The following is a 52,837-nucleotide window of genomic DNA, read 5'->3' on the forward strand; positions in this document are numbered from 1 at the left end:
TGCCGTACTCGGCGAGGTGCTGGACCTGCGGGGAGCGGGGGCCGTAGCGGCGGGCGCAGTCGCCGGAGAACACCCATGGGTGGACGGTGGTCAGGTCGCCCTTGCGGGCGGAGGCCTCGGGCGTGAAGGGGTGGTCGTCGCCGTACCAGGCGGCGTCGTACGCGGAGTGCGTGACCAGGCCGCCGTCGCCGAGTCCGTCCCGGGCGGCGGCCAGCAGGGTGTCGAGATAGTGGTCGACCTCGTCCGCCGTCACCGGGTTGTGCTCGACCAGGTTGTTGAGCTCGTTGCCGAGCTGGAGGCCGATGAGGTGGGGGCGGCCGGCGAGGGCGCGGCCGAGGGTGCGCAGAAGGGTGGCCTGGGCCTCGATGGCCTCCGGGTCGGTGAACACGTTGCGGTGGTGCCAGCTGCGCGTCCACTCCGGGTAGAAGTCGAAGCTCGACAGATGGCCCTGTACGCCGTCCACCATGACGTCGAGACCGGCCTCGCCCGCCAGGTCGACCAGATGAGTCAGGTCGTCCACGGCCGTGCGGCGGATCAGGGTGCGGTTGGGCTGGAGCAGCGGCCAGAGGTGGAAGACGCGGATGTGGTCGAGGCCGAGCGCGGCTATCGCGTCGAGGTCCGCACGCGCCCGTGCGGGGTCGAAGTCGTGCCAGGAGTGGAACCACCCGTGGCGGGGCGTGTAGTTGACGCCGAAGCGGAGCGTGTGGATGGGATCCTCCCCGGGTCCTGGGCGTCCTGCCCTTGTACGTCGCGAATGTATCAACCACCATGGTCGATGATGAATAGTGAATTGAACCAAACCTCGCCCGACGAGGCCCCGGCATACGTCGTCGGCCTCGACGCCGGCGGCACCCGCACGCGCGCCGTCCTGGCGCCCGTGGAAGAGGACGAGCCCGAGGGTGAGGGCGTCTCCGGACCCGGCAACGCGCTGACCGTTCCCGGACCGCAGCTCACCGAGCACCTCGCCGAGGCCCTCGCCCGCGCCGTGCCGGAAGCGCTGCGCGGCCGGGTCGTGGCCGTGGCGGGCGGGTTCGCCGGTGCCTCGCGGACCGCTCCGGACGAGCCGGGCCGCGTCAGGGCGCACGCCGCGCTCACCGTCGCACTGCGGCGGCTCGGCATCGACGCCGCCGAGGTCGAGGTGCACAGCGACATCGAGGCCGCGTTCGCCTCGGCGCCGGGGCATCCCGCCGACGGGCTCGCCCTGGTGGCCGGCACCGGCGCGGTCGCGGCACGCGTCACCGCACGCGCGTGCACCACGACAGCAGGCGGCGACGGCTGGCTGCTCGGTGACGACGGCAGCGGCTTCTGGATCGGGCGCGAGGCGGTGCGGGTGGCGCTGCGCATGGCGGACGGGCGGGGCGGGCCTACGGCGCTGGGCGCCTCGGTGGGACGGGCGCTGGGGGTGCCGGAGGACGTGCTGCCGCCGGGTGCCCCGGGCCCGTACGGCGACGCGTCCTGGACCCGGGCCCGGCACGAGGCCTACCGCATGCACCTGCTCCCCGCCGTCATGGACCGGCCGCCGGTCCACCTGGCCGAACTGGCACCGCTCGTCGCGGAGGCCGCCGGCCACAGGGACGCCGTGGCCCAGGGAATCCTCGAAGGGGCGGCCGACCACCTGTCCGGCCTCGTCCGCGCCCTCGAACCCCGGCCCGGGGAGCGGATCGTCGCGACCGGCGGCCTGCTCGGCCCGGACGGGCCGCTGACCGCCCTCCTCTCCGCCCGGACGCAGCCGCTCGGCCTCACCCTCGACTGGGTTCCCGACGGCTCCAGGGGTGCCGTCGCCCTCGCCCGCCTGGGCCACGACATGGGGTACGGCATGGGACACGACGCGGGACACGACGGATGACCGGCTCCGCCGAGCAGCGGCACCGCACCGGCCTCCCGCACACCCCGCTCACCCCCCACGCCCCGCTCACCCCCCACACCCCTCACACCCCGCTCCACCGCGACCCCACCGCCCCCGTCGACGCCCGCGTCCGCGACCTCCTCTCCCGTATGACCCTGCGTGAGAAGGTCGGCCAGCTCAACCAGCGGATGTACGGCTGGAACGCCTACCACCGCACCCCCGACGGCGGCTTCCAACTCACCGACGCCCTGTACGCCGAGACCGACCGCTTCGAGGGACTCGGCGCCCTCTACGGCCTCCAACGCGCCGACGCCTGGTCCGGTGTCGAGCACGGCGAGGGACCCGGCGCCGAGGACGGCGCGGCCCTCGCCGAGCTGGTGCAGCGGCATGTCGTCGAGCGCAGCCGGTTCGGGATCCCCGCGCTGTTCGTCGAGGAGGTGCCGCACGGACTGATGGCCCTCGACGGCACGGTCCTCCCGGTCAATCTGGCCGTCGGCGCCACCTGGGATCCGGCGCTGTACGAGCGCGCCGCCGCCCACGCCGCCGCCGAACTGCGCGCCCGGGGTGGCCATGTCGCCCTGGTCTCGGCGCTGGACATCGCCCGTGACCCGCGCTGGGGCCGCACCGAGGAGTGCTTCGGCGAGGACCCGTACCTGGCGGCCCGCCTCACGGAGGCCGTCGTACGCGGGATGCAGGGGGAGCCCGGCGAGCACTTCGCCGCCGGCAAGGCCGCCGTGGTCCTCAAGCACTTCGCCGGTCAGGGCGCCACCGTCGGCGGCCGGAACTCCGCCGAGTCCGAACTGGGGCTGCGGGAACTGCACGAGATCCACCTCCCCGCCGCCCGGGCCGGCATCCGCGCCGGGGCCGCCGCCGTCATGGCCGCGTACAACCAGGTCGACGGGCTGCCCTGCGCCGGCAACCGCGCCCTGCTCACCGAACTCCTCAGGGTCCAGTGGGGGTTCGAGGGTCTGGTCATGGCGGACGGACTCGCCGTGGACCGGCTGGCCCGGATCACCGGCGACAAGGTGTCGGCGGGCGCGCTCGCGCTCGACGCCGGTGTCGATCTGAGCCTCTGGGACGAGGGCTTCACCCACCTGGAAGAGGCGGTCGAGCGAGGGCTGGTGGCCGAGGAGGCCGTCGACGCCGCCGTCGCCCGCGTCCTGCGGCTCAAGTTCCGGCTGGGGCTGTTCGACCGGCGGCACGGCGACACGACCGCGCCCCCGACCGGCGGCAGGGACCTGAGCACGGCCCTTGCCCGCGCCGCCGTCACGCTGCTCCGCAACGACGGCGTACTGCCGGTCCCGGACTCCGTCTCCCGTATCGCCGTCCTGGGACCCCAATCGGCCACGACCGCCCACCAGTTGGGCGACTACACCGCCCCGCAACCCCCCGGCACGGGCACCAGCGTCCTCGATGCCCTGCGCACCCTCGCCCGGCCCGGCGTCGACATCCGCCACGCCCCTGGCTGCGCCCTCACCGGCGACGACCTCTCCGGCATCCCCGCCGCGGTCGCCGTGGCCGCCGCCTCCGACCTGGCCGTGCTCGTGCTGGGCGGCAGCAGCGCCCGTACGCCCGACACGGAGTTCGACGCCAACGGTGCCGCGCGGACCGCCGTCTCCCACATGACCTGCGGCGAAGGCGCCGACCTGGCCGGGCTGGGGCTGGGCCGCGGCCAGTACGCACTGCTGGACGCCGTGGTCGCCACGGGCACGCCGACGGCGGTCGTCCTGATCCAGGGCCGCCCACACGTCGTGCCCGACACCGCGGGCGCCCTGCTCACCGCCTGGTACCCCGGCCCGTGGGGCGGCGAGGCGATCGCCGAGGTACTGCTCGGGCTGACGGAGCCGCTCGGCCGCCTCCCGCTCTCCGTCCCGCGCTCCGCCGCCCAACTCCCCGTCCACTACAACCACAAGGACATCGAGTACGGCGGCTACGTGGACGAGAGCGCCGAGCCGCCGCACTCCTTCGGGCACGGGCTGTCGTACACGAGCTTCGCGTACGGTCCACCGCGGCTGTCCGGGCTCGCGGTCGAGGCGGACGTCACCAACACCGGTCGGCGGCAGGGCCGTTCGGTTGCCCAGCTCTATCTGCGCCGGCTGCGGACGCCCGTCTGGCCGCGCACCCTCGAACTGTGCGGCTTCCAGGCCGTCGAGCTGGCGCCTGGCGAGACCCGCACGGTCGCCTTCCCGCTCGGCGCCGACGAGGAGGCCGCCGTCCCGCCCGGCACGGTGGTCGAGTTCCGGGTCGCCGAGTCGGCGCGGGCGGCGCTGACCGCCGTACCGACTCAGAGCTTCACGGCCCCCGACGAGACCCCCTTGTAGAACCACCGCTGCGTGATCACGAACAGCACCAGCACCGGGATCACCGAGATCACCGAGCCCGCCATCACCAGCCGCTGGTCGTAGCCGAACGACGAGGTCTGCAGCCGGGCCAGCCCCAGTGTCAGCGTGAAGTGCTCCTCGGAGCGCAGCACGATCAGCGGCCAGAGGAAGTCGTCCCAGGCGCTGATGAAGGTGTTGATGGTGACGACCAGGATCGCGCCGTAGGCCGACGGCAGGTACAGGTGACGGAACCGCTTCCACTCGCCCGCGCCGTCCAGCATCGCCGCGTCCTCGATCTCGCGCGGGACGGCGAGGAACGCGGCCCGCATGATGAGGACGTTGATCGCGGCGACGAAGCCGGGCAGCCAGACGCCCACGAGGTTGTCGACCAGGCCCATGTCCCGGACGCTCAGGAACAGCGACACCATGATCGACTCGAACGGGAACATCATGGACGCCATCAGCAGCACCCAGACCAGCTTGCGGCCCTTCCAGCCCGGCTTGGAGAGCATGTAGCCGGCCAGGGTGGAGAAGACGAGCTGGCTGGCGATCGAGATGACCGCGACGAACAGACTGTTCCTGATGTACGTCCACACCGGGACCTGGGCGAAGACCTCGCGGTAGGCCCGCAGGGTGGGGTGGTGCGGGATCAGGGAGGCGCCCGCGCCGAAGACGTCCTCGCCGGCGCCCTTCAGGGAGGACAGCACCTGCCAGAGCAGCGGGCCGACCGTGATGAACAGGACGAAGACCAACAGCAGGTAGCGGACGACGAGTTCGCGCGGACGGCCGTAGTCGCGCCAGCGGGGCATCAGGCGCCTGCGCCTCTCCACAGCCGTGGTCATGCCTCGTCCTCCTTCGTCAGGCGCTGGGCGAGCAGCGTCAGGCCCAGGGTGAGAGCGAACAGGGCGACGCTGACCGCAGCGCCGTAGCCGGCGTTGCCGGTGAGGGGGTCGAGGCCGACGTCGCGGATGTAGAAGGGGAGCGTGCGGTCGGCGCCGCCGGGGCCGCCGGTGGCGCCGCCGAGCATGTAGATCTCGGTGAAGACGCGCAGCGAGCCGATGCCGGTGAGGGTGCCGACCAGCATCATCGACGTGCGGACGCCGGGGACCGTGACATGCCAGAAGCGGCGGATCGCGCCCGCGCCGTCCACGGCCGCCGCCTCGTGGAGTTCCCTGGGCACGTTTCCGAGCGCGGCCAGGTAGAAGATCATGTACCAGCCGAGGCCCTTCCACAGCGTCAGGCCCATCGCCGACAGCAGGATCAGCCAGGAGTCGGACAGGAAGGGAACGGCCTCGCGGATGAGGTGCGCCTTCTGCAGCCAGGTGTTGACCAGGCCCTGGTCGCTCAGCAGCCACTGCCAGCTCAGGCCGACGACCACGGACGAGGCGAGGACCGGCGTGTAGAAGGCGGAGCGGAAGAAGCCGATGCCCGGGAGGTTCTTCTCCACCAGGACCGCGAGCAGCAGCGGCAGCAGCACCATCAGCGGGACCACGATCAGTGCGTACAGCAGGCTGTTGCGGGTGGCCAGCCAGAAGTCCGGGTCCCCCAGCATCCGGGTGTAGTTGTCCAGGCCCACCACGTCGTACGCGCCGCCGAGCGGCTTGGCGTCGGTGAAGGACACCACGATCGTGTTGAGGAACGGGAACACCCCGAAGACGGTCGTGCCCACGATCGCCGGGAGCATCCACAGCCACGGCAGCCACCAGCGGCGATACAGCGCCGCGCCCCCCGCGTCCGCGGTCGGGCCGGGGACCACGGAACGCAGGACGCGGCGCAGGCGCCCCGGTGGTTCGGGTACGGAGCCGGGGCGGGGGGCGCCCGATCCCAGGGGAGTCGGAGCGGGCGCCCGGCCCACGGTGTGCTGAGCCATCGTCAGCCTGCCTGCTCGATCAGCTCGTTGGCCTTGGACTGGGCGTCCTTCAGAGCGTCCGCCGCGCTCTTCTTGCCCTGCATGGCCAGCTGGATCTGGGCCGAGATCGCGTTCAACTCGCCCGGCGTGAGGGCGACTTCGTCCGCCGTCGCGGTCTTGCGGTCACTGGCGACGATCTTCCGGGCCTCGGCGAAGGGGTCCGTGCCCTTGACCGACTGGAAGAACGGGTCGTCCAGGGATGCCGTGGTCGACGGGAAGATCACCACGTTCGGGTCCTTCGCCCACTCCAGCTGGTTCTGCGCGTTGGTCAGGAACCGCGCGAAGGAGAGGGCGGTCGTCGCGTTCTTGCTGGTGGAGGCCACGCCCATGTACTGCGGGGCGCCGACGGTGTGGCCGAGGTCGTCCAGCATGAAGCGGGCGACGCCGGTCTTCTTGTAGACGGTCGGGTTGTTCTGCTGGATGAACCGCAGGAAGTTGGGGTTGGTGGGGCCGTAGACCAGCTTTGCCTGGCCGTAGACGTTGGCCGGGTCCTGGGTCGAGGAGAGGGAGTCCCGGGGCATCCCGCCGGCCTTGTACAGCTTGGTCATGGCCTCGACCCACCGCACGGTCTTCTGGTCGTCGGCGAAGGTGAACGACTTGCCGTCGGCGGCGAAGATCTTGATGCCCATCTGCTGCCAGTCGGCCGGGATGCGCAGTTGCGGGTTGGCGAGGAAGGCGTAGTACTTGCCGCCCGATGCCTTGGCCACCTTCTGGGCGTCCTCGAAGAGGCCGAGGACGGTCGTCGGAGGTTTGGCCGGGTCCAGGCCCGCCCTCTTCATCAGCTCGGTGTTGAACGTCTGCACGATGCCGCCGGAGTACCAGGGCAGTACGGAGTGCACCTTGGTGCCGGAGGCGTCCGCGTAGAGGCTCGACTTCCACAGCGCGGGGACGAACGGCTCGCCCGCGTCCGGCGCCTTCTTGTCCAGGTCGAGCAGATAGCCGTTCTTGGTGAGCGCGATCGCCGTGTTGACGTTGATGTTCACCACGTCCGGCAGCGTGCAGCCCTGCGCGTCGGCGACCAGGCGCTGGGTGAAGGTGGCGTCGCCCGGGTCGTCGATCCACTTGACCTTCGTGTCCGGGTGCTCCTTCTCGAAGGAGGCGATGACGCCGTTGAAGTAGTCGCCGAAGTCCTTCTTCAGGTTGGTCGTCTGGAAGGTGATGCTGCCCTTGACGTCCCCGGAGAGCGGGCCGGACCCGACGTTCGCCTTGTCGACCTTGCAGCCGCCGGCCGTGGCGTCGCCGTCGTCGGATCCGCCGGACAGGCCGCATCCGGCGGCCGTGAGCGTCAGAAGGACGAGGCAGGTCAGAGTTCCGGTCAGTCGTCTCGCACGCATGTGTACCCTCCTGCAACCAGCCAGCTGACGGTTCAATTAACCAACTTCTGCTCCGATTGATGAAAAGGTGGACCAGAATTCATCGGAGGTCAAGAGTTGTCGTGTTGCTTTTGGGTTCAGTTCAGTGGCGGTGCTCGTGGTCCGAGTGGGACGGGTCGCCGGGGTGCTCGTGCCCCGGGGCGTACTCCACGCCCTGGCGCACCTGGTCCAGCCAGTCGAAGAACGCCACCCGGCCGGCCGCCCGGCGCAGCTCGCGTCCGATGCCGCCGCGGACCTGGCCGTACGTCAGGAAGTCCGCCGGTTCGGCCGAGGCGCCGTAGGGATCGGCGCCGCGCCGGAGCGCGTCCGGGGTCAGATAGCGGTCCCGGTTGCGGGTGTAGTACTCCCGTACCGCTTCCTCCGGGATGTGCTGCTCGGCCTCCAGCGCGGTGAGCAGTGCGCGGGCGGCGGGGGAGTGGGCGAGGGCCGCCGCGATGATGCTGCCGAGGTCGGCGACGTCGGCCTCGGGCACGGTGAGCATGGCGGCGGGGGACACGTCCGGTGGGGCCGGGAGGCCGCGCTCCGCGCAGGTTCGGCGGGCCAGTTCGTCGATCAGGACGACCTGGGTGGCCCAGCGGCGGCGTTGCCTCTCTGCTCGGGCCGTGCGGTCCTTGGGGAGTGCCGCGGTATGCCGTCGTTCGGCTGCGGGTTCGTTGTGGCTGGTCGCGCCCACGCGGCGGAGCCGCATATCGACACGGCCCGCGCCCCTGCTCGGCGTTGCCGGTCCGTCGGCCAGGAAGCCGTCCACTCTGCTTCTCGGGACCTCCTCTCCCTGCACGCGAGCCGCGTACTCCCTCTCGCCATGCCGGCCCGTCATGGCGTCACCTCCAGCTCCACGGCCTCCGTGTACGCCACGCAGCCGTGCCAGCCCACCTTCGCCATCAGCCAGTACGACCCCGGCGCCACCGCCCCGCCGTCCACCTCGATCACGCACTCCAGCCGCTCCCCGCCGGCCACGGTGAAGCCCTGGCAGCCCGGTGTCACGGCCGCCCAGGTCCCCCACGACGAGACCGCCCACAGCGTGCCGCTGATCGGGCCCCGGGTCCTGTTGTGCAGGGTTACGGGGACCCGGATCCGTTCGTCCCGGCGCACGCTGGCCCGCTCAACTCCCAGACCGGCCACGAGCGTTGGACCCTGATGCCCGTCCGGCACGTCCAGTGCCACGACGTCCTCGTAGGTCTGTCCGCCGTATGGCAACCGGGCCGCCAGCCAGTGCCGCCCGGGCTCGGCGTCGGGCGGTGGAGTCACCGTGACCTCGGCGACCGTGAAGCCGCCGGGGCCCAGGGTGTAGGGCAGTTCGGCCGGTTCGACGGACCAGCCGGGCGGGGCGTGCAGGCTCACCGTGCCCGAGACCGGTGCGTCGGTCAGCTCCGAGGCGATCCGGACCGTCGCGGTGACGGGGCCGTCGGAGCAGGTCAGCGTGGTCGGCGAGAGGTACACCGTGACCGGCAGGTTGCCGCGTGGGGCGGGGCCGGAGTTGTGGAGCCAGTAGCGGGTCGCGACGGGCTGGGCGGGTTCATGGGCGGCGACGCCCGGGCCGGGTGAGGTGCGCGCCGCTTCGGTGGCGGCCAGGACGGTGGCCACCTCGAAGCCGGTCAGGGTGAGGTCCAGTGCCCCCTCGTCGCCGGGCGTCAGCGGCTCGCCCCGCCTCTCCAGCACGTCCGCCCGCGCGCCCTCCGTCCACTCCCGCGGCCCGCTCACCCGCGCCGTCACCGACCGCCCGTTCACCTCATGCACCCGTACGACGACCCCACGCCCCGGATCGGCCGCCGCCGCACTCCCCCGCGCGAGCGGCGACCCGGCCGCCTTGAACGCGTCGAGCAGCACCTCCCCGGCAGGCTCAAGCCCCAGCAGCACGGCCTTCCTGGGCAGTACGGCATCCTCGGCCGCCGTCCGCCTCAGCCGTGCCGTCAGCGGATGGTTGAAGGCGTGCCCGGCCTGCGGCAGCCGCAGCTCCCGCCAGTCGCCGGCGCCCGCGACCACCGCATACTCGAACGTGTGCGACCAGCGCTGGAGTTGGAAGGCGGACCCGTCGGGCGCCGTACGCCGCGGCGGGTCGACCCAGATGCCGGACGGCCAGCCGGTGCAGGAGCGCATCAGGGACATGTAGAGGTCGCCGGACGAGGTGACCACGCAGCCCGGGGTGCCCCGGTTCAGGACCGCGAAGCTGCGCCCGTCCCACGCGTCCCCGGGCGGCAGTGCCTCCCCGCCACCCGCCGCCGTGGCCGACACGACCGCGTCGTCCAGGTCGGCGATCAGCGAGTCCACCGCCTTGGCGTCGTCCTCGGGCCGGGCACCCGCCACCACCAGCAGGGGCAGCCGCTCCAGGTCGCGCAGGTCGGCGCCGGGCACCCACTCCTCCCGCAGCGCGGCGCGCGGCGCCACCCAGACGGCGGCCACCCCCCGCTCGGCGAGCTGCCGCCGCAGCTCCCGCCCGGCCGCCGGGTCCCAGCCGAGAGCCTCGGCGACCACGGAGTTGCGCTCGGGCGTGCCCACCGCGATCCGGATGTCGGGCAGATTGGAGTCGACCTCCAGGTCGCCGTAGCGCGGGCCCCCGGCGATCGTCGACGTCGCCGTCACGCCCACCCGCACCAGGGCCGCCGCGAGCGCGGTGCCCAGTTCACCGGCGTCCTCCCAGGAGGCGTACACCAACTCGGCGACCCCGACGGACCGTTCGCCGAGCGGGCGCCCGGAGCCGTCGGCGACCGCGACCCGTGCGGTGGAGCCCAGCCCGAACCAGGTGTTGGCCGGGTTGTCCAGCGTCCACGGGAACCGCTCGCTGTCCACCTCCACGAACCCGAAGCCACGCCCGATCACCGCGTCCGCCACCTCGTGCACCGGCAGCCCGCCCCGCACGTCGGAGGGCCAGCGGACCCGGATCAGCCGGTCGGCGCCGTCGTAGCCGTCGAGTGTGGTCGTGAGGTCCAGACGGTCGACGCCCTTCCACAGCGTCAGGCGTTGCGTGCAGCGGAAGAGGCCGAGGTCGGCGCGGACGGTGATGCGGGCGCCGGCCGGGGAGTGCTCGACATCGATGTCGGCCGTGACGTCCCTGCTGCGGGCGGCGGTCGTGCCGGTCGGTGTGAGGTGCCAGGGGCCCTCGCCGAAGCGCGGATGCCTCGGGTACTCCTCCTGGACGACCAGCTCGTTGCCGATGTCGCCGGGGCGCAGCAGCTCCCGGCCGCCCTCCGCGAGCGCGCGCAGACTGCTGACGGCGCCGCCGCGTGCGGGGTCGACCGTCACCTCGTAGAACTCGTTGCGGATGGTGGTGCCTTCGCCGCGCGTCCACTCCGGGACGGTGCCCTCGGCGAGCGGGAGTGCCTTGAGGCCCATGCCGGGCACCTCCGGTACGACGACACGGAGTTCGCCGTCCTCCCGTACGGCGGGCAGGGGCAGACCGGTGTCGTCGAGGGGGACCAGCCCGGGATCCGCTACCGTCAGCACATCCCGCCGTTCCCAGGTGGCCGCGTTGAAGACCACCAAGTCCGGTGCGGCACCGGGCAGTTGTGCGACCCGGCTCGCGATGGCGTCGGTCGCGTCGGCGTGCACCGTCTCGGCGAGGTCGTACAACTCCCGCCAGCCGGTGAGCAGGTCGATGTAGACCTGGTCCGACTCCGAGCCGGTGATGGCGTCGTGATGGGCGCCGTAGATCAGCTGCCGCCAGGCCTTGTCGAGTGCCGCGTCCGGATACGGGTGCCCGGCCACCAGCGAGGCGAGCGTCGCCCAGGCCTCCGCGTCGGCGAGCAGCGTCTCGCCGTACCGCTGGGCCTGCTTGGTGTCGATGTAGGAGACGTCCTTGCCGGTGTAGACCGGGTTCATGTCGCGTGTCTGCGGGGACGCCTTGCGGCCCTCCGCGTCCAGCTCCGCGCGCACGGCCGCGAAGAAGTCCCGGGGGATGCCGCTGATGAAACGCGGCCAGACGTACCGTGCGTTCCAGTCCCGGTGGATGCCCATCACCCAGCGGCACGGCGGGGCGTAGTCGCCGCCGACCGGGAGCAGGATGTTGCGGGTGAGCGCGACCTGCTTCAGGCCCTTGAACAGCTTGAGCGCGGCGGCCTCGGCCGCGGGCAGCGTGGGCGCGTTGTCGATCGCCCAGCCGGCGCCGTAGTGGTTGACCATGTACGCCGTCAGCAGGCCGCGTCCGGACGGCGCGATCCAGCTGAACTCCGCCGGGAACTGCATCCGCTTCGGGTCGCGGGGCTCCTCGCCGAAGACGGAGAGCGTCGGGCCCCACTGGTGGAAGGGGCCGCGCGCCCACGAACTGGAGCTGACCCCCGCGTCCGCCATCAGCCCGGGGAACTGCGGATCGTGCCCGAACGCGTCCAGCTGCCAGGCCGTCTCCGGGGACGCCCCGATGACACCGCGCTGGAATCCGTCGCCGTACAGGGCGTTGCGTACGGTCGCCTCGGCGCCGGTGAGGTTGGTGTTCGGCTCGTTGTAGGTACCGCCCATGATCTCGACGCGGCCGGTGCGGATCAGCTGGCGCAGGAAGGCCCGCTCCTCCGGGAAGGCGTCCCAGTAGGGCTTGAGGTAGTCGACCTCGGCGAGCACGAAGGTGTACGCCGGGTCGCGCCGGGCCAGATCGCAGTGGGCCCGGACCAGGCTGATGCCGGACTGGCCGCGCGAGTCGAAGGTACGGGCGGGCAGGCCGGTGGAGTCGGGGTCGTCGGCGACGTCCCAGGTCTCGGTGTAGGCGCCCTGGGTGTTCCACCAGACGGGGTCGTAGTGGAAGTGGCTGACCATGAACATGGTCCAGCCCGGTTCGGCGGCCGTGAAGGCGTCGGAGTGCCGCGCGGCGTGGGCCGGGTCGGCGGCGTCCTCCGCCGTGACCCTGATGTGGGTGCGGTCGCCGGGGGCGAGGTCGGTCGTCACCGGTATCTCGGCGCGTACCGAGCCGTCGTCCCCCGTGGTCGCCTCGGCGGTGCCGTGCACACCCGGCCCCTCCACGGTGAGGCGGACCGCACGGCCGGGAGTGTGCCCGATCTCGACGGCCAGCACCTGCCGCGGCTGGTCCTCGCTACCGACGAACAGCTCGGTCGACTCGACAGAGATGACGCGCATGGGGCTCCTACGAGTACTCGTGGGGGAGCCCCATCCTGGCACCGCCGGGATGGTTCAAACAACCACTCCGACGCATTCTTGGTGGTTCATCCATGCAGTCCCGGACAGGCTGGACGGGCTGACGGGTCGGGCGGGCTCAGCGCGTCCGGCGGGACTTCACCGCGTGCTGGGGGGTGATGTGGTCGGTCAGCGCCAGCGAGGCGCTCGCGCGCTGGTAGGTGAGCTGGGCGACCCGGACGTACAGGCAGTCGACGAGCATCAGGACGGAGTGCCGGCTGCTGATGCTCTCGGCGCGGAAGCTGGTCTCCGAGGAAGACGAGATGAGCCGGATGTCGGCCGCCCGGGCGAGCGGGGAGCGTGGGTCGGTGGTGAGGGCGACGGTGGTGGCGCCGCGCTCCTTGGCCATCTCGAACGGTTCGAGCGTCTCGCGGGTCGCCCCGGAGTGGGAGATGCCGATCGCCACGTCGGCCGGGGTGAGCAGGGCCGCTGAGGTGGCCGCCGCGTGCACCTCGGTCCAGCCGCGGACCGAGCAGCCGATCCGGAACAGCCGGGTCTCCGTCTCCTGCGTCACGGCACCGCTGCCGCCGACCCCGTAGACGTCGATGCGCCGGGCGCGGGCCAGTGCCTGGGCCGCCCGCTCGATTGCGTCGAGGTCGATCCGGTCCATGGTCTGCTGGATGGCCCGCAGATCCGCGGTGCCCACCACCTGCACGACCCGCTCCAGGCTGTCGTCGGGCGAGATGTCCGGGCCGATCTCGGCGGTGCCCCAGTCGGAGACCTCGCCGCGACCGCGCTCCTGGGCCAGCTCGATCAGCAGATGCTGGTAGGAGTCGAGCCCGATGGCCCGGCAGAAGCGGGTCACCGTGGCCTGCGAGGTGCCGGTGCGGCGGCCCAGCTCGGCGGCCGAGCAGTGGGTGACGGCGGCCGGATCCTCCAGGATCAGCTCGCCGACCTTCCGCAGGGAGCCGGCCAGCCGGGGCAGCTCGGTGCGGATCAGTGTGGTGACGTCCGTCGAGGGCATGGGAAGAAGGTAGCAGCCACCGTTTGGCCCGCAGGTTGAATACCAGGACCGGATGCGGGGGTCCATCGCGCGGCGGCGGCTCAGGTGGGTCATGGGTGGGTCATTGCCGGTGCCATCCTGGGTGTGATTTATTGATTCATCGATGGAGTAGTACGAGGTGGTTCAATCCACCAGTGGGGAGTGAGTGACGCGTGTCCGACGACTCCGTGAGCGCCCGGCGCTTCGCCCGCGAGAGCATGGCCGTCCTCGACCGCATGACCGAGTCCGCCCGCGACGAGGTGGCCCGGGCCGCCGAGCTCATCGCCGACTGCGTGCGCGCGGACGGCGTGATCCAGGCCTTCGGCACCGGCCACTCCCAGGCCATCGTCCTCGAACTCGCCGGACGGGCCGGCGGACTGGTCCCCACGAACCGCCTCAGCATCGCCGACCTCGTCCTGTACGGCGGCGAGCCCCCGAGCGTCCTCGACGACCCGCTCCTGGAGCGCCGCGCCGGAGTCGCCGGCCGCCTCTACGAACTGGCCGCACCGCGCCCCCAGGACCTCTTCGTCGTGATCTCCAACTCCGGCGTCAACAACGTCATCGTGGAGATGGCCCTGCACGCCAAGGAGCACGGCCACCGCCTCCTCGCCATCACCTCCCTCGCCCACACCCGCGCCGTCCCCGCCGGGCACCCCAGCGGCAGGAAGCTCGCGGACCTCGCCGACGTCGTCCTCGACAACCGGGCACCGCGCGGCGACGCCCTGCTGGAGCTCCCCGAGGGCGGCGCGGTCTGCGCCCTGTCCACACTGACCGGCGTGATGCTCGTCCAGACGGCCGTCGCCGAGGCCTCCGCCCTGCTCCTCGCCGCCGGGGAACGCCCGCCGGTGTACGTCTCGGCCAATGTGCCGGGCGGCTTCGAGGGCAATCTGGAGCTGGAGAAGCGGTACGCCGGACGGATCCGGCGTACCGCGAGCTAGTTGCTCCGCCGGGAGGGCCGTGGAGAGCCCGCGGGCCGGTGGGGCTGGTCGCGCGCCCACGCGGCGGAGCCGCATATCGATTCAGCCCCGCGCTCCTTTGTTGTGGAGCCGTCACTCCACAGGCACTGGGGTCAGGGCCACGGCGAGTGGATAGGCGCCGGTGGTGAGCGCCGTGCCGGTGCTTCCCGTGGTGGTGTCGACCGGTATCAGAGCGTTGCCGTCGGCCGTCGTGACGTACGCCGCGCCGCCGTTCCAGTCCAGGGCCACGTCGAACGCCGACCTTCCGACAGGCACCTGCTTGCCGGGGGCGCCGGTCACCGTGTCGACGGGCGTGACGTAGTCCCCGTTGCTGGGGCTGACCCACAGGGTCCGGCCGTCCGGCGACAGTCCGAGGCCGTAGGCCTGGCCGGTGACCAGGAGCGTCGGTTCGGTGTCGTTGGTCGCCGTGTCGATCGGAGTCACCGTCGAGCCGCCGGAGTTGGACACGTACACCGTCCGCCCGTCCGGCGCGGCGACGATGTTGAAGGGGCGGGGCCCGACCGGAACGGCCCTGCCGGCGCTTCGGGTGGCGAGGTCGACGGGGCTGACCGTGTTGTCGTGGATGTTCGCCACGTACAGGGTCCTGCCGTCCGGCGTGACCGCCATGTTCTCCGGCCCGGATCCGACCCGGACCGGTTGGCCCGCCGTCAGCGTGCCGGTGTCGATCGGCTGCACCGTGCCGTCCGTGTAGTTGGCGACCCAGAGCGTACGGCCGTCCGGGGTGAGGGCCAGCCCGGCGGGGACCCTGCCCACGGGGACCGTGGCGGTGACGGTGCCCTTCGCCACGTCGATCACGCTGACCGTGTTCGAGCCCTGGTTGGCGGCGTACGCGGTCCGGCCGTCCGCGTCGACGACGACCTCGCCGGGGTTGTCACCGACCGCGATGTTCCTGCTCGTACCAGTGGACAGGTCGAGTGAACTCACCGACGCGCCACTGAAGTTGGCGGTCAGCGTGCGGGGCGTGCCGGTGCCGTCGGTGACCCGGACGGGGAGCGCGCGGTCGAGGAGCCCCTCACCCGACACGACGACGGAGTGGACGCCCTCGGTGACGCCGGTGAGGGTGACCGTGACCGAGGCCGGGGTGGTCGCCGTGCCCTCCGCGGGCGTGGCCTTGACGCCGTCGGGCACATGGAGCCGCCAGCTGACGGTCCTGGCCTGCGCGTCGGACAGGTCGAGGGTGACCTTGGCGGAGGCCCCCGGCTTCAGTGACAGCGAGCCGGGCGAGAAGGCGGCGTCGACGCCCGGGTCGGGCGCGGTGTCCAGCATCGTCGTGTACAGGAACTGGTCCATCACACCCGGGGAGACCTGCTGGGGGATGGCGTCCAACTCCCCGCGTTGTTTCCGGAGTTGGGCCCACAGGCGCGCCACCGCATCCGTGTCGCCGCGCTTGTGGGCCAACAGCAGTTCCACGGCCGTCCCGCCCGCGGTGCCGTAGCGGCCGAGCTTGTCCAGCCAGACGGAGGTCTCGTCGAGGAACCCGGGGTTGTCCAGACGGGCACGCAACCGGTCCGGGGTGGCGGCCATGTCGACGAAGTAGGAGGTGAGCCGGGCCGCCGCACGGTCGAGTCCGCTGTCCTCCTCGTACGCCTTGCGGAACGCCGCGATGAGCTCGGTGAGCGTGGGGGACTCGGTCGGATCCAGTTGGGAGGAGTAGTTGTTCTCCGCGAGGATCCGCAGCCATTTCGCGGCGCCGGGCCCGGCGAGATCTCTTACGGAGGCGAGGAAGGCGGCCCGGGGATCGTAGGCGTCCGGGTTCCAGAGATATGCGCCCGATGTGAACAGCGCGAGCCTGCTCGCCTCGCCCTGGACCATCGGGTTGGCGGTCACCCCGGTGACCTCCTCGGCCACGCCGGGCTCCCGGCCGGTGTAGGGCCCGAGCAGGAGGCGGCTGGTGACGTAGTCGTTGACCGGATAGTTGTCCCAGACCAGGATCGGGTGGCCGTACACCTCGCGGGCCTGCTTCACCTGCTCGGCGGTGATCGTCGGCGCGATCACGCCGACGCCGGTCCACTCGACGACCACGGTCGGGTCGAGCTTCTCCCGAAGCGCCTTCTTGTACGGGGAGTCGGCGAGGTCGGAGTACTCCGTCGGGACCATCTCCAGGGGCTGGAGGTCGGCGTGCTCGGCGCTGAACTCCCGCCACACCGTGTTCAGCAGATGAGCCTGCGCGGTGCCCGCCGCACCCCCGCCCGTCCCGAACCCCGCCGCGTCGGCGGGGCAGTTCCACTTGGTGTAGCTGATGTCGTCGAGCGGGATCGCGAAGGACCGCACGCCGATCGTGTACAGCGAGTCGAACTTGGCGGTGAGCGCCTTGACGTCGGCGTCGGAGGAGTAGCAGACGGAGAGCCCGGGGGAGAGGGCGTAGGTGAAGCGGACGTGGTTGGCACGGGCCCGGTCGACGAGCTCCCTCAGCTTCGCCAGCTCGGCGGGCGGGTACGCGTCGCGCCAGCGGGCCCGGAGGTAGTCGTCGTCCTTGGGCGAGTAGACGTAGACGTTCTGTTTCGTACGGCCGTAGAAATCCAGCTGGGCGAGGCGTTCGGCGTGTGACCAGGGCGTGCCGTAGAAGCCCTCGATGACTCCGCGCAGGCCGGCCGTGGGCCAGTCGCGGACGTTCACCGTGGGCAGGCGGTCTCGCGCGACGAGTTGGCGCAGGGTCTGGGCCGCGTAGAAGGTGCCGGTGGCGTCGGTGCCGGAGAGGGCGACCAGGGCGCGGCCGTGGGAGCGGCCGGAGGCGAGGGCGTAGCCGCCGGAGGGCAGTCCCGTCGGGGACTTGGCGCCCAGTCGTCTCAACACCGCTTCGGTGGCGGGGTTTTCGGTGGGGCCGCCGACGTAGACCGTGAGCGCGGAGGCCGGGGGTCTCTCGCCCGCGGGCACGGTGACGATGTGCCGGGCGCCGGCGTCGCGCAGGACGGATTCCACGAGGCGTCGGGCGGAGGGGTCGGTGTCCGGGCCGACGACCTCGACGACCCTGTCCGGGACGGCGAGGCGGGCCGGGCCCGTGTGCATGCTCTTGGGCGTTGGCCACACCTGCGGGGCCCGGGCCTGGGTCCGGGCTTGCGCGGGGGGTGTGGGCGCGGCGGCCGCGGACGGTGCGGTGAGGCCGACGGCCAGGAGCAGAGCCGCTGGAATTACACGAAGGGATGGAAGCACGAATCCTCCCGGGGTGAATGTATCCACCGGGAGATGCTAGAGATGCTGAATGTTTCATTCAATGGGGCGATTCGGGAGGCAGGTTGGCGCAGGGGGCGCACACTGGATATGTGTGCCGTCGATGCTCAAGGGGGTGTCGGCATGGCTGCGTCAGGGTGCCCGAGGGTGCGGCTGTGGCGGTGGCGGCGCAGCCCGTTGAGGCGGCGCAGCGACCTCGTCGAAGCGTGGGTCGTGCTGGCCGGATGGGTGTTCGCGCTGGTCGGTGCCCTGTTCGCGGGGCTGGCGGCGGCGGACGCGGTCACCCACTCCGCCAAGGAGCAGCGGGCCGAGAGCCACAAGGTGACGGCCGTACTGGTGAAGGACGCGGATGATCCGGGGCCCTCGCGGGTCACCACCGACCATCTCGTGTGGAGCACCGTCCGCTGGACCGACCCGGACGGTACGGCCCACACCGACGACGCCCGGGTGCCGCCCAGGACGCACGCGGGCAGCAAGGTCGTGGTGTGGACCGACCGGCACGGCGTCGTCGTCAACGAGCCGCTGTCCGAGACCGAGATCCTGCTGCACGCGGTCGCCGGAGGCATCCTGGCCGCCGGGGCCGCCGGCAGCGTCGTGCTCGGGTGCACCTGGGTGGTACGGCTGGGTCTGGAGCGGCGGCGGATGGACGAGTGGGCCGCGGAGTGGGAGCGGATGGACACGCCGTGGGGGTGGAAGACGGGCTGACATGCCGTCTCACCACGCGGCACGACCAGCACCACGATTCGTGCGGCCCACCGCCGCCGTCATTTGACGTCCGCGCTCGGCAGCGCCGACGGGGACGCGGTGTTCAGGTCCTCCAGGCCCTTGGGGATGGCGAGCGTGAGAACCGGCGCGCCCGGCTGGGGCGCGGGCGGGGTCATCTGGTCCTTGGGGAGCTTCGGCGGGGTGGTCTGCTGGAAGTTGTTCGCGTCGAAGTTCACCAGGCCCGTCTTCTCAAGGATCGTCATGTGGTCGAGCACCGTGTCGTTCGCCAGGTCCGCCAGCTGACGGACCAGGGTGTTCTGCGTGGTGCCCCGGATCTTCGCGATCGCCGGGAAGATCTGCCCGTGCGTAACCCGCATGATCGCGACACCCGTGGCGTCGAACTCCTTGCCCGTCTTGGAGTCCACCGTCGCCACGAACTGCTGCTGCTGCGGGCTGGCCTGGTTCGGCAGCGTGATGTTCAGCTGGGACGCGAGCTTGCGGCAGGCGAGGTCGAGCCGGGCATGTCCGACGACCAGGTGCTGGCCGGCCTCCTTCATCGCCGGGGTCGTCCCGCGCTGCATCGCCATCATGCCCAGCGGGTGCTCCCACAGGCCCGCCGCACGGACCTTGACGACGAAGTCCCGGTCCGCCTCGGTCAGCGGCCCGAACTGCGTATTGGCGATGACACGGTCCTGGCTGTTGGAGGTGTTGTCCAGGCCCAGCATGGCCGGGTAGGCGAGCGCGGAGAGGGTGAGGACGAGCGCGCCTCCCACGAAGACGGTTCCTACCATGCGGCGCGAGATGGGCATCGTGCCTCCTGACGTGAGCGGCTTGGTCCCCAGGAGGTACGGATGGAACACGCGAAACAATCACCGCCGAGGGAAAAAAACTTACGGCCCGCCGTGCGTCGTCCGTCACACACCACCGTGAACCGCCTGTTCGGTCCCGACAGCCCGGTGACCGGAACCGCTGTGCCCCGGTTCTTGATCCTTCTCGGCGGCGATCGCGGAGGCCGAGACCAGCGTCGCGGCGGCGAGGCTGCCCCAGAGGGCGGTCGGGCCGTGCGGCGCGAGGGCGGTGATGACGGCCGGGGAGACGGCGAGGCCGAGGCCCGTGGAGAGTTCGAAGCGGGCGAGGGTACGGCCCAGGGCGTGGGTCGGGGCGAGGTCGGTGACGAGGGCGGTGGCGCTGCCGGCGTAGACGATCTCGCCGATGGTGCAGAGCACGGACACCGCGGCGACGGCCGGGGCACCCCAGCCGCCGCCCAGTGAGGTGGCCGCGAGGAAGCCCAGGTAGGACACGGTGAGGAGCACACCGGCGAGAGCCAGCACCGTGCGCCGGGAGAAACGGGACAGCAGCACGGTGACCGGCACTTGCAGGGTGACCACCAGCACCGTGTTGGCCACGAAGATGGCCGCCGACCACACCGGGGACGCGTCCAGCTGGGTCACCAGGATCAACGGGAGCGCGATCTCCGGGACGTTGAGGCAGAAGACGTAGACCACGTTGGCGGCGAGCAGCGCACGCATCCGGGGCACCGGCCCGGCGTTCCCAGCCCCAGCCCCAGCTCCAACCCCAGCTCCAGCCCCAGCCCCAGCTCCAACCCCAGCTCCAGCCCCAGCCCCAGCTCCAACCCCAGCTCCAGCGCCAGCCCCAGCTCCGGCCTCGGCCCCGTCCATTTCCTTGGCCAGGGCCGCGGCCGGACGCGCGTGCAGATGGACCGACCATGCCAGGGCCGCCGCGGCCAGATAGGCGAGCCCGGTCACGGCGGCCAGTGTCCGCAACGCCGTCGTGCCGCCCGCCAGGGACACGGTCGCGATGAGCGCGCCCACGCCCAGACCGGCGTTGCGCAGGGCGCGGCCCGCCGCGAGGGCGGTGTCGCGGTCCCGGCCGTGGGCGACCGTGGCCACGACGGCCGCGTGCGCGGCCGGCCATGCCTGGTTGCCGACGCTGAAGAACAGTGCCGCCGTCCCGAACAGCCAGACGTGCCCCGCCGGGGTGGCCAGCAGCAGGATCACGCCGAGCACCCGGACCAGCATCGACGCCGCCACGACCGTGCTGCGCGCACCCCGGTCCAGCCACCGGCCCACTGCGGGCATGCACACCAGGCCCGCGACCACACCGACCGTCATGGCGACGCCGGTGACCGGCGCGGACAGCTTCAGCACCGCCACTCCGTAGAGCAGCAGAAAGGGCCGCAACAGGCCGGTGCCGAGGGCGTCCACGGCCAGGGCGACGGCATAGCGGGGGCCTCCGGAGGCGCGGACGAGGGCGCGGGGCCGGATCTTGGTGGTGGTTGCCATGGCGTCAACGGTGGGTTCGGCCGCAGTACGGGCCGCGTCGGTTGACGGAAACCGTCAACCGACGCTGTCGTCGGCTCTCCGGTGGATGATGATGCGGGCGTGACGTTGAGGATCGACATCAGCGGACTGCCGTCCGAGCGGCTGCGGTTCGCCGCCTCCCCGCTGGCCGAGCTGACCGCGATGCTGCATGTGCTCGCCGAACCCGGCCACCATCCCCAGCACGCCGAGTGGGCCGCGAAGGTCTGGGCGGTGCTGCGGCCCGAGCTGGCCGAGCGGCTGCGGGAGGCGGAGTTCCTCTGGCGTTCCTCGCAGGCCGACTTCCTGATCCCCGCCCGGCCTCGGCCGACCCTCGCGGAAGAGCTGGACGATGTGGACCGGATCGACGACGAGAGGTATGTGACCGCCGCGCTCGTCACCACGTGCGGCAGCAACCGGGTGCATTTCGGCGCGTCGTCGCCGCTCACCGACGCGACCGCGCGCGAGTGGGCCCTGGCCCTGGCCCAGGCCCGCGGCGCGCGGCAAGAGGCCTTCGCGGAACGGCTGCTCGCGGACCCGGCCACGGTACGGGCGCGGCTGCGCGCCACTCTCGAAGAGTGCGCGGAGGCCTTCTTCGACGACGCCTGGGCGGGCGTCGCCGTGCAGCTCGCCACCGACCTGCGCCTGAAGAACCACCTGTTGAGGCGCCAGGGCATCGGAGCGGCGCTCGCCTCCGTCTCCGGCGCGGTCACCCTGGCGCCGGACGGCGACTGCATCGTCGTGGACAAGCTGCAGGACAAGGCGACCGCCGCCCAGAGTGCCGGGGTCACCTTCATCCCCACGGTCTTCGGCCGCCCGCACCTGGTGGCGGTCCACGCGCCCGGCTGGCAGCCGGTGGTGCAGTACCCCGTGGCCGAGCCGAGTCCGTCGGAGCCGGTGTCGCTGGAAACGGTCACCCTGCGGCTGGAGGCACTCGCCCATCCGGTACGGCTACGGCTGCTGCGCACCCTGGCCCGCGGCCCGCACACCACGGGTGAGATGGCCCATGTCTGGGACCTGACCCGCCCGGAGGTCTCCCGCCACCTCGCGCTGCTGCGCCGCGCGGACCTCGTCACGGCCCGGCGGCACGGCCGCTACGTCCGCTACACCCTCGACCTCCCCGCCCTGACAGCACTGGGCACCGACCTGCTGGCGGCGGTGCTGCGCTGAGCGGCACCCGCAGTGTCACGCCGGTTGGGTAGCGCCCCCTAGGGGCGCGGGGCTGTATCGATATGCGGCTCCGCCGCGGGGCGCGACCAGCCACGACGGCGCAGCAGACAGCAGACAGCAGACGGCAGGAGCACCCTGCGACGCCGCGGCGAGCCGTTGTGAGGTGCATCACATTCGAGCTAGGGTGATTACCGCTTGGAGAAGCCCACCGGGCCGTGGGCCGAGCGGCGGCGCGCGCGACCCGGCCGGCTTCGGGTGAGGGAAGTGATCCCGTTGTCCGTCGCCTGGGACGACATCGGCGGGCTCGTCGATGCGCACGAACGGTTCCTCGCCGGCTCGCCGGTCGAGTCGGACGTGCGCGACTGCGTGCTCGACTCCTGGGCGCGCTGCCGCTTCGCCGGCCTGGAGCCGCACCGACTGCTGGTCCGCTACACCGCGGACGTGGCCCTGGACGACCGGCTCCAGCGTGCCGTCGACCCGGTCCTGACGGAACTGTCCGCCTCCCTCGCCGATGTCGGCATGACGATCGCGCTCTGCGACGGACAGGGCCGTATGGTCCAACGGCTCGGCGGTGACCGGCAGTTGTGCGAGCGCCTCGACGCGGTGCAGTTCGCGCCCGGGTTCGACGCCTCGGAGCAGGTCGTGGGCACCAACGGCATCGGCACCGCCCTCGCCGAGCGCGGCCCCGTCTACGTCGTCGGCCGGGAGCACTTCGCCGACTGTCTGCAGCCCTTCGCCTGTGCGGGCGCGCCCGTGCGGGACCCGCTCAGCGGGCGGATCGAGGCCGTCCTCGATCTCACCTGCCTGCGCGACCAGGGCGACCCGGCCATGGTGGGGATGGTCCGCGAGGCCGCCCGGGACATCGAGGCCCGGCTGCTGGAGCAGGCCACCGAACGGGAGCGCGCGCTGCTCGCCGCGTACCGGCGGGCCGACGGCCATGCGCGGGGCTGGCCGAAGCAGCCCGAGCACCTGCCGCCCGGCCCCGACGGCGGAGCCCTCGGCCGGCTCGACCTGGCGGTGTTGCGGGAGAAGGCCGAGGAGCTCCTCGCCTCACCGCACCGCACCCTCGACGAGATCACCCTGCCCAGCGGCCGCACCGCCACCCTGCTGCGCCGACAGGTCAGGGGAGCGGCGGGGGAGAGCGGCGTCGCCGTCGAGGCCCGCGTCCTCGGCAGCCCCCGCCTGAGCCACCTCCGCCCGGCACCGTCGGGCGTGCAGCCGTCCTCCACACACGCGGCGGCCTGGGCCTCGGCGCCCCCCGAGCCCGCCGAACCCTCCGTACCGTCCGGCCCCACGACGGCACCCGCATCCGTACCACCACAGCCCCTGCCCCGGCCCGCACCGCAATCCACGCAAGCGCCGCCCGCACCGCAACCCACCGAAGCGCCGCCCGCGCCGGAACCGCAGCCACTGCCGGCGCCCAACGCCGTGACGCACACCGCCGTAGCCCCACCCGGCCCCGCCACCCGCCCCGAACCGGACGGCGACCACGACATCGAAGGCGACGGCGCCGAAGGCTGGCTGCTGCTAGTCGGCGAGCCCGGCGTCGGACGGCTGGCCATGCTCGCGCGGCGGCGGCTGGGGCTGCTGCACGACGCGAGCGTGCGGATCGGCACCACCCTCGACGTCACCCGCACCGCGGAGGAGCTCGCCGAGGTGACGGTGCCCCGGTTCGCCGACTTCGTCGCCGTCGACCTGCCCGACTCGGTGCTGCGCGGCGAGGAACCGGAGGCGCTCGGCGGCCGGACCGCGCTGCGCAGGGTGGCCATCCGTGCGGTGCGGAAGGACCCGTACAACCTGTACGACGTGGGTGATCTCGTCGAGTACCTCCCGTCCACGCCGCAGGCCCGTTCGCTGGAGACCCGGCAGTCCGTGCTGGAACCCGTCCTGGCCGAGGCGGGCGGCTGGATCGCACAGGACCCGCAGCGGCTGGAGCGGGTGCTCGCGGCGGGCATCCATTCCCTGATCACCGTGCCGCTGCGGGCGCGCGGCACGACCCTCGGCGTGGTCAGCTTCTACCGCTCCCTGCAGCCCGCCTCGTTCGAGGACGACGACCTGTCCCTCGCCCAGGAGCTGGCCGGCCGCGCGGCGATCTGCATCGACAACGCCCGCCGCTACACCCGCGAGCACAACACCGCCCTCACCCTGCAGCGCAGCCTGCTGCCCAGGGGCCGCCCCGAGCAGAGTGCCGTCGAGGTCGCCTACCGCTATCTGCCCGCGCAGGCCGGGGTCGGCGGCGACTGGTTCGACGTCATCCCGCTGTCCGGCGCCCGGGTCGCGCTCGTGGTGGGCGACGTCGTCGGACACGGGCTGCATGCCGCCGCCACGATGGGCCGGCTGCGCACCGCCGTCCACAACTTCGCCTCCCTGGACCTGCCGCCCGACGACGTCCTCACCCACCTCGACGACCTGGTCGGCCGGCTCGACCGGGGCGAGGGCTGGGCCGCGGAGAGCTCTCCCGACTCCGGCATCGTCGGCGCCACCTGTCTGTACGCCGTCTACGACCCGGTGTCCCGGCGCTGCACCCTCACCCGCGCCGGGCACCCGCAGCCCGCGGTCGTCGCCCCCGACGGCACGGTCGCGTTCCTCGACCTGCCCTCCGGGCCACCCCTCGGCCTGGGCGGCATGCCCTTCGAGACGGTCGAGCTGGAGCTGGCCGAGGGCAGCCAGCTCGTGCTCTACACCGACGGTCTGGTCGAGGACCGGCACCGCGACATCGACACCGGCCTGGACAAGCTGCGTACCGTCCTGGCCTGCGTCGACCGTCCGCCGGAGGAGACCTGCGAGGCCGTCCTCGATGCCCTGCTCCCGGCCCGCCCCGGCGACGACGTCGCCCTGCTCGTGGCCCGCACCCACACCCTGGGCGCGGACCGCGTCGCCCGGTGGGACCTGCCCAGCGACCCTGCGGTCGTCTCCCGCGCCCGGGTGGCGGTCACCGAGCGGCTCGCCGCCTGGCATCTGGACGAACTGGCCTTCACCACCGAACTGATCGCCAGTGAACTGGTCACCAACGCCATCCGGCACGCCATCGGCCCGCTCCAGCTCCGCCTCCTGCGCGACCGCGCCCTGATCTGCGAGGTCTCCGACGGCAGCAGCACCTCACCCCGGCTGCGCCGCGCCCGCACCGAGGACGAGGGCGGCCGCGGCCTGTTCCTCGTCGCCCAGCTCACCGAGCGGTGGGGGACGCGGTACACACCCGAGGGAAAGATCATCTGGGCCGAGCAGCCATTGCCGTGACGCCGAGGGCTGCCGCCCTCGGACCGTCCGTCGTCATCGTGTCTCCGGCAGTCCCGGACCGGCGCAGCGCACATCGGCCGCGGGCACCGTCCCGTCGATCAGATAGGCGGCCACCGTCCCGTCCACGCAGGCGTTGCCGCGACTGGCGAACACGCCGTGCGAGTAGTCGTCGTCGAGGGTGACCAGCCGGGAGCCCGGCAGCAGCTCCCGCAGTTCACGCGCGCCCTCGACCGGCGTCACCGGGTCGTGCGCGGAGGCGACCAAAAGCGCCGGTGGGGCGGCCGGACTGCCCAGCGGTGTACGACGGTCGGGGCGGTGGTGCCAGTACGCGCAGGCCGATGCCTCCATGCCGGTCAGGACCGGCTGCGCGTCGAGGCGCCGGGTGCGGCGGATGTCCGCCACGATCTGGCGCGGCGTCGGACCGGGGCCGTCCGCGCATTTCACGATCCGGTTGGCCGCCTCGTAGTTGCGGGCTTCGGGACTGTCGGAGGCGGACGCGGGGCGCAGACCGTCGGGGCTGCCGTCGGCCAGGTAGGCACGCAGTCCGTCGGCCAGGCCCGTCCAGCGCTCGGTGCGGCCCAGGGCACGGTAGACGGCACGGTCGAACTCCGCCGGACCGAAGCCGTTCACCGGGCGGGCGGCGAGTCCCCGGCGGGTACGCAGATACGCCTGCCGTACGGCATCCGTGTCGCCGCCCAGCCCGAAGCGCTCCGGGTGTGCGGCGGTCCAGGCGAAGAAGGTGTCGCGGGCGCGCAGCATCGCCCGGCTCTGGACGACGTCGAAGTCGTACCAGTCCCAGGGGCCGACCACACTGTCCAGCACCATGCGGCCGACCCGGTGCGGGAAACGGGCCGCGTAGGCCGCGCCCAGGTAACTGCCGTACGACACACCGAGGAAGCCCGTCCGGGGCTCGCCCAGCGCGGCGCGGATGGCGTCCATGTCGTACGCCGTCTGCTCGGTCGACAGATACGGCAGCACCTCCGCGCCCGCCCCGGCCGCACAGTCGTCGGCCATGCGGCGCAGTGCGGCGAGGTACGTCCGCTCGGCCCGCGGGGTCGTCGGCACCGGGTCCGCGCCCGGCGCGGTGAACAGGCCGCCCATCGGGCCGCAGTCCACGGGTGTGCTGCTCCCGACGCCGCGCGGGTCGAAGCCGATGACGTCGTACGCGCGCCGCACGCTCGCGGGGAGTTTGGCGCGCTTGGTCACCGCGTAGGGGAGTCCGGAGCCGCCCGGGCCGCCGGGGTTCACCAGCAGGATGCCGCGCCGCTCGGCCGGGGTGCCGGAGGCGGGGACCCGGGAGACGGCGATCTCGATGTGCGGGCCGGAGGGGTGCCGCCGGTCGAGCGGGACGGAGAGGCGCCCGCACTCCACCCGGTCCGGCGCCGGCGGCTTCGGTACGGAGTCGGGGCAGGCGCCGAATGCGAGGGCGGCGGCGGCCCGGGCGGGACCGGCGGTGGGGAGCAGGGCCGCGGCGGCCACGAGGGCGCACAGCAGGGCGGTGGGGCGGGGTGGCAGGGACACGAGGTCACTCCGAGGCGGTTGGGTAAGAACGGGCTAGCAAATGAAAATGATTATCGATAGTGTGTGCCAGTCAAGTCCGGCACCCCTCCCGCCGAGGGGCGCCCCGGGCTGCCCGAAAGTCTGAACTCACGGCACGAAAAGGGGAGTTGTGGCTCATCTGCTGGTGGTAGAGAGCTGGGTCGGGTCGATGAGCAGGCTGCTGCCACGTGCGATCCGGGAGGGCGGACACGAGTTCACCTTCCTCACCCGGGACCTGCATCACTATCTGCGCTCGGCGCCCGAGGGGGCGGCCCATCCGCTGCTCGGTGCCCGCAATGTGATCACCGCCGAGACCAACGACCTCGACGCCCTGCTGCCCGAGGCGGCGCGGCTGCACTCGGTCCTCGGCTTCGACGGCGTGATCACCTCCTGCGACTACTACCTGCCGACGGTGGCCCGCATCGCCGGCCACCTCGGCCTGCCCGGTCCCGGCCCCGAGGCGGTGGAGGACGCCTGCCGCAAGGACGCCACCCGCCGCGTCCTCGCCGACGCGGGCCTGCCAGGGCCGCGCTTCGCCGTGCACGAGGAGTGGGCCGACCTCGCGCGGGCCGCGCGGGAGATCGGGTATCCACTCGTCGTCAAGCCGGTCGACCTGTGCGCGGGCATGTACGTGCGACGCGTCGACGACGAGACCCAACTCGCGGATGCGGTAAGGGTGTTGGGCGAGTTCCCGGTCAATGCGCGGGGGCAGCGGCGCACCTCCGCCGTACTCCTCGAAGAGCTCCTCGACGGCCCCGAGGTGAGCGTCGAGACCGTGTCGTACCGGGGTGCGGTGCACATGGTCGGCGTCACCGACAAGAGCATCGGCGGAGCGCCCGCCTTCATCGAGACCGGCCATATGTTCCCCGCCGCCCTGCCGCTCGCCGACATCGACGCCGCCGAGCAGACCGCGCTCAGCGCGCTCAAGGCGCTCGGGCTGACCGACGGGGTCGTGGCGCACACCGAGATCAAGCTGACGTCCGACGGGCCGCGCGTGGTCGAGGTCAACCCCCGGCCCGCCGGCAACCGCATCACCGAGCTCGTCCGCCATGTCACCGGCATCGACCTCGCCGCCGCCTGCGTGGACGTCGCCCTCGGCCGCGCGCCCGACCTCAGGCGCACCGACACCGGGCTGCGCAGCGCCGCCATCGGCTTCCTCGTCCCGGACCGCACCGGCACCCTCGAAGCGCTCGACGGCCGTCGACCGGCCGACCGGCCCGAGGTGTTGGAGGTGCAGCTCGCCGAGCCCGGCAGGGCCGTGAAGGCGGCCGGCAGCAACAACGAGTACCTCGGCCACGTCATGGCCGGCGACCCCGACGGGCCCGGCGCCCGCGACCGGGTCGAGGAGCTGCTGGCCGGGCTGCGCGCGGGGCTGGTGATCCGATGAGCGTCGTCAGCACCTCGAAGCCGGTACGGAACCCCCCGCCCGCGCCCTGTCGGACGTACGACGAGCTCGTCGCCCGCGTCCGCGCCGGTGCCCTCGGCCCCGACCCCCGCAGCCGGCGGATCGCCGTCGCCTTCACCACCCGGCAGGCCGTACGGCACGACGGACGCGGCACCGGCTACCACAACGAGGTCCTCAGCCTGCGCCTCGCCGGAGCCGTCGGCTCCTGCGCGGTCGAACCCGGCGAACTGCCCGACAGCGCGCTCGACGAGTGTGTGGGCGCCGATGTCGCAGGGCTCCTCGACCATCCGGTGCCCGCGGTGCGGGTGGCCGCCCTCGACGCGTATCTGATGCACGTCACCCCGCACACCCCGGACCACGGGGCGCTGCCCGTCGCGCTGCCCGCCGGATCGTCGCTGGAGAAGTCCACGGCCAGGGCGGAAGCCGTGGTGGAACTGCTGGACCTGGCCGGCGGTTCGTGCGTCCTGGTCGTGGGGGTCGTCAACTCCCTGCTGGAGGCGTTGCGTTCGCGCGGGCTCCGCTATGTGCCGTGCGACCTCAAGGGCGGGACGACGGAGTGGGGCGAGCCGGTCGTCGGCGACGCGCTCGCCGCCGCCGGGAGCTGTGACGCGCTGCTGGTGTCCGGGATGACCCTGGGCAACGGCACCTTCGAGCCGCTGCGCGAGCACGCGCTGCGGCACGGCAAGCAGCTGGTGATGTTCGCGCAGACCGGCAGCGCGGTCCTGCCCCGCTTCCTCGGGCACGGCGTCAGCGCGGTGTGCGCGGAGCCGTACCCCTTCTTCTGGCTCGACGGCGGCCCCGGGGTCGTCCACCGGTACACGTCCTCCGGGGGTGCGCGATGACCGCCACCGCCCTACGTCCCACCGCGCGCCCGGAGCTGCTCACCCTGCTCGGCCGCACCCCCGTCGTCCGGGTCACCACCGACCTGCCGCACGCCCACCCCGGCTTCTGGGCCAAGCTCGAAGGGCTCGCGGCGGGCGGCATGAAGGCGCGGGCCGCCCTGTCGATGCTGCTCGGCGCGCGCGAGCGGGGCGAACTGCGGCCCGGCGCCCCGGTGGTGGAGTCCACCTCCGGCACCCTGGGCATCGGGCTCGCCTTCGCCGGGCAGGTGCTCGGCCATCCCGTCGTCCTGGTCGGCGACTGCGAACTGGAGCCGTCCATGCGGCAGTTGCTGCGCGCCCACGGCGTCCGCCTGGAGATCGTGGACCGCCCCGCAGCACAGGGCGGCTGGCAGGCGGCCCGCCTCGGCCGGCTGCACGAACTGCTCGCCGAACTCCCCGGCGCCTACTGGCCCGACCAGTACAACAACCCCGACAACACCACCGGATACGCGTCGCTCGCCGCCGAACTCGGCGCCCAGCTCGACCACCTGGACATCCTGGTGTGCAGCGTCGGCACCGGCGGCCACAGCGCCGGCCTCATCGCCCCGCTGCGCCGGCACTGGCCCGCGCTGCGCCTGGTCGGCGTCGACGCCACCGGCTCCACCATCTTCGGCCAGCCCGCCCGACCCCGACTGATGCGCGGCCTCGGCAGCAGCATCCACCCCCGCAACGTCGCCTACGACGCCTTCGACGAGGTCCACTGGATCGGCCCCGCCGAGGCCGTGGACAGCTGCCGACGGCTCGCCCGGGGCTGCTTCGTCAGCGGCGGCTGGAGCACGGGGGCCGTCGCGCGGGTCGCCGCCTGGGCGGCCTGCGTACACCCGGGCGCGGTCGTCGCCACCGTGTTCCCCGACGGGCCGCACCGCTACCTCGGCACCGTCTACGACGACGACTTCATCGCCGCCCACGGCCTCGACCTGGCCGGCGCCGCCACCCGGCCCGTGGAGCTACCGCACCCCTGCGCCGCCGAGGCGAGCGGGTGGGCGCGGTGCACACGGGTCGCCGATCCACTCTCCTTCGGAAGGACCGAATGAAGGCCCGCCTGCGCACCGTACGACTCGAACTCGCCGAGCCGCTGCGCATCTCCCGCTCCACCATGACCGCCCGCGACGCCGTGTGGCTGTGCGTCGAGCACGACGGGACGACCGGCTACGGCGAGGCCGTCAGCAGCGTGTACTACGGACTGGACGCCGACACGCTCGTACGCCTGATCTCGGCCGTCGACCTGGAACGGTTCGCCGACCCCGAGAGCGCCCTGGAGGCCCTGCCGTCGGACGCCGCACCGCCTGCCGTGACCGCCGCCGTCGAGTCCGCGCTGCTGGACCTCGTCGGCAAACGGGACGGAGTGCCCGTCCACCGCCTGCTGGGGACTCCGACGCCGTTCGGTGTCGCCACCGCACGCACCATCGGCATCACCTCGCTCGCGCACGCGGCCGCCGAGGCCCGGCGCCTCGCCGCGAGCGGATTCGAGATCGTCAAGGTGAAGGCGGGCTCGTCCGATCCCGAGGACGACGTGGAGCGCGTACGGGTCATCCGGGACGCGGCTCCTCAAGTACGGCTGCTGCTGGACCCGAACGGCGCCTGGAGCGTCGCTCGGGCCGAGCGGCTGCTGCCCCGGTTCGCGGCGCTCGGCGTCGAGGCCGTCGAACAGCCGCTGCCGCCCGGCGACCCGGACGCGCTGGGCGCCCTCGCCGAGAGATCGCCGCTGCCCGTCATCGCCGACGAGGACGCGGTGAGCGTGGCGGACGTACGGCGGCTGGCCGGGCGCGTCCACGGCGTCAACGTCAAGCTCGCCAAGTGCGGGGGAGTCCGAGCGGCCCTGCGCATCGCGGAGCTGATCGAGGGCAGCGGGACCGAGCTGATGCTCGGCTGCCTCACCGCCAGCAGCCTCGGCCTCGCACCCGCCGTCCACCTGGCCGACCGCGCCCGCTGGGCCGACCTGGACGGGCATCTGCTGCTCGCCCACGACCCGTGGCGGGGGATCGGCGGTGCCGACGGGTTCGTACGCCCGAGTGGCCGTCCCGGTCTGGGAGTCGAGGAGGTGACGGCACATGCGGACGTGGCGTGAGATGCGCGGCTTCCCGCTCGCCGTCCAGCTCCTCCTCGTCAACCAGCTCGGCGTCAACACCGGCTTCTACCTCCTCATCCCGTACCTCGCCACCCACCTCGGCGAGAACCTGGGCATGTCCGCCGCGGTCGTCGGGATCGTCCTGGGCGTGCGCAACCTCAGTCAGCAGGGCCTGTTCATCATCGGCGGCTCGGCAGCGGACCGACTCGGGGCGCGGGGCGTCATCATCGCCGGGTGTGCCCTGCGGACCGTCGGGTTCGCGCTGTTCGCGCTGGGCGACGGACTGCCGGTGCTGCTCGCCGCGTCCGTGCTCAGCGGGCTCGCGGGGGCGCTGTTCAACCCGGCCGTGCGGGCCTATCTCGCGCAGGAGTCGGGGGAGCGCAAGGCGGAGGCGTTCGCGCTGTTCAACGTGTTCGCCACGACCGGCGCGCTGATCGGCCCGCTGCTGGGCAGCGCCCTGCTCCTGGTCGACTTCCGTACCTCCGCGCTGACCGCCGCCGGCATCTTCGCGGTGCTCACCGTCGCGCAGGCCCTCGTCCTGCCCGCGCGCAAGGTCGAGCCGACCGGCAGCGGCGTCCTCGGAGACTGGCGCGAGGTGCTCGGCAACCGGGCCTTCCTCGCCTTCGCGCTCGCCATGGTCGGCATGTTCACCCTGGAGAACCAGCTGTATCTGCTGCTGCCCGACGGGGCCCGGGAAGCCACCGGGTGGGACGGGGCGGCCGGACTGGTCTTCCTGATCGGTACGGTGGCCAACCTCGCGCTCCAGCTGCGAATAACCCGCTCGCTCAAGTCCCGTGGTTCCAGGCCGCGTTGGATAGCCGCCGGGCTCGCCGTGATGGGGCTGGCCTTCCTGCCGCCCCTCCTCGCCGCTCCGCTCGTGCTGCTCAGCGCCCTCCTGCTCTACCTCGGCATCATGATCGCCTCCCCGTTCGTGATGGAGCTCATCCCCGGCTTCGGCCGCCCCGAGCTGACCGGCACGTACTTCGGGATCTTCTACGTCGTCTCCGGCATCGCCGCCGCCGTCGGCAACGCGGTCGTCGGCTGGGCCATGGACGCCGGGGAGCATGGCGGGCATGAGTGGCTTCCCTGGATGTGCTGTGCCGTCGTAGGACTGGCATCGGCTGGCGCCGTCGCGTGGCTGCATCGCCGCGGGGCGCTGCCGGCTCAGGCGGACCCGGTGCGCGAGAGGGCCGACGCATGACCGACGGCAGCCTCCTCACCGACGCCAACCTCCTCACCGACAACCCCGCCCTCTACGAGGCCCGCTTCCCCGACGCCGAACGGCTCGCCGGACGCTGGACGGAGGACTGTCTGTGCCGGTACGACGCCGGGCCGCGCCTCCTCGACATGGGCTGTGGCACCGGCCGCGACGCCGCGCACCTGCATGCCGCCGGCCGCGTGGTCACCGGCGCCGACCTCTCCGAGGCGATGCTGTCGTACGCCCGCGCCCGGCATCCCGGCCCCGAGTACGTCCACGCCGACCTGCACGGGTTCGACCTGGGCGTGTTCGACGCCGTCGTCTGCCTGGACAGCTCCCTGCTGTACTGCCACACCAACGACCAGCTCGACGGCTTCCTCGCCTCCTGCCGCCGGGCCCTCGCACCGGGTGGGCTGCTGATCGCGGAGATGCGCAACGGCGCGTACTTCCTGGGCCGTACGGACCTCCTGGACCGCCCGACGGTCAACGCCTTCACCTGGCAGGGCACCGCCTACCGGTCGACGACCACCCTGACCGTCGACCGCACGGCCCAACTCCTGCGCCGTACCCGGGTGTGGACCGCCGACGGCGCCGACGACAGCGGCGGCGGCGATGGATCGCCGCCCGTCGAGCAGCGCTCCGCCTGGCGGCTGCTGTTCCCGCACGAGCTGCGTCACTTCCTCGCCGCGCACGGCTTCGAGGTGCTCGAACTGCACGACGGGCCCGGACCGCGCACCGAACCCCCTTGGCATCAAGGCGAGTTGCCCGGCACTCGCACCGATGCGGACCGGCTGCACCTCGTCGCGCGCTTGCACACCACCTGACTCGAAGCATCAGTCTCGAAACACCAGTAAGGACCAGTCATGTACGACGAACGTTTCCCCGGCCTGCGCCGCCGCGGCTTCCTCGCCGCCACCACGGGCGCCGCCGCCCTCGCCCTCGTCGGCTGCTCGGGCGGCACGGACGACAAGGCGGCCGGCGGCTCCGGCACCCCGAAGCGCGGCGGCCGGCTGCGCGCCGCGTTCGCAGGGGGCGGCGCCGGCGAGACCCTCGACCCGCACCTGGCCAACCTCTTCGCCGACGTGGCCCGCGCCAAGGCCCTCTTCGACAAACTCGCCGACTACGGCGCCGACCTCTCCGCCGAACCTCGTCTCGCCGAGAAGTGGGAGTCCAACAAGACCCTGGACCGCTGGAAGGTGACACTGCGCCAGGCCACCTTCCACGACGGGAAACCGGTCACCGCCAAGGACGTCCTCTACAGCTACCGCCGGATCTCCGACCCCGAGCAGGCCTTCCGCGCCAAGGCCTCCCTCGAACCCATCGACCTCGACGCCAGCCGAGCCACCGGCGAGCGGAGCATCGAGTTCGTGCTCAAGCGGCCCACCGCCGAATTCCCCAACGTGCTGGCCGCGTTCGGCGCCTACATCGTCCCGGAGCACGCCACCGGCACCGACTTCGACCGGAAGCCGATCGGCTCCGGCCCCTTCCGGTTCGTCTCCTTCGCCCCCGGCCGCTCGGCCGTCTTCCGCCGCCACGACACCTACTGGGACGGCGCCCCGCACCTCGACGAGATCGAGTTCGTCGTCGCCAACGAGGAGTCCGCCCGCGTGGGCGCCCTCCTCGGCGGCCAGGTCGAGTACGCCCACGAGCTCAACCCGACCACCGCGCGCGCCCACGAGGGCAGCGGCCGGATCGAGATCGTGCGGCTGCGCAACAGCGCCATGCAGGCGTTCTGCATGAAGACCGATCGGGCACCCTTCGACGACAAGCGGGTCCGCGAGGCGTTCTTCCTCATCGCCGACCGGCAGGAACTCGTCGACGGCGCGCTGTCCGGGGCGGGCGAGATCGGCAACGACCTGTTCGGCAAGGGGTACGAGTACTACGCCGCCGACCTGCCGCAGCGCACGCAGGACCTCGACCGGGCCCGCGCCCTGCTCAAGCAGGCCGGCGCCGAGAACCTCAAGGTCACCCTGGACACCTCGGCCGTCGCCGCCGGGTTCACCGAGGCGGCCGGCATCTTCCGTGACCAGGCCGCCAAGGCGGGCGTCACCATCGACGTGAAGATGGGCAGCAAGGACTCCTACTGGAGCGACATCCTCGACGGCGGCACCCTGTCCTGCTACCGCTCCGGCGCCATGCCCATCGAGGCCCACCTCTCCCAGCGCCTGCTCACCGACTCCACCACCAACGCCACCAAGTGGCGGCACAAGGACTTCGACGCCCTCTACCAGCAGGCCCAGTCGACCCGAGACAAGGCCGAACGGGCCGCCGTCTACGAGCGCATGCAGCGCCGCCTGCACGCCGAGGGCGGCTTCTTGGTCTGGGGCTTCGCAGACTGGATCATCGGAACGGCCAAGAATGTGAGGGGAGTTGAAGCCAAGGCCCCCGCCAACACGCTGAACTGGGCGCGCTTCGACAAGGTATGGCTGGCGTGAGGCCCAAGCACGGCGGGCGCAGTCAACTGCGGTTCGACAGCACCGAGAAGGGGCGCGGGGAACTGCGCGACCAGCCACGATGGCGCAGCACCCGTCCGACGACCCCTCTCCCCTTCGTCGCCCGGCGCCTGCTGCTCGGCGCAGCCCAAACCGTGGCCGTCGTACTGCTGGTCTTCGCGCTGACGGAAGCGCTGCCGGGCGACGCCGCAGTCGCCCTGGCCGGCGACCAGCCGGACCCCGCCCGCATCGCCGCCATCCGCGAGGCGATGCACCTCGACCGCCCCGCCCACGAGCGGCTGGCCGACTGGGCGAACGGCGTGCTGCACGGCGATTTCGGCACCTCCCTGACCTCAGGCCGCCCCGTCACCCAGTACATCGCCGACGGCTTCGGACCGACCCTGATCCTGGCCGCGCTCACCCTGGCGCTCCTCGTCCCGCTCGGCTTCGGACTGGGCGTGCTCGCCGCCCGCCACGAGGGAGGGCTCGTCGACCGGCTGGTCAGCTCGGTGACGCTGGCCGTGTACGCGGTACCGGAGTTCGCCCTCGGAGTCCTGCTGATGACGCTGTTCGCCCTGAAGCTCGCCTGGCTGCCGCCGACCGCCCTCGGCTACGGCACCGACCTGCTCGCCCATCCGGCGGCCCTGGTCCTGCCGGTGCTGGTCCTGCTGTCCCGCCCGGTGTGCTCCCTGTCCCGCCTGGTGCGGGCCGGCATGGTCGACGCCCTCGCCTCCCCCTACGCCGCCCACGCCCGCCGCTACGGCATCCCCGGCGCCCGCGTCCGCTACGCCCACGCCCTGCCGAACGCCCTCGCCCCGGCCGTGCAGCAACTCGCCCGTACCGTCGACTGGTTGCTCTGCGGGGTGATCGTGGTGGAGGCCCTCTTCGTGATCCCGGGACTGGGCACGGTGCTGCTCAACGCCGTGGCCGAACGGGACGTACCGGTGGTGCAGGGGCTGGCCGTGGTGTTCGGTGTGCTCACGGTCGTGCTCAACCTCGGCGCCGACCTGGTGGCCCACCGGCTCACGCCGCGCGCGGGGGTGGCCGCGTGACGACGTACCGCCGTTTCGCGCTCGGCCTCGCCGTCATCGCCGTCCCTCTCGTACTCGCCCTCCTCGGACCGCTGTTCACCGGTGACCCCGGCCCCCGCGCCACCTCCTTCACCCTCGGCGGCGACCACTGGCTCGGCACCGACTTCGTGGGCCGTGACGTGTGGCACCAGGTCCTGCTGGGCGGCCGTACGGTCGTACTCACCGCCCTGGCCGCCACCGCGCTCGCCTATCTCGTCGCCGTCCCGGTCGCGCTCGTCAGCGCCCTCACCCGCCTCCGCACGCTGGAGGAGCTGCTGATGCGGCCGCTGGACGTGCTGCTCGCCGTGCCGTCGCTGCTGCTCATCCTGCTCGTGGCGGCCGTGCTCTCACCGGGCGCCGCCGGGCTCGCGCTGCTGGTGGCGCTGGTGAACGTGCCCGACGCGGCCCGGATCGTGCGGGCGGCGGCGGGGGAGGTGGCCGCGCGTCCCGCCGTCGAGGCGCTGCGCATGCAGGGGGAGAGCTGGTGGCGGATCGCCGTCGGCTACGTCGGCCGGTCGACGCTGCGCACCCTCGCGGCCGACGCCGGCATCCGGCTGACCGGCGTGCTCTACCTGGTGTCGACGGCCGCGTTCCTCGGCGTCGGCGTCGCGCCGGACGCCGCCGACTGGGCGGTCATGGTCGACCGCAACCGCACCGGACTGTTCGTGCAGCCCTGGGCCGTGGTCGTGCCCGCGCTGCTGATCGTGGCGCTGACGATGGGCACCAACCTGCTCTTCGACGCGGCGCTGGAGAAGAAGGGACGGCGCCGATGAGGGCCGAGACACCCCCTCTCGTGGAGATCCGCGCCCTGCGCGTGGAGATCGACGGCCGGGCGATCGTCGACGGGGTCGATGTGCAGGTACTGCCCGGGAAGGTGACCGCCCTGGTCGGCGCCTCCGGCAGCGGAAAGACCACCACCGGCCTTGCGATGCTGGACGAGTACCCGCCCGGCGCCCAGGTGACGGGCGAGGTACGGCGGACCGGCGACGGCCCGGTGGGCTACGTCCCGCAGCACCCCGCCGCCGTCCTCAACCCGGCCCGCCGCGTCGGCGCGCTCCTGCACGACATCGCCCGCCGACAGGTCCGCCACCTGCCCCGCGCCGAACGCCGCACCGCGGGCCGTGCCCTGGTTCTGCGAGCCCTGTCCGACGCCCAACTCCCGGATGCCGAAGCCCTGTTGCGCCGCCACCCGCACCAGCTCTCCGGAGGCCAGCAGCAGCGCGTCGTCCTCGCCCAGGCCCTGCTGCTCGGCGCCCGGGTCATCGTCGCCGACGAACCCACCACCGGCCAGGACGCGCTGACCAAGAGCCGGGTCGTCGAACAGCTGGCGGCGGTGGCGGCCCGCGGCATCGCGATCGTGCTGCTCAGTCATGACCTGGACGTCGTACGCGCCCTCGCCGACGAGGTGCTCGTCCTGCGCGCCGGCCGGGTCGTGGAGTCGGGCCCGGTCGAGCGGCTGTGGAGGGCGCCCCGCCATGAGTGGACCCGACGCCTGCTCGACGAACAGCGCGCGGTCCGGCGGGGCGGAGTGGCAGTGACGGCCGGATCGGGGCAACCCATCCTGGAAATACGGGACTTGACCGCCGTACACGACCGTCGGATCCTCGTCCTGCGCGCCCCGCACCTCGCACTCCACCCCGGTGAATGCCTGGCCGTCGTCGGCCGCTCCGGCAGCGGCAAGACGACCCTCGCCCGCTGCCTCGCGGGCCTCCACCGCGACCACGACGGCGAGATCCTGCTCGACGGCGCCCCGCTGCCGCGCAGCCTGCGCCACCGCAGCCGTGCCCAACTCGCCGCCGTGCAGTACGTCTTCCAGGACGCCCGCGCAGCCTTCGACGAGCACCGGCCCGTCCTGGACCAGGTGGCCCGTACGGCGGTGCGGCTGCGCGGTGCCGACGAACGGGCCGCGACGGACGAGGCGTCGGCCACCCTGGACCGGCTCGGTCTGCCGGCGGACCTGGCCCGGCGCCGCCCCGGCGGACTCTCCGGCGGCGAACTCCAGCGCGCCGCCCTCGCCCGCGCCCTGCTCGCCCGCCCCCGGGTGCTGATCTGCGACGAGGTCACCTCCGGCCTGGACACGGTCACCCGGCGCGGCATCCTCGACGTTCTCAAAGGCCTCACGGGCGAGTGCGAGGACCTCTCGCTGGTCCTCATCACCCACGACCTGGACACCGCACGCCTGGCCCACCGCATCGCCGTACTGGACGCGGGTGAACTGGTCGAACAGGGGCCGGCGCGACGGATCCTGACGGAGCCCCGGCACCCGTTCACGATCTCTCTCATGGAGACGACGGAGCTGCTGGAGGCGGGGAGCGGGCGATGAGCCGACCCCCGGGCGCGATCGCTGAGGAGACGGGAAGGCCTCGGCGAGCGGCCCGGAGGCCGGCGTCTTCGGGACGCGCGCTCTGCGCCTGCGTCCGGAGCTGGGTCCAGAGCTGCGCTGGGAGCCGCGTCCACAGCTGCGTGTGCGTTCGCCGCTACGACCTGGTCGGCAGACGTCGGCGGCGCGGCCGGGCGTTGGCCTCCGCGAGCAGGAGGTGGATCTGGCGCACCGCGTCTCCCGGATGGGTGGCCGGGGCCGCGAAGGGCAGACGGGTGTCGTGGTGGGCGTCCGCCGTCTCCACCCGAAGCACCAGGCCGTGCCGGTCGAGCCGCAGCGGCCGTACGTCGCTCGCGCCCAGCCGACTGCGGGCCGGGAGCAGGCGGGCGAGCGGGGCCACGGCGTCGGCGTGGGACGCGTTCAGCCGGGCCAGCATCTCCGCCTCGTGGGTGGCCAGCGGGTCGGGGGAGGCGAGGGTCAGTTCGTCGAGGCCGACGACGGTCGTCCCGTCCGCCTCCGTGAGCACGGCCCGCGCCGGATTGAACACCAGGGCCTTCGGCCCGAGGGCCGAGAGCCAGCCGCCCAACGTCAGCCGGGTGCGCACCCGTTCGCGTACGGCGACGGGAGCGATGTCGGTGAACTCCACCAAGGCCGCCAGGTCGCCGTGGGGTGCCAATGCGAGTTCGGCGGCGAGGTGCGCGTCCGGCGGGTTCTGCAACAGCAGCCGTGCGGCGGCGTCCACGGTGTGCAGGCCGATCAGCTCGACGCGGTGGCCGTGCGTGGTGACGGTCAGTGAGTCGGCGGCCGAGAGCACCGAGCGGGCACGCTCGGCGGGCGTCGGCTCAGGGCAGATGGCAGCAGACATGGGAACCTTTCGGACACCTCGGGTTCGACTTAGGCAAGCCTAACCTTACATTCTCTGTCGGTATTCACCAGCCCGTCAGCAGAAGGTGATTGACGAGCAGCGCGAGCACGGCCTGCGCCACGAGCCAGGCACGCGCCCCCGTCAGCAGCGCGCACGCGGGCAGCAGCCACAGCGCGAACGGCAGCCAGATCCGCTCCGTCTCCGCCTTGCTCATCCCGGACAGATCGGCGACGAGCATCGCGACCAGCGCGCCGGCCACGAGGAGGGCCAGGCGAGCCTGGCCGCCGTCCGTCCTCCGGATCAGCGCCGCCCCCGCCCGCCGCAGCCCGGCCACCGTGGCCAGGCCCACGATGACGACCGTGCACGCGAGGTTGGCCCACACCCAGTAGCCGTACGGCCGCACACCACCGGCGCCCTGGTGGTAGCGGGTGACCAGCACGCGGTACGCCTCCCACCAGTCGAAGCCCGCCGCGGTGAACGCGACGGGGGCGACCAGGAAGCCGGCCAGCAGGAAGGGGAGAGGGCGGGTGCGGTGCGATCCCAGCAGCAGTACCGCGCCGGCGATCACCGCGAAGAGGGTCAGGCCGTAGGAGAGGTAGACGGTCCAGCCGAAGAGGAGGCCGGAAGCCAGCCCCGTCCACCCCGGCCGGCAGCCCGTCACCGCCAGCGCGAGAAGGGCGAGCGCCCATGCCGCGACCGCCGCGAAGTACCCGTCGGCCGACGTGCCCACCCACACCGCCGCCGGGGCGAGGACGAGGAAGGGCGCGGCGCGGCGGGCGAGCCGCTCCTCGGTCAGGGCGCGTACGGCGACGAGGACCGCGACCGCCGCCGTCGTACCGACGGTGATGCACCAGGTGCCCGCCCAGCCGCCACCGCCCAGGCCGATCCGGTCGAGCAGGACGAAGGTGAGGGTGGCACCCGGGGGGTGCCCGGCGACATGGGCGGGCCAGTTGTCCGGCGACTCCAGCAGGATGTGGTCGGAGAAGCCCCGGAGCGCGGCCGGGATGTCGTGGAAGCGGTCGATGACCCGGAGGTACTCGTGCTGTGTCGTCAGCTGCCCCGCGACACCCTGGTGCCAGCCGTCGACCAGGGCAAGGGACCAGGTCCAGGCCATGCCGGTGCCCCAGGCGGCGAGGAGCAGGGAACGCCACGGAAGCCGGACCGCGACGGAGGGGCCGTACACCACCACGGCCGCCGCGACGGCGAGCGCGGCCGGCGTGCCGGGTCCGAGATGCGGATCCCAGTCCGCCAGCAGGGGCGGCCAGTTGACCCGGAGGGTGCCGTGCCGGTGCTGGATCACCGTGCCGACGACCGCGGCGGCGACGACGAGCAGCACGGCGGCAGCCGCCGCGCAAAGGTCGCGGCGGAGGTCATGGTCGAGAGCTTCGGGCAGGTCGCGGTTCACGCCTGAACGCTAGGACGGGCGGTGTCCTCCGCACGGCTGACAGGCACGGACGTCAGAGATTCGTCATCGTTCAAGGCGGCTTCCCCGGCCCCGTCCGGGCCTACGGTCGCCCCATGGCACGGTCTCCCTTCTCACCCTCCTTCTGGCGCAGCCCGCTGCGCGGCCCCTGGCTGACCTCGGTGCTCGGCGTCGTCCTGCTCGGCGGGATCACGGTGCTGTTCGTGACGGGGCTGGTGTCCTACGCCGCCTACAACCCGAACCTGTCGCCGGTGAACGACAAGACCCCGGACAAGGGGATCCTCGGCTTCTACCTCTTCTCCTGGCCGACCGACCCGCACTGGCTGTACCGGCTCAACCAGGGCGTCCACGTCACCCTCGGCATCACTCTGATCCCCGTACTGCTGGCCAAGCTGTGGTCGGTCGTACCGAAGCTCTACACCCTGCCGCCGGCGCGGTCCCTTGCCCACGCGCTGGAGCGGATCTCGCTGCTGCTGCTGGTCGGCGGCGCGCTGTTCGAGTTCGTGACCGGCGTGCTCAACGTCCAGCTCGACTACATCTTCCCGGGCTCCTTCTACACCCTGCACTTCTACGGGGCGTGGGTGTTCATCGCCGCGTTCGTCGCCCATGCGGTGCTGAAGATGCCGACGGCCTGGCGAAACCTGCGCCAACTGCGCGAGGAGAAGAACGAGTTGGTGCCGGCCGAGCCGGCCGAGCCGACCGTCTCCCGGCGCGGCGCCCTGTGGTTCGTGGGCGGCGGCTCGCTGTTGCTGTTCGCCACGACCGTCGGACAGAGCTTCGACGGTGCCCTGCGCCGCACCGCCCTCCTCGCCCCGCACGGCGGCTCCGAACCGGGCAGCGGGCCGGGCGGCTTCCAGATCAACAAGACGGCCGCGTACGTCGGGGTCAGTGACGCCGAGACGAGCGAGGAGGCGTGGCGGCTGGTGGTCGAGGGCCGCGACGGGCGGACGGTCCGCCTCAGCCGCGCCGACCTGCTCGACCTGCCGCTGCACAGCGCGGCGCTGCCCATCGCCTGCGTGGAGGGCTGGTCGACGTCCGACCAGTGGTGGCGCGGGGTACGACTGCGGGACCTGGCCGCGCTCGTCGGCTACGACGAGGACCCGCCCGACGTCTTCGTGGAGTCACTCCAGCGGCGCGGCGCCTTCCGCCGGGCCGCCCTGCGCGCCAACCAGGTCGCCGACTCCCGCTCCCTGCTCGCCCTGTTCGTCAACGGCGAGGAGCTGACCCCCGACCACGGCTACCCGGCGCGGATCATCGTGCCGGCCGCGCCCGGCGTGCTGAACACCAAGTGGGTGGCCCGGATGACGTTCGGAGACCTGTGATGCGACGACCTCAGCTCCTCCCCGTCGGCAGCCCCCTCCAGATCCTCCTTCTCGCCTGCTCGTTCGCGCTCGCCGGATACGCGGGGGTTCGGCTGCTGGAGGGGGACTGGTTCGAGATCGCGCTGTGGTTCGTGGGCGCGGCGATCGTCCACGACCTCGTCCTGGTGCCGCTCTACGGGGCGGCGGACCAGGCGCTGCTGCGCGGCTTCGACGCGGCCGGGGCACGCGGTCGGGTGTCGTACGTCCGGGTCCCGGCCGCGCTGTCCCTGCTGCTCCTGCTGGTCTGGTTCCCGCTGATCACCGGCCGCGTGGCAGACCGCTACGCCGCCGGCACCGGCCTGTCCCCGGACGCCTTCCTGCCTCGCTGGCTGCTGATCATGGCGGTGCTTTTCGGGGGTTCGGCTGTGGTGTTCGTGCTCCGGGAACGGCGGTTGCGCAGGGCGGCGAAGGATCGCGAGCCCGGCTGACGGTACGCGGCGCGGTGCTCAGCGGTTGGGCGCCTGTGACACCGGTCGGCGCTGCCCGTGGTTCCAGTCCTCGGTGGTGGCGAAAGATTGGTCGTTTGCTGGTCTGTTGCTGTCAGTTCTCTGGGCTTGCTCTCGACGGCGTGTTCCTAGGGTCGTTGACGTTCCGCAGGAGGTCCGGCCCCCGGGACTCCGCATCCCTATCGCTCTGGAGACGTCTGATGCGTGCAATACCCCGTCGTGCCCTGGCCGCCGTTCCCGCCGCCGTTCTGATGTTCACCCTGGTCGCCTGCGGCGGCTCCGACTCCGGTGATTCCGCCGCCGGCGCGAGCAACACGCAGGCGGCGCAGGACTCCGGTGCCACCGCAGAGGGCGGGGCCGCGGACGCAGAAGGCGGCGACGCGGTGGAGACGCCGTTGACCGGTGAGGCGAAGCAGAAGGCCGAGGCGGCGGCCCTGGCGGCCTATCCCGGCACGGTGGTCAAGTCCGAGAAGGACGCGGAGAACCCCGGGATGTACGCGGTGGAGATCCAGAAGGCCGACGGCGGTGAGGTCGAGGTCTACCTCGACCCCAAGACGTTCAAGGTCGTCAAGACCAAGGACGAGGAGGCCGACGAGGTCGGCAGCTGATCCCTGACCGGACGGACGGAAGAAAGGCATCATCCGTTCTCTCAGCCCCCAGGCGGGTTCTCGTGAACGACCCGACTCGTGTGACACAGCTGTGCGAGCCTGTCGCCATGCGGCTGCTGTTGATCGAAGACGACGACCGGATCGCCCAACCGCTCACCGAGGGGCTGGGCCGCTACGGCTTCACCGTGGACCGGGTACGCACGGGCGCCGCCGGCCTGGCGGATGCCGCCGCCCGCCCCGATCTGGTCCTCCTCGACCTCGGGCTGCCGGACATGGACGGCCTGGACGTGTGCCGCAGCCTGCGGGCCCGCTCCCCGGTCCCCATCATCATGATCACCGCCCGGGGTGAGGAGGCCGACCGGGTGGCGGGACTGGAACTCGGTGCGGACGACTACATGGCCAAGCCGTTCGGCGTACGGGAGTTGGTGGCCCGTATCCGCGCGGTCACCCGCCGCACCGGCGCCCTGCCCGCCGGGCCGTCGGCCCCCGACGCACCACCCACAGTGCCCGCACCGCAGCGGCTCGGTCCGTTGCAGATCGACCGGCGCACCCGCCTGGTCCGCCTCGACGGCCGCGAAGTCGCGCTGTCTCCCCGGGAGTTCGATCTGCTCGCCCACCTGGCCCAGGACCCCGGGGCCGTACACTCCCGCCGGCAGATCATGGACACGGTCTGGGACCCGCACTTCTTCGGCCCCACCAAGACCCTCGACGCCCACGTAGCGGCGCTGCGCCGCAAGCTCGGCGACCCCGGCTGGATCACGACCGCGCGCGGCGTCGGCTTCCGTCTGACCGTGCCGGGGGATCCGCCACCGGAGGCGGCCCGATGACCCGGCGCCTGCTGTACAGCTATCTCGGCCTGGCCCTGCTCGTGCTGGCCGGCCTGGAGATCCCGCTCGGCTACCTCTACGCCCGCGGCGAGACCTCCCGCTTCTCCCAGACCGTCGAGCGGGATGCGACGATGCTCGCCGAGGTCACCGAGGAGAGCATCGAGGAGGGCAACCTCGCCGAACTGCCCGCGCTGATCGGCGACTACACCGCCCGCACCGGCGGCCGGGTCGTCGTGGTCGACCGCAACGGGATCGTCCTGGCCGCCTCCGGCACCACCGTGCGCACCGGCACGGACCTCTCCGCCCAGCCGGACATCGCCACTGCCCTGCGCAACAGGCCCACCACCGCCACCGTCACGGACACGGGCGGCGGTGACGTCCTGTACGCCACCCAGCCGGGCTCCTCCGGCACCACGATCCGCGGCGCGCTGCGGCTGACGTACCCGATGACGACGGTCACCGACCGGGTGCACCGGATCTGGCTCGCCCTCGCGCTCGCCGGAGCCGCCCTTCTCGCCGCCGTCGCCCTGGTCGCCTTCACCCTGGCCCGCTGGATCACCCGCCCCTTGCGCACCCTGCACCGCGCCACCACCCAGCTCGCCGACGGCCGGCTCGCCGACCCGCCCGACACCACCACCGGCCCGCCCGAACTACGCGAACTGGCCGCCTCCTTCACCCGCACCGCCACCCGCCTGCAGCAACTGCTGGACGCTCAGCAGGCGTTCGCCGCGGAAGCCTCCCACCAGCTCAGGACACCGCTGACCGCGCTGCGGCTGCGGCTGGAGAACTTCGAGCCCTACCTCGACCCGCGCGCCCACGGCGGCCTGGACGAGGCCGTGGGCGAAGTCGAGCGGCTGGGGCGCATGGTGCACGGGCTGCTCGCCCTGGCCCGTCTGGAGAACTCGGCCACCGCACCGGAGCCGACCGACCTGGACGCCGTACTGGCCGACCGCGCCGCAACGTGGGAGCCGCTCGCCGCCGAACAGCACGTCACCCTCGTCGTCACCGGAACGGCGGCGGGCCGGGTCTGGGCGATCCCCGAGGCGCTGGAGCAGATCGTCGACAACCTGGTCGCCAACGCGCTGCGGGTCTCCCCGCCCGGCACCACGCTCACCCTCACCCGCGCCCCCGGCGCCGAACTGCATGTCGTCGACCAGGGCCCGGGTATGCCGTCGGCCGACCGGGAGCGGGCCTTCGACCGGTTCTGGCGCGCCTCGGACTCCCACCACGACGGCACCGGCCTCGGCCTGCCCATCGTCCGCCACCTGGTCCGCGCCTCCGGCGGCGAGATAACCCTGCACGCGGCTCCCGGCGGGGGCTTGGACGCCCGTGTGCGGCTGCGCCCGGTGGCCAGTGGACGGCGGCGGCGCACCCAGAACGGCTCGCCCCGGGCGGCCCGGACCGCAGTCACAGCGCGTTGACCCGTCCAACGGCACGATGCCCGCGGGACGTACGCCGACGCAGCGTACGCGCTCACGGACTGGACATACGCCGTAACTTCTCGTGACCATGGGCGGGTCCGGAGTGCGAGAGGTGGCTCATGTCAGGTGCCGGTTCGGTGGGGACAGCAGGGGAACCCGGTGGGGGAGAGCCTGAATCGTCCGACAGTCTGCGGACGTTCGGGGCGGTGGTGCAGGCCCTGCGGGAGCATGCGGGGTTAGGCAGAGAGGAGTTCGGCGACCTCGTCGGGTACTCCAAACACACCGTCGCCTCCGTCGAGTTGGGGCGTCGGATGCCCGATCCCGCCTTCGTGGAGGGCGCCGACGAGGCCCTCGGTAACACCGGTGCGCTGCGGCGCTCGGCGCCGTATCTCTCGCGGCAGCCGGGGATCGCGGCCTGGTTCCGGCAGTGGGCGCGGCTGGAGGCCGTGGCGATCAGCCTGTACACGTACGAATGCCGGGTCGTGCCGGGGCTGTTGCAGACGGAGGCGTACGCGCGGGCGGTTTCGCTGAGCGTGCCGCCCATTCCCGCCGAGGCTCAGCTGGAGCAGCGGATCGCCGCTCGGCTGGCGCGGCAGGAGTTGCTGTCGACCCGACGCGAACCGCCGTGCAACTTCAGCTTCATCATCGAGCAGGCGGTGCTGGAGCGGTACACGGGCGGGGAGGACGTGACGCGCGAACTTCTCGACCATCTGCTGGACTTGACCGAGCGGCACTGGAATGTGGAGCTGCAGGTCATGCCGTTGCGCGCGCCTGTTCATGCCGGGCTCGATGGGCCGTTGCAGCTGTTGGAGACGCCCGAGCACCGGTGGTTCGCGTACTCGGAGGGGCAGAACAACGGGCGGCTCATCTCCGACCTGAAAGAGATCAGCGTTCTCCAGCAGCGTTATGCGAAACTGCGTTCGCAGGCTCTCTCCCCCGAGGACTCCCGGAGTCTGCTGGAACGGATGCGAGGAGCGCTATGAGCCCCACCACCGAACTGGCCTGGTTCAAGAGCAGTCACAGCGGCTCGCAGGGCGACGACTGTGTCGAGGTCGCACTGTCCTGGTTCAAGAGCAGCTATAGCGGCTCAGAGGGGGACGATTGCGTCGAGGTTGCGCTCGCCTGGCACAAGTCCAGCTACAGCAGCGGCAGTCAGGGCGACTGCGTAGAGGTCGCCGCCTGCCCCGGCCTCGTCCACGTCCGCGACTCCAAGGACAAGGAAGGCGCCAGGCTCGACCTCACCCCGGCCGCATGGGAGCGGTTCATCGCCCACGCCGCGCAGGGGTGAGGGACGCTCACGCCGCCCGCGCCTCCGCCCGGGCCACCGGAAAGCCCTCCGTACGGAAGACCCGCCGCTCGGCGTCCACCGCGAACACTTCGCAACCCGCACGCGAGGCCGCCCACTCGACGCCTTCCGCGCCCATCGCGTACGCGGCGGTCGCCACCGTGTCCGCGACGGTCAGGGAGGACGCCACCACACTCAACGAGAGCAGCCCCGTCGCCGGACGCCCCGTGCGGCCGTCGATGATGTGGTCGCCGCGCTCATAGCGGGCCGACGTCGCGATCGCCCCCTCCGTGAGCTCGGCCACCGTGCACACCTTGTCGGCCTGCTCGGGGTGCCGTACCCCCACCCGCCAGGGCCCGCCGGAGGCGACCACGTCACCACCGGCGTTCAGGACGAACCGCCTCGCACCCGCCGCCTTCAGCAGTTCGGCCGCCCGCTGCACGGACCAGCCCTTCACCACCGCGCACGGATCGAGCCCGCGACCGGGCAGCCGTACGTCGAAGGCGCCGTCCGTGGCGAGCCGGTACTCCTCGCACAGGTCCAGCACCTCGGCGAGGTCCGTGCCGATCTCGCCCCGCGCGATCTCACCCCGGTCCAGGCGGCACACCTCGCTGTCCGCCCTGAACGGGCTGAACCGGGCGTCGACCTCGCGCAGCCATGCGAACACAGCGTCCGCGGTCTCCTCGCCGACGTGCTCGTCGTCGACCCGTAGTGAGACCGGGAACCCCATGACGTGTTCGACTCGGTGCATGATCAGCCCTTCGCGTCGATGGCGGCCTGGAGGGACTCCTTGTAGCCGTCGCTCGTGATGGTCGCGCCGGAGACCGTGTCGATGTCCGCGCTCTGCGCTTCCAGCGTCGCCGCGACCAGCTTCGGGACCGCTGCCGTGGTCTGCGGGTGGTTCGGCTGCTGGAGCATCTTCACCGACGCGATCTCGTCGCCCTCGAAGGTCACCTGGACCTGCACCGGGCCCTTGTCGGTGTCGACCGTCGAACCGTCGATCGTCTGCGTCTGCGACTGCGAGGAGGCGGAGGATTCCGCGTTCGCGTCTATCGCGGCCTGCAACGACTCCTTGTAGCCGTCGCTGGTGATGGTCGCGCCGGAGACCGTGTCGATGTCCGCGCTCTGCGCTTCCAGTGTCGCCGCGACCAGCTTCGGGACCGCTGCCGTGGTCTGCGGGTGGTTCGGCTGCTGGAGCATCTTCACAGCCGTGATCCTGGTGCCCGCGAAGGTCACCTGGACCTGCACGGGGCCCTTCTCGGTCTGCAGCGTCGAGCCCTTGACGACCGTGCTGCCCGACCCCGACCCCGACCCGGCGGGGGCGGACGCCGAGGGCGTCGAGGCGGGTGCGGCGGTCTCGACGGCCGTGCCGACGGACGGCTCGTAGAGCCAGACCGGGACCAGGCCCGCGATGCTCAGGACCAGGACAGGTATTGCTCGCTTCACGATGTGTTCCTCGTCCCTCTCAGCCGGCCAGGCTGAAGCGCTCGAAGTGGACCTGCTGCTTCGGCACGCCCAGCTCGCGCAGGCTGCCGATCACCGCGTTCATCATGGGCGGCGGTCCGCAGAGGAACACGTCCCGGTCGGTGATGTCCGGCACCAGCCGCGTCAGCTCGGCCGGGGCCAGCTTGTCGGGGACGGCCGGGCCCGTGACCAGGTGCAGCTCGGCGCCCTTGGCGTGGGCGAGCTCCACCAGCTCGTGGTACAGGACCGCGTCCCGGTCCGAGGCCACCCGGTAGATCACGACCGCGTGGCCGTGCAGCTCCTCCAGCAGCGCGCGGATGGGCGTGACGCCGACGCCGCCGGCGATCAGCACCGCCTCCGGCCGGGTGCGGTGCAGCGCGGTGAAGGCGCCGTACGGGCCCTCGGCGAAGACCCGCGTGCCGACCTTCATGTGCCGCAGGGACGCCGAACCGTCACCGGCCGCCTTCGCGGTGAGCCGCAGCCGGTTGCCGTCGGGCGCGGCTGACAGGGAGAACGGGTTGGCCTGCCACCAGCGGTCCTTCGTCAGGAACCGCCACAGGAAGAACTGGCCGGCCCGGGCGGGCAGCTTGTCCAGGTCACGGCCGGTGATGTAGACGGAGACCACGTTGTCAGACTCGGGGACGACGGCCGAGACCCGGAACTGGTGGCGCCAGTTCCGCCACAGCGGCAGGACCAGCCGGCCGACCAGGACGGCACCGAGGGCCGCGCCCCACACCCCGTACCAGTACGCCGTGGCGGCGGACGACGACGTGAAGGACGTACCGACCGCGACCTGGTGCGTGAACGCCAGCACCACCGCGACGTACGTGTAGAGGTGGATGAAGTGCCACGTCTCGTACGCCAGCCGGCGCCGCGCGAACCGGGCCGACACCACGCCGATCACGATGATGATCCCCAGCGCGACGACCGCCCGCAGCACGCCCTCGACCGTCTCGGCGAGATCGACCAGCTGGTTCACCGGGTCCAGCGAGGACGACTCGGCGTAGCCGAACGTGATGAATACGACGTGCGCGAGCAGGACCCACAGGACGCTGAAGCCGGTCCAGCGGTGCCAGGACGTCAGCCGGTCCATGCCGATCCGGCGGTCCAGCCAGGGCAGCCGGGCCACCAGCAGCAGCTGGAGCGCCATCAGCAGTGCGCCGAACAGTCCGGTGAGACGGCCGAGCACGATGAGCGTGTTCGAGGCGAAACCGGCGGCGAAGAAGAAGTACAGCACCACGGCCACGTTCGCGGCCAGCACGGCGTACAGACCCGTGCGGGCCACCACCCTGGGGCGTATCGCCGTGGGGGGCGCAGGGGGCGATTGGACGGTCGTCACGGCGACAGCTCCTTGATCTCGTCTGTGGATACCGAGCTTGTCCGGAAAGACCTGTCGAAAAGCTGTCTTTGTTCTTTCAAGTGTTTATCGATGTGCCCGCGACCGCCTCCCGGCCTGCGGGGACCGCCACCCGGTGCCGCACTATGGGCGGGTGGAGAAAGTACGCCTGCTGGTCGTGGACGACGACCCGCCCATCGCCGACCTCGTCGCGACGGTCGCCCGCTACGAGGGCTGGGAGGCGGTCACCGCGAACTCCGGCGAGGAGGCGCTGCGGCTGGCCGCCGAGTTCCACCCGGACATCGTGGTGCTGGACCTCATGCTGCCCGACTTGGACGGCTTCGGCGTCCTGGACCGGCTGCGTGCCGCCGGCGCGATGGTGCCCGTGGTGTTCCTGACCGCCCGCGACGGGGTCGCCGACCGGGTGGCCGGGCTGACCCGGGGCGGTGACGACTACCTGGTCAAGCCGTTCGCGGTGGAGGAGCTGATGGCCCGGCTGCGCACCGTGCTGCGCCGCAGCGCCGGGCCCGGCTTCCAGCGTTCCGTCCTTCGGGTGGCGGACCTGACCATGGACGAGGACACCCGAGAGGTGCGCCGCGGCGACCGACTGCTCACGCTCACGCCGACCGAGTACGAGGTGCTGCGCTATCTGATGCGCAAGTCACCGACCGTGCTCACCAAGGCGCAGATCCTCGACCATGTGTGGGAGTACGGCTTCGGCGGCCGCTCCAACGTCGTCGAGCTGGTCGTCAGCCGGCTGCGCCGCAAGCTCGACGAGTCCGGCGACGGCGGGGGCCCGCTGATCCACACCGTGCGCGGCTTCGGGTACGTCATCCGGCAGGCGGCCGAGTGATCGGCCGGCTGCGGCGGGCGTATCGCGGGATGCGGCTCGGGACCCGGCTGGCGCTGGGCCTCGGGGTGCTGTCGCTGGTCGTGTTCGGCGTCGTGGGCACGGCCCTGACCACCTATATGCGGGACTACCTGTCGGCCCAGCTGGACACGACGCTCGCGCAGGGCCAGATCGCCCAGTCCAAGTCCATCGCGGACTACGGCACGCTCACCGGCAAGAAGTACTACAGCTGGTACTACGCGGTGTACGACGTGTCGGACGGCCAGCCCGTGCTGCGCCGGCCCGAGGACCCCGCCGACGTGCCGGACGACGTCGACGACTTCACCGCCGTGGCCCGGGCGCAGGCCGCCGCGAACACCGAGGTCCTGCGCACCGAGTACCTCCGGGGCAAGGGCGAGTACCGGCTGCGCGCCTGCGAGGTGGAGCCCGGAGTGGTGCTGGTCAGTGCCGCGCCCCTGGATGACATCGAGGACACCGTGGGCCAGCTGATCACCATCCAGGCGGTCACCTTCGGGCTGGCGCTGCTCGCCCTCGTCGTCCTGGGGCGGGGCATGCTGCGGCGCGGGCTGAAGCCGTTGAGCGACATGGCGCACACCGCCCACGACATCACCTCGCACGACCTGACGGACTCGGCACGACTGTCGGTGCGGCACGACCGGCGCGGCGGCGGGCCCGAGGTGGAGGAGCTGCGTACCGCGTTCAACACGATGCTGGAGCACATCGACGACTCCCTCGCGGTGCGCGCGGAGGCGGAACAGCGCCTGCGCCGCTTCGTGGCGGACGCCTCGCACGAGCTGCGCACCCCGCTGATGTCGGTGCGCGGCTATGCCGACCTCTTCCAGTACGCCGCGGCCAACGCCCCGGAGGAGCGCGACAGGCACCTCGCGCGACTGCGCGCCGAGGCCGCCCGCATGGGCTTCCTCCTCGACGACCTGCTGCTCCTCGCCCGTCTCGACGCCGCCGAGGTCGAGACGCCGCTGCGCCCGCTCCAGGCCGACCTGATGGAACTGGTCGACCAGGCGGCGGACGCGTTCCGCGTCACCCACGGCGACCACCCCTTGACGGTGGCCCCCGGGCCGGCCTCCCTGACCCTGCGTCTGGACCCCCAGCGCATCCGCCAGGTCCTGGACAACCTCCTCACCAACGCGGCGGTGCACACCCCGGCCGGCACGCCGGTGTCCGTCGCGGTGTCGCTGACGAACGGCTGGGCACAGATCCGGATCGCCGACGCCGGGCCCGGCATCCCGCCCGCCGACCGACAGCGCGTCTTCGACCGCTTCTACCGCGTCGACAAGGCCCGCAGCCGGGACCGGGGCGGCAGCGGGCTGGGACTGGCGGTCGCGCAGTCACTGGTGCGGGCGCACGGGGGCCGGATCGACTTGACGAGCGAGCCGGGGGCGACGGTGTTCACGGTGACGATTCCGTTGGCGCCGACATCCTTCAGCCCGTCCGGCGATTGAGGACGAGGCCGTTCAGGCCGATCGGGGGTCCCCGGGGGCGAGCCCCCTGGCGGGGCCGAAGGGGCGAAGCCCCTGGGGATGGGACGGGTAGGGGCGGCGGGGGCGAAAACACTTACGGACCCGTGACGTGGCAGGCGCCGAACCGCCGAACCACCCCTCGCAGCCCTAGCGTGGCCGCATGCGCGTACTCGTCACCGGCGGTGCCGGTTTCATCGGATCCCATGTCGCGGAGGCACTCGCGTCGCACGGTCACGAGCCGGTCGTGTACGACATCCGTGCCGCCCCCCACGCGGACGTCCGCGACCCCGACGCCGTTCGTCAGGCCCTGACCGGCATCGACGCCGTGTGCCACCAGGCCGCCATGGTCGGACTCGGCACCGGCTTCTCCGACGCGGCGGAGTACGTCTCCCGCAACGACCTCGGCACGGCCGTACTGCTCACCGCCATGGCGGACGCGGGCGTACGGCGGCTGGTGCTCGCCGGGTCGATGGTGGTGTACGGGGAAGGGCGGTACGAGTGTGCGCGGCACGGTGTCGTACGGCCGGGCCCGCGTGCCGTCGCCCACCTCGACGCGGGCCGGTTCGAGCCGGCCTGCCCCGAGTGCGGCGCCGACCTGGCGCCGGGGCTGGTCGGGGAGGACGCCCCGGTCGACCCGCGCAACGTGTACGCGACGACCAAGCTCGCCCAGGAACACCTGGCGGCGGCGTGGGCACGCGCGACGGGCGGCACGGCGGTGTCGCTGCGCTACCACAACGTCTACGGACCCGGCATGCCCCGCGACACCCCCTACGCCGGGGTCGCCTCCTTCTTCCGCTCCGCCCTCGCCCGCGGCGAGGCACCCCGCGTCTTCGAGGACGGCCGTCAGCGCCGGGACTTCGTCCATGTACGGGACGTGGCCGCCGCCAACGCGGTCGCGCTGGAGGCGACTTCGGCCGAACTGCCCGAGGGTGCCCTCACGGCGTACAACACCGGCAGCGGTGACCCGCACACCGTCGGCGAGATGGCGCACGCGCTCGCCGTGGCGTACGGCGGCCCGGCGCCCGTGGTCACCGGCGAGTACCGGCTCGGCGACGTACGGCACATCACGGCGGACTCGTCGCGGCTGCGGGCGGAGCTGGGGTGGAAGGCGCGGGTGGGGTTCGAGGAGGGGATGCGGGAGTTCGCGGACTCCGGAATGCGGGGTGCGTAGCGGTGCGCGGCGCCTGGGGCATGTCCGGCGGATCAGGCCGGCGGCGCGTTCCTGGCACGCCACTCCCCCAGAGGGGGAGCCCCATGGCGTCGGTGGCCTCCTCCGCCTTGCAGCTGGACGCGCCAGGACCCGCTCACCTGCGCCGATGAGGCGTCGTTGCTCGTAGCCGGCCTGATCCGCGGGACAGGCCCGAGTCCGCTTCGGACCGGTGGGGGGGGGGGGGGGGGGGGGGGGGGGGGGGGGGGGGGGGGGGGGGGGGGGGGGGGGG

42 protein-coding genes (1 of these 42 running past the window's edge) are annotated in these 52,837 nt (G+C 72.5%); 26 read left to right on the plus strand and 16 right to left on the minus strand.

Annotation, left to right across the window (positions count from 1 at the left end; all coding sequences use genetic code 11):
* On the minus strand, nucleotides 1-763 hold the 5' portion of the coding sequence (locus POF73_RS29390) for a glycoside hydrolase 5 family protein (RefSeq protein ID WP_443049661.1). It extends 509 nt beyond the left edge of the window; the window shows 763 of its 1,272 coding nt (coding positions 1-763); the start codon lies at nucleotides 761-763; its stop codon lies beyond the left edge, outside the window.
* Between the two features lie 27 nt (nucleotides 764-790).
* On the opposite strand from POF73_RS29390, the gene POF73_RS29395 reads away from it, so the two are divergent.
* The gene (locus POF73_RS29395) at nucleotides 791-1,846 is read left to right on the plus strand and encodes an N-acetylglucosamine kinase (RefSeq protein ID WP_272121462.1); all 1,056 of its coding nucleotides are present in this window, start codon (nucleotides 791-793) and stop codon (nucleotides 1,844-1,846) included.
* Nucleotides 1,847-1,995: 149 nt separating this feature from the next.
* Nucleotides 1,996-4,167, plus strand: a complete 2,172-nt coding sequence (locus POF73_RS29400) for a glycoside hydrolase family 3 N-terminal domain-containing protein (protein WP_272121548.1) — start codon at nucleotides 1,996-1,998, stop codon at nucleotides 4,165-4,167.
* Here the strand turns inward: POF73_RS29400 and POF73_RS29405 are convergent.
* The 6 genes from POF73_RS29405 to POF73_RS29430 all read right to left on the minus strand — a co-directional run bounded on the left by POF73_RS29405 (nucleotide 4,131) and on the right by POF73_RS29430 (nucleotide 13,528).
* Nucleotides 4,131-5,009, minus strand: a complete 879-nt coding sequence (locus tag POF73_RS29405) for a carbohydrate ABC transporter permease (protein WP_272121464.1) — start codon at nucleotides 5,007-5,009, stop codon at nucleotides 4,131-4,133. The two genes, POF73_RS29400 and POF73_RS29405, sit on opposite strands and share 37 nt — an antisense overlap.
* Nucleotides 5,006-6,037: a carbohydrate ABC transporter permease gene (locus POF73_RS29410; RefSeq protein ID WP_272121466.1), complete on the minus strand. Its 1,032-nt coding sequence runs from the start codon at nucleotides 6,035-6,037 to the stop codon at nucleotides 5,006-5,008. Before POF73_RS29410 ends, POF73_RS29405 begins: the two co-directional genes overlap by 4 nt.
* A gap of 2 nt (nucleotides 6,038-6,039) precedes the next feature.
* On the minus strand, nucleotides 6,040-7,410 hold the full coding sequence (locus POF73_RS29415; RefSeq protein WP_272121468.1) for an extracellular solute-binding protein: 1,371 nt from the start codon (nucleotides 7,408-7,410) through the stop codon (nucleotides 6,040-6,042).
* A gap of 121 nt (nucleotides 7,411-7,531) precedes the next feature.
* Complete coding sequence (locus tag POF73_RS29420) at nucleotides 7,532-8,266, minus strand: peptidyl-prolyl cis-trans isomerase (protein ID WP_272121470.1); 735 nt, start codon at nucleotides 8,264-8,266, stop codon at nucleotides 7,532-7,534.
* Nucleotides 8,263-12,507, minus strand: a complete 4,245-nt coding sequence (locus POF73_RS29425; RefSeq protein ID WP_272121472.1) for an NEW3 domain-containing protein — start codon at nucleotides 12,505-12,507, stop codon at nucleotides 8,263-8,265. Before POF73_RS29425 ends, POF73_RS29420 begins: the two co-directional genes overlap by 4 nt.
* Before the next feature lie 136 nt (nucleotides 12,508-12,643).
* The gene (locus POF73_RS29430; RefSeq protein WP_272121474.1) at nucleotides 12,644-13,528 is read right to left on the minus strand and encodes a MurR/RpiR family transcriptional regulator; all 885 of its coding nucleotides are present in this window, start codon (nucleotides 13,526-13,528) and stop codon (nucleotides 12,644-12,646) included.
* Nucleotides 13,529-13,719: 191 nt separating this feature from the next.
* Between POF73_RS29430 and POF73_RS29435 the strand changes: the two genes are divergently transcribed.
* A complete protein-coding gene (locus tag POF73_RS29435) occupies nucleotides 13,720-14,484 on the plus strand; it encodes an SIS domain-containing protein (RefSeq protein WP_272121476.1) in 765 nt (254 codons plus the stop codon).
* Between the two features lie 111 nt (nucleotides 14,485-14,595).
* On the opposite strand, the gene POF73_RS29440 is transcribed toward POF73_RS29435, so the two are convergent.
* Nucleotides 14,596-17,700, minus strand: coding sequence for a beta-N-acetylglucosaminidase domain-containing protein (locus POF73_RS29440; RefSeq protein ID WP_443049662.1), 3,105 nt, complete (start codon nucleotides 17,698-17,700; stop codon nucleotides 14,596-14,598).
* A 114-nt stretch (nucleotides 17,701-17,814) separates the two neighbouring features.
* Here POF73_RS29440 and POF73_RS29445 point away from each other — a divergent pair, with 114 nt between their 5' ends.
* The gene (locus POF73_RS29445) at nucleotides 17,815-18,396 is read left to right on the plus strand and encodes an Rv1733c family protein (protein ID WP_272121480.1); all 582 of its coding nucleotides are present in this window, start codon (nucleotides 17,815-17,817) and stop codon (nucleotides 18,394-18,396) included.
* 59 nt (nucleotides 18,397-18,455) lie between these two features.
* On the opposite strand, the gene POF73_RS29450 is transcribed toward POF73_RS29445, so the two are convergent.
* Nucleotides 18,456-19,205, minus strand: a complete 750-nt coding sequence (locus tag POF73_RS29450; protein ID WP_272121482.1) for a DUF4142 domain-containing protein — start codon at nucleotides 19,203-19,205, stop codon at nucleotides 18,456-18,458.
* 105 nt (nucleotides 19,206-19,310) lie between these two features.
* The gene (locus POF73_RS29455; protein ID WP_272121484.1) at nucleotides 19,311-20,699 is read right to left on the minus strand and encodes an MFS transporter; all 1,389 of its coding nucleotides are present in this window, start codon (nucleotides 20,697-20,699) and stop codon (nucleotides 19,311-19,313) included.
* A 99-nt stretch (nucleotides 20,700-20,798) separates the two neighbouring features.
* On the opposite strand from POF73_RS29455, the gene POF73_RS29460 reads away from it, so the two are divergent.
* The gene (locus POF73_RS29460; protein WP_272121486.1) at nucleotides 20,799-21,884 is read left to right on the plus strand and encodes a DUF5937 family protein; all 1,086 of its coding nucleotides are present in this window, start codon (nucleotides 20,799-20,801) and stop codon (nucleotides 21,882-21,884) included.
* 264 nt (nucleotides 21,885-22,148) lie between these two features.
* The gene (locus tag POF73_RS29465; RefSeq protein WP_272121489.1) at nucleotides 22,149-25,121 is read left to right on the plus strand and encodes a SpoIIE family protein phosphatase; all 2,973 of its coding nucleotides are present in this window, start codon (nucleotides 22,149-22,151) and stop codon (nucleotides 25,119-25,121) included.
* A 33-nt stretch (nucleotides 25,122-25,154) separates the two neighbouring features.
* Here POF73_RS29465 and POF73_RS29470 read toward each other — a convergent pair whose 3' ends face one another.
* Nucleotides 25,155-26,642: an alpha/beta hydrolase gene (locus tag POF73_RS29470; RefSeq protein WP_272121491.1), complete on the minus strand. Its 1,488-nt coding sequence runs from the start codon at nucleotides 26,640-26,642 to the stop codon at nucleotides 25,155-25,157.
* A gap of 148 nt (nucleotides 26,643-26,790) precedes the next feature.
* Here POF73_RS29470 and POF73_RS29475 point away from each other — a divergent pair, with 148 nt between their 5' ends.
* From POF73_RS29475 to POF73_RS29520, 10 genes are all read left to right on the plus strand, one after another.
* Nucleotides 26,791-28,047: an ATP-grasp domain-containing protein gene (locus tag POF73_RS29475; protein ID WP_272121493.1), complete on the plus strand. Its 1,257-nt coding sequence runs from the start codon at nucleotides 26,791-26,793 to the stop codon at nucleotides 28,045-28,047.
* Entirely contained in the window at nucleotides 28,044-28,907 is an 864-nt protein-coding gene (locus POF73_RS29480) for a Rossmann-like domain-containing protein (RefSeq protein ID WP_272121495.1), read from the plus strand. The genes POF73_RS29475 and POF73_RS29480 overlap by 4 nt, the downstream gene beginning before the upstream one ends.
* The gene (locus POF73_RS29485) at nucleotides 28,904-29,980 is read left to right on the plus strand and encodes a PLP-dependent cysteine synthase family protein (protein ID WP_272121497.1); all 1,077 of its coding nucleotides are present in this window, start codon (nucleotides 28,904-28,906) and stop codon (nucleotides 29,978-29,980) included. Before POF73_RS29480 ends, POF73_RS29485 begins: the two co-directional genes overlap by 4 nt.
* Nucleotides 29,977-31,014: a dipeptide epimerase gene (locus POF73_RS29490; protein ID WP_272121499.1), complete on the plus strand. Its 1,038-nt coding sequence runs from the start codon at nucleotides 29,977-29,979 to the stop codon at nucleotides 31,012-31,014. Before POF73_RS29485 ends, POF73_RS29490 begins: the two co-directional genes overlap by 4 nt.
* The gene (locus POF73_RS29495; RefSeq protein WP_272121501.1) at nucleotides 30,998-32,215 is read left to right on the plus strand and encodes an MFS transporter; all 1,218 of its coding nucleotides are present in this window, start codon (nucleotides 30,998-31,000) and stop codon (nucleotides 32,213-32,215) included. Before POF73_RS29490 ends, POF73_RS29495 begins: the two co-directional genes overlap by 17 nt.
* Nucleotides 32,212-33,036, plus strand: coding sequence for a class I SAM-dependent methyltransferase (locus POF73_RS29500; protein ID WP_272121503.1), 825 nt, complete (start codon nucleotides 32,212-32,214; stop codon nucleotides 33,034-33,036). The genes POF73_RS29495 and POF73_RS29500 overlap by 4 nt, the downstream gene beginning before the upstream one ends.
* 39 nt (nucleotides 33,037-33,075) lie before the next feature.
* Complete coding sequence (locus POF73_RS29505) at nucleotides 33,076-34,647, plus strand: ABC transporter substrate-binding protein (RefSeq protein WP_272121505.1); 1,572 nt, start codon at nucleotides 33,076-33,078, stop codon at nucleotides 34,645-34,647.
* Between the two features lie 62 nt (nucleotides 34,648-34,709).
* Nucleotides 34,710-35,696, plus strand: coding sequence for an ABC transporter permease (locus tag POF73_RS29510; protein WP_272121551.1), 987 nt, complete (start codon nucleotides 34,710-34,712; stop codon nucleotides 35,694-35,696).
* Nucleotides 35,693-36,487 (plus strand): ABC transporter permease, encoded by a 795-nt coding sequence (locus POF73_RS29515; RefSeq protein WP_272121507.1) that lies wholly within the window; start codon nucleotides 35,693-35,695, stop codon nucleotides 36,485-36,487. The genes POF73_RS29510 and POF73_RS29515 overlap by 4 nt, the downstream gene beginning before the upstream one ends.
* Nucleotides 36,484-38,037 (plus strand): ABC transporter ATP-binding protein, encoded by a 1,554-nt coding sequence (locus POF73_RS29520; RefSeq protein WP_272121509.1) that lies wholly within the window; start codon nucleotides 36,484-36,486, stop codon nucleotides 38,035-38,037. Before POF73_RS29515 ends, POF73_RS29520 begins: the two co-directional genes overlap by 4 nt.
* A 154-nt stretch (nucleotides 38,038-38,191) precedes the next feature.
* Here POF73_RS29520 and POF73_RS29525 read toward each other — a convergent pair whose 3' ends face one another.
* Both POF73_RS29525 and POF73_RS29530 read right to left on the minus strand, forming a co-directional pair.
* Nucleotides 38,192-38,899, minus strand: a complete 708-nt coding sequence (locus tag POF73_RS29525) for a DUF2470 domain-containing protein (RefSeq protein ID WP_272121511.1) — start codon at nucleotides 38,897-38,899, stop codon at nucleotides 38,192-38,194.
* 64 nt (nucleotides 38,900-38,963) lie between these two features.
* On the minus strand, nucleotides 38,964-40,304 hold the full coding sequence (locus POF73_RS29530; RefSeq protein WP_272121513.1) for a hypothetical protein: 1,341 nt from the start codon (nucleotides 40,302-40,304) through the stop codon (nucleotides 38,964-38,966).
* Between the two features lie 113 nt (nucleotides 40,305-40,417).
* On the opposite strand from POF73_RS29530, the gene POF73_RS29535 reads away from it, so the two are divergent.
* The 7 genes from POF73_RS29535 to POF73_RS29565 all read left to right on the plus strand — a co-directional run bounded on the left by POF73_RS29535 (nucleotide 40,418) and on the right by POF73_RS29565 (nucleotide 46,273).
* Entirely contained in the window at nucleotides 40,418-41,644 is a 1,227-nt protein-coding gene (locus tag POF73_RS29535; protein WP_272121515.1) for a molybdopterin-dependent oxidoreductase, read from the plus strand.
* Nucleotides 41,644-42,111: a hypothetical protein gene (locus tag POF73_RS29540; RefSeq protein WP_272121517.1), complete on the plus strand. Its 468-nt coding sequence runs from the start codon at nucleotides 41,644-41,646 to the stop codon at nucleotides 42,109-42,111. Before POF73_RS29535 ends, POF73_RS29540 begins: the two co-directional genes overlap by 1 nt.
* A gap of 218 nt (nucleotides 42,112-42,329) precedes the next feature.
* On the plus strand, nucleotides 42,330-42,737 hold the full coding sequence (locus tag POF73_RS29545; protein ID WP_272121519.1) for a PepSY domain-containing protein: 408 nt from the start codon (nucleotides 42,330-42,332) through the stop codon (nucleotides 42,735-42,737).
* Nucleotides 42,738-42,844: 107 nt separating this feature from the next.
* Nucleotides 42,845-43,564 carry a response regulator transcription factor gene (locus tag POF73_RS29550; protein ID WP_272121522.1) on the plus strand — a complete coding sequence of 240 codons (720 nt, stop codon included), beginning with the start codon at nucleotides 42,845-42,847 and terminating at the stop codon, nucleotides 43,562-43,564.
* Nucleotides 43,561-44,985, plus strand: coding sequence for a sensor histidine kinase (locus POF73_RS29555; RefSeq protein WP_272121524.1), 1,425 nt, complete (start codon nucleotides 43,561-43,563; stop codon nucleotides 44,983-44,985). Before POF73_RS29550 ends, POF73_RS29555 begins: the two co-directional genes overlap by 4 nt.
* Before the next feature lie 119 nt (nucleotides 44,986-45,104).
* Nucleotides 45,105-45,968 carry a helix-turn-helix domain-containing protein gene (locus tag POF73_RS29560; protein ID WP_272121526.1) on the plus strand — a complete coding sequence of 288 codons (864 nt, stop codon included), beginning with the start codon at nucleotides 45,105-45,107 and terminating at the stop codon, nucleotides 45,966-45,968.
* The gene (locus POF73_RS29565) at nucleotides 45,965-46,273 is read left to right on the plus strand and encodes a DUF397 domain-containing protein (RefSeq protein ID WP_272121528.1); all 309 of its coding nucleotides are present in this window, start codon (nucleotides 45,965-45,967) and stop codon (nucleotides 46,271-46,273) included. Before POF73_RS29560 ends, POF73_RS29565 begins: the two co-directional genes overlap by 4 nt.
* 7 nt (nucleotides 46,274-46,280) lie before the next feature.
* On the opposite strand, the gene POF73_RS29570 is transcribed toward POF73_RS29565, so the two are convergent.
* The 3 genes from POF73_RS29570 to POF73_RS29580 are packed head-to-tail and all read right to left on the minus strand — an operon-like array spanning nucleotide 46,281 to nucleotide 49,073.
* Nucleotides 46,281-47,021, minus strand: a complete 741-nt coding sequence (locus POF73_RS29570) for an FAD:protein FMN transferase (RefSeq protein WP_272121530.1) — start codon at nucleotides 47,019-47,021, stop codon at nucleotides 46,281-46,283.
* Between the two features lie 2 nt (nucleotides 47,022-47,023).
* Nucleotides 47,024-47,716: an FMN-binding protein gene (locus POF73_RS29575; protein WP_272121532.1), complete on the minus strand. Its 693-nt coding sequence runs from the start codon at nucleotides 47,714-47,716 to the stop codon at nucleotides 47,024-47,026.
* A 19-nt stretch (nucleotides 47,717-47,735) separates the two neighbouring features.
* Nucleotides 47,736-49,073, minus strand: a complete 1,338-nt coding sequence (locus tag POF73_RS29580; RefSeq protein WP_272121534.1) for a ferredoxin reductase family protein — start codon at nucleotides 49,071-49,073, stop codon at nucleotides 47,736-47,738.
* A 151-nt stretch (nucleotides 49,074-49,224) separates the two neighbouring features.
* Here POF73_RS29580 and POF73_RS29585 point away from each other — a divergent pair, with 151 nt between their 5' ends.
* From POF73_RS29585 to POF73_RS29595, 3 genes are all read left to right on the plus strand, one after another.
* Nucleotides 49,225-49,923, plus strand: coding sequence for a response regulator transcription factor (locus POF73_RS29585; RefSeq protein ID WP_272121536.1), 699 nt, complete (start codon nucleotides 49,225-49,227; stop codon nucleotides 49,921-49,923).
* Nucleotides 49,920-51,380, plus strand: a complete 1,461-nt coding sequence (locus tag POF73_RS29590) for a sensor histidine kinase (RefSeq protein WP_272121538.1) — start codon at nucleotides 49,920-49,922, stop codon at nucleotides 51,378-51,380. The genes POF73_RS29585 and POF73_RS29590 overlap by 4 nt, the downstream gene beginning before the upstream one ends.
* A 178-nt stretch (nucleotides 51,381-51,558) precedes the next feature.
* Nucleotides 51,559-52,569 (plus strand): NAD-dependent epimerase/dehydratase family protein, encoded by a 1,011-nt coding sequence (locus tag POF73_RS29595; protein ID WP_272121540.1) that lies wholly within the window; start codon nucleotides 51,559-51,561, stop codon nucleotides 52,567-52,569.
* Nucleotides 52,570-52,837 lie beyond the last annotated feature (268 nt).

This window comes from Streptomyces sp. HD (assembly GCF_028369295.1).
GTDB lineage: Bacteria > Actinomycetota > Actinomycetes > Streptomycetales > Streptomycetaceae > Streptomyces.

What these genes read in the sequence shown, in the direction of transcription:
- POF73_RS29545 (WP_272121519.1), top strand. Translation starts at nt 42,330, where the DNA reads ATGCGTGCAATACCCCGTCGTGCCCTGGCCGCCGTTCCCGCCGCCGTT.
- POF73_RS29550 (WP_272121522.1), top strand. Translation starts at nt 42,845, where the DNA reads ATGCGGCTGCTGTTGATCGAAGACGACGACCGGATCGCCCAACCGCTC.
- POF73_RS29480 (WP_272121495.1), top strand. Translation starts at nt 28,044, where the DNA reads ATGAGCGTCGTCAGCACCTCGAAGCCGGTACGGAACCCCCCGCCCGCG.
- POF73_RS29450 (WP_272121482.1), bottom strand. Translation starts at nt 19,205, where the DNA reads ATGCCCATCTCGCGCCGCATGGTAGGAACCGTCTTCGTGGGAGGCGCG.
- POF73_RS29420 (WP_272121470.1), bottom strand. Translation starts at nt 8,266, where the DNA reads ATGACGGGCCGGCATGGCGAGAGGGAGTACGCGGCTCGCGTGCAGGGA.
- POF73_RS29405 (WP_272121464.1), bottom strand. Translation starts at nt 5,009, where the DNA reads ATGACCACGGCTGTGGAGAGGCGCAGGCGCCTGATGCCCCGCTGGCGC.
- POF73_RS29560 (WP_272121526.1), top strand. Translation starts at nt 45,105, where the DNA reads ATGTCAGGTGCCGGTTCGGTGGGGACAGCAGGGGAACCCGGTGGGGGA.
- POF73_RS29500 (WP_272121503.1), top strand. Translation starts at nt 32,212, where the DNA reads ATGACCGACGGCAGCCTCCTCACCGACGCCAACCTCCTCACCGACAAC.
- POF73_RS29490 (WP_272121499.1), top strand. Translation starts at nt 29,977, where the DNA reads ATGAAGGCCCGCCTGCGCACCGTACGACTCGAACTCGCCGAGCCGCTG.
- POF73_RS29570 (WP_272121530.1), bottom strand. Translation starts at nt 47,021, where the DNA reads ATGCACCGAGTCGAACACGTCATGGGGTTCCCGGTCTCACTACGGGTC.
- POF73_RS29455 (WP_272121484.1), bottom strand. Translation starts at nt 20,699, where the DNA reads ATGGCAACCACCACCAAGATCCGGCCCCGCGCCCTCGTCCGCGCCTCC.
- POF73_RS29595 (WP_272121540.1), top strand. Translation starts at nt 51,559, where the DNA reads ATGCGCGTACTCGTCACCGGCGGTGCCGGTTTCATCGGATCCCATGTC.
- POF73_RS29410 (WP_272121466.1), bottom strand. Translation starts at nt 6,037, where the DNA reads ATGGCTCAGCACACCGTGGGCCGGGCGCCCGCTCCGACTCCCCTGGGA.
- POF73_RS29400 (WP_272121548.1), top strand. Translation starts at nt 1,996, where the DNA reads ATGACCCTGCGTGAGAAGGTCGGCCAGCTCAACCAGCGGATGTACGGC.
- POF73_RS29520 (WP_272121509.1), top strand. Translation starts at nt 36,484, where the DNA reads ATGAGGGCCGAGACACCCCCTCTCGTGGAGATCCGCGCCCTGCGCGTG.
- POF73_RS29535 (WP_272121515.1), top strand. Translation starts at nt 40,418, where the DNA reads ATGGCACGGTCTCCCTTCTCACCCTCCTTCTGGCGCAGCCCGCTGCGC.
- POF73_RS29415 (WP_272121468.1), bottom strand. Translation starts at nt 7,410, where the DNA reads ATGCGTGCGAGACGACTGACCGGAACTCTGACCTGCCTCGTCCTTCTG.
- POF73_RS29505 (WP_272121505.1), top strand. Translation starts at nt 33,076, where the DNA reads ATGTACGACGAACGTTTCCCCGGCCTGCGCCGCCGCGGCTTCCTCGCC.
- POF73_RS29445 (WP_272121480.1), top strand. Translation starts at nt 17,815, where the DNA reads ATGGCTGCGTCAGGGTGCCCGAGGGTGCGGCTGTGGCGGTGGCGGCGC.
- POF73_RS29540 (WP_272121517.1), top strand. Translation starts at nt 41,644, where the DNA reads ATGCGACGACCTCAGCTCCTCCCCGTCGGCAGCCCCCTCCAGATCCTC.
- POF73_RS29555 (WP_272121524.1), top strand. Translation starts at nt 43,561, where the DNA reads ATGACCCGGCGCCTGCTGTACAGCTATCTCGGCCTGGCCCTGCTCGTG.
- POF73_RS29525 (WP_272121511.1), bottom strand. Translation starts at nt 38,899, where the DNA reads ATGTCTGCTGCCATCTGCCCTGAGCCGACGCCCGCCGAGCGTGCCCGC.
- POF73_RS29430 (WP_272121474.1), bottom strand. Translation starts at nt 13,528, where the DNA reads ATGCCCTCGACGGACGTCACCACACTGATCCGCACCGAGCTGCCCCGG.
- POF73_RS29495 (WP_272121501.1), top strand. Translation starts at nt 30,998, where the DNA reads ATGCGGACGTGGCGTGAGATGCGCGGCTTCCCGCTCGCCGTCCAGCTC.
- POF73_RS29485 (WP_272121497.1), top strand. Translation starts at nt 28,904, where the DNA reads ATGACCGCCACCGCCCTACGTCCCACCGCGCGCCCGGAGCTGCTCACC.
- POF73_RS29565 (WP_272121528.1), top strand. Translation starts at nt 45,965, where the DNA reads ATGAGCCCCACCACCGAACTGGCCTGGTTCAAGAGCAGTCACAGCGGC.
- POF73_RS29425 (WP_272121472.1), bottom strand. Translation starts at nt 12,507, where the DNA reads ATGCGCGTCATCTCTGTCGAGTCGACCGAGCTGTTCGTCGGTAGCGAG.